Annotated in this window: 51 protein-coding genes and 1 other annotated feature; of the genes, 35 read left to right on the forward strand and 16 right to left on the reverse strand. The window is 62.3% G+C overall.

The annotated features are described in order from the left end of the window. The 9 genes from NE584_RS11305 to NE584_RS11345 all read left to right on the forward strand — a co-directional run. The coding region (locus tag NE584_RS11305) for a thiamine pyrophosphate-dependent enzyme (protein ID WP_256182854.1) at nucleotides 1-683 on the forward strand (683 nt) is incomplete at its 5' end. A gap of 261 nt (nucleotides 684-944) precedes the next feature. Continuing rightward, nucleotides 945-1649: a 5-bromo-4-chloroindolyl phosphate hydrolysis family protein gene (locus tag NE584_RS11310; protein ID WP_256182855.1), complete on the forward strand. Its 705-nt coding sequence runs from the start codon at nucleotides 945-947 to the stop codon at nucleotides 1647-1649. Between the two features lie 163 nt (nucleotides 1650-1812). Next, on the forward strand, nucleotides 1813-3018 hold the full coding sequence (locus NE584_RS11315; RefSeq protein WP_108980399.1) for a toxic anion resistance protein: 1206 nt from the start codon (nucleotides 1813-1815) through the stop codon (nucleotides 3016-3018). Between the two features lie 36 nt (nucleotides 3019-3054). Next, nucleotides 3055-4146 carry a TPM domain-containing protein gene (locus tag NE584_RS11320; protein ID WP_256182856.1) on the forward strand — a complete coding sequence of 364 codons (1092 nt, stop codon included), beginning with the start codon at nucleotides 3055-3057 and terminating at the stop codon, nucleotides 4144-4146. Between the two features lie 378 nt (nucleotides 4147-4524). Continuing rightward, complete coding sequence (locus NE584_RS11325; protein ID WP_256182857.1) at nucleotides 4525-5757, forward strand: amino acid permease; 1233 nt, start codon at nucleotides 4525-4527, stop codon at nucleotides 5755-5757. A gap of 18 nt (nucleotides 5758-5775) precedes the next feature. Then, nucleotides 5776-6669 (forward strand): acetamidase/formamidase family protein, encoded by an 894-nt coding sequence (locus tag NE584_RS11330; RefSeq protein WP_256182858.1) that lies wholly within the window; start codon nucleotides 5776-5778, stop codon nucleotides 6667-6669. A 133-nt stretch (nucleotides 6670-6802) separates the two neighbouring features. Further along, nucleotides 6803-7891 carry an ATP-binding protein gene (locus tag NE584_RS11335; RefSeq protein ID WP_256182859.1) on the forward strand — a complete coding sequence of 363 codons (1089 nt, stop codon included), beginning with the start codon at nucleotides 6803-6805 and terminating at the stop codon, nucleotides 7889-7891. Then, nucleotides 7872-8582 carry a response regulator gene (locus NE584_RS11340; RefSeq protein WP_256182860.1) on the forward strand — a complete coding sequence of 237 codons (711 nt, stop codon included), beginning with the start codon at nucleotides 7872-7874 and terminating at the stop codon, nucleotides 8580-8582. Before NE584_RS11335 ends, NE584_RS11340 begins: the two co-directional genes overlap by 20 nt. Nucleotides 8583-8915: 333 nt before the next feature. Beyond that, nucleotides 8916-12383 carry an S-layer homology domain-containing protein gene (locus NE584_RS11345; RefSeq protein ID WP_256182861.1) on the forward strand — a complete coding sequence of 1156 codons (3468 nt, stop codon included), beginning with the start codon at nucleotides 8916-8918 and terminating at the stop codon, nucleotides 12381-12383. A gap of 85 nt (nucleotides 12384-12468) precedes the next feature. On the opposite strand, the gene NE584_RS11350 is transcribed toward NE584_RS11345, so the two are convergent. Then, nucleotides 12469-13053, reverse strand: a complete 585-nt coding sequence (locus NE584_RS11350; protein ID WP_256182862.1) for a hypothetical protein — start codon at nucleotides 13051-13053, stop codon at nucleotides 12469-12471. 403 nt (nucleotides 13054-13456) lie between these two features. Further along, a complete protein-coding gene (gene ilvD / locus NE584_RS11355) occupies nucleotides 13457-15118 on the reverse strand; it encodes a dihydroxy-acid dehydratase (RefSeq protein ID WP_050622887.1) in 1662 nt (553 codons plus the stop codon). 137 nt (nucleotides 15119-15255) lie between these two features. On the opposite strand from ilvD, the gene NE584_RS11360 reads away from it, so the two are divergent. The 6 genes from NE584_RS11360 to NE584_RS11385 all read left to right on the forward strand — a co-directional run bounded on the left by NE584_RS11360 (nucleotide 15256) and on the right by NE584_RS11385 (nucleotide 19126). Then, nucleotides 15256-15930 (forward strand): FadR/GntR family transcriptional regulator, encoded by a 675-nt coding sequence (locus NE584_RS11360; protein ID WP_108980004.1) that lies wholly within the window; start codon nucleotides 15256-15258, stop codon nucleotides 15928-15930. Nucleotides 15931-16210: 280 nt separating this feature from the next. Next, on the forward strand, nucleotides 16211-17263 hold the full coding sequence (locus NE584_RS11365; protein ID WP_050622885.1) for an inorganic phosphate transporter: 1053 nt from the start codon (nucleotides 16211-16213) through the stop codon (nucleotides 17261-17263). Between the two features lie 24 nt (nucleotides 17264-17287). After that, nucleotides 17288-17911, forward strand: a complete 624-nt coding sequence (locus tag NE584_RS11370; protein WP_256182863.1) for a DUF47 domain-containing protein — start codon at nucleotides 17288-17290, stop codon at nucleotides 17909-17911. Between the two features lie 160 nt (nucleotides 17912-18071). Further along, nucleotides 18072-18383, forward strand: coding sequence for a hypothetical protein (locus tag NE584_RS11375; protein WP_050622883.1), 312 nt, complete (start codon nucleotides 18072-18074; stop codon nucleotides 18381-18383). A 2-nt stretch (nucleotides 18384-18385) separates the two neighbouring features. Beyond that, on the forward strand, nucleotides 18386-18592 hold the full coding sequence (locus NE584_RS11380) for a helix-turn-helix transcriptional regulator (protein WP_050622882.1): 207 nt from the start codon (nucleotides 18386-18388) through the stop codon (nucleotides 18590-18592). 90 nt (nucleotides 18593-18682) lie between these two features. Beyond that, on the forward strand, nucleotides 18683-19126 hold the full coding sequence (locus NE584_RS11385) for a hypothetical protein (protein ID WP_256182864.1): 444 nt from the start codon (nucleotides 18683-18685) through the stop codon (nucleotides 19124-19126). A gap of 108 nt (nucleotides 19127-19234) precedes the next feature. Here NE584_RS11385 and NE584_RS11390 read toward each other — a convergent pair whose 3' ends face one another. The 14 genes from NE584_RS11390 to NE584_RS11455 form a co-directional block, all read right to left on the reverse strand. After that, on the reverse strand, nucleotides 19235-20140 hold the full coding sequence (locus NE584_RS11390; protein WP_256182865.1) for a polysaccharide deacetylase family protein: 906 nt from the start codon (nucleotides 20138-20140) through the stop codon (nucleotides 19235-19237). Between the two features lie 165 nt (nucleotides 20141-20305). Further along, entirely contained in the window at nucleotides 20306-21325 is a 1020-nt protein-coding gene (gene ilvC / locus NE584_RS11395; RefSeq protein ID WP_050622878.1) for a ketol-acid reductoisomerase, read from the reverse strand. Continuing rightward, entirely contained in the window at nucleotides 21306-21872 is a 567-nt protein-coding gene (ilvN, locus tag NE584_RS11400; RefSeq protein ID WP_242850269.1) for an acetolactate synthase small subunit, read from the reverse strand. Before ilvN (NE584_RS11400) ends, ilvC begins: the two co-directional genes overlap by 20 nt. A 13-nt stretch (nucleotides 21873-21885) precedes the next feature. Then, nucleotides 21886-23589, reverse strand: a complete 1704-nt coding sequence (ilvB, locus tag NE584_RS11405; RefSeq protein WP_050622876.1) for a biosynthetic-type acetolactate synthase large subunit — start codon at nucleotides 23587-23589, stop codon at nucleotides 21886-21888. A gap of 131 nt (nucleotides 23590-23720) precedes the next feature. Beyond that, entirely contained in the window at nucleotides 23721-24206 is a 486-nt protein-coding gene (gene ilvN / locus NE584_RS11410) for an acetolactate synthase small subunit (RefSeq protein ID WP_050622875.1), read from the reverse strand. A 14-nt stretch (nucleotides 24207-24220) separates the two neighbouring features. Further along, the gene (gene ilvB, locus NE584_RS11415) at nucleotides 24221-25849 is read right to left on the reverse strand and encodes a biosynthetic-type acetolactate synthase large subunit (protein WP_082203476.1); all 1629 of its coding nucleotides are present in this window, start codon (nucleotides 25847-25849) and stop codon (nucleotides 24221-24223) included. A 68-nt stretch (nucleotides 25850-25917) separates the two neighbouring features. After that, nucleotides 25918-26162 (reverse strand) — a binding site (T-box leader). 101 nt (nucleotides 26163-26263) lie between these two features. Next, nucleotides 26264-26698 (reverse strand): ribose 5-phosphate isomerase B, encoded by a 435-nt coding sequence (gene rpiB, locus NE584_RS11420; RefSeq protein WP_050622873.1) that lies wholly within the window; start codon nucleotides 26696-26698, stop codon nucleotides 26264-26266. 42 nt (nucleotides 26699-26740) lie between these two features. Then, entirely contained in the window at nucleotides 26741-27544 is an 804-nt protein-coding gene (locus tag NE584_RS11425) for a PHP domain-containing protein (RefSeq protein ID WP_256182866.1), read from the reverse strand. Nucleotides 27545-27738: 194 nt separating this feature from the next. Further along, on the reverse strand, nucleotides 27739-30174 hold the full coding sequence (locus tag NE584_RS11430; RefSeq protein ID WP_256182867.1) for a glycogen/starch/alpha-glucan family phosphorylase: 2436 nt from the start codon (nucleotides 30172-30174) through the stop codon (nucleotides 27739-27741). A 177-nt stretch (nucleotides 30175-30351) separates the two neighbouring features. Continuing rightward, nucleotides 30352-31791 (reverse strand): glycogen synthase GlgA, encoded by a 1440-nt coding sequence (glgA, locus tag NE584_RS11435; protein ID WP_050622870.1) that lies wholly within the window; start codon nucleotides 31789-31791, stop codon nucleotides 30352-30354. Nucleotides 31792-31859: 68 nt separating this feature from the next. Next, nucleotides 31860-32978, reverse strand: coding sequence for a glucose-1-phosphate adenylyltransferase subunit GlgD (glgD, locus tag NE584_RS11440; protein WP_050622869.1), 1119 nt, complete (start codon nucleotides 32976-32978; stop codon nucleotides 31860-31862). After that, complete coding sequence (locus NE584_RS11445; protein WP_050622868.1) at nucleotides 32975-34192, reverse strand: glucose-1-phosphate adenylyltransferase; 1218 nt, start codon at nucleotides 34190-34192, stop codon at nucleotides 32975-32977. The genes glgD and NE584_RS11445 overlap by 4 nt, the downstream gene beginning before the upstream one ends. Nucleotides 34193-34267: 75 nt before the next feature. Next, the gene (gene glgB, locus NE584_RS11450) at nucleotides 34268-36274 is read right to left on the reverse strand and encodes a 1,4-alpha-glucan branching protein GlgB (protein WP_256182868.1); all 2007 of its coding nucleotides are present in this window, start codon (nucleotides 36272-36274) and stop codon (nucleotides 34268-34270) included. Between the two features lie 181 nt (nucleotides 36275-36455). Beyond that, nucleotides 36456-37610 carry a D-alanyl-D-alanine carboxypeptidase family protein gene (locus NE584_RS11455; protein ID WP_050622867.1) on the reverse strand — a complete coding sequence of 385 codons (1155 nt, stop codon included), beginning with the start codon at nucleotides 37608-37610 and terminating at the stop codon, nucleotides 36456-36458. A 197-nt stretch (nucleotides 37611-37807) separates the two neighbouring features. Here NE584_RS11455 and NE584_RS11460 point away from each other — a divergent pair, with 197 nt between their 5' ends. The 20 genes from NE584_RS11460 to NE584_RS11555 all read left to right on the forward strand — a co-directional run. Continuing rightward, the gene (locus NE584_RS11460; RefSeq protein ID WP_050622865.1) at nucleotides 37808-38125 is read left to right on the forward strand and encodes a hypothetical protein; all 318 of its coding nucleotides are present in this window, start codon (nucleotides 37808-37810) and stop codon (nucleotides 38123-38125) included. Next, nucleotides 38113-39369 (forward strand): PBSX family phage terminase large subunit, encoded by a 1257-nt coding sequence (locus NE584_RS11465; protein WP_108979993.1) that lies wholly within the window; start codon nucleotides 38113-38115, stop codon nucleotides 39367-39369. Before NE584_RS11460 ends, NE584_RS11465 begins: the two co-directional genes overlap by 13 nt. A gap of 37 nt (nucleotides 39370-39406) precedes the next feature. After that, on the forward strand, nucleotides 39407-40552 hold the full coding sequence (locus NE584_RS11470; protein ID WP_256182869.1) for a phage portal protein: 1146 nt from the start codon (nucleotides 39407-39409) through the stop codon (nucleotides 40550-40552). Next, complete coding sequence (locus tag NE584_RS11475; RefSeq protein ID WP_108979991.1) at nucleotides 40549-41475, forward strand: hypothetical protein; 927 nt, start codon at nucleotides 40549-40551, stop codon at nucleotides 41473-41475. The genes NE584_RS11470 and NE584_RS11475 overlap by 4 nt, the downstream gene beginning before the upstream one ends. A gap of 42 nt (nucleotides 41476-41517) precedes the next feature. Beyond that, on the forward strand, nucleotides 41518-41880 hold the full coding sequence (locus tag NE584_RS11480) for a hypothetical protein (protein WP_108979990.1): 363 nt from the start codon (nucleotides 41518-41520) through the stop codon (nucleotides 41878-41880). Between the two features lie 21 nt (nucleotides 41881-41901). Continuing rightward, nucleotides 41902-42915 carry a phage major capsid protein gene (locus NE584_RS11485; RefSeq protein ID WP_256182870.1) on the forward strand — a complete coding sequence of 338 codons (1014 nt, stop codon included), beginning with the start codon at nucleotides 41902-41904 and terminating at the stop codon, nucleotides 42913-42915. Further along, nucleotides 42915-43250, forward strand: a complete 336-nt coding sequence (locus NE584_RS11490) for a hypothetical protein (RefSeq protein ID WP_256182871.1) — start codon at nucleotides 42915-42917, stop codon at nucleotides 43248-43250. The genes NE584_RS11485 and NE584_RS11490 overlap by 1 nt, the downstream gene beginning before the upstream one ends. Further along, nucleotides 43247-43579: a hypothetical protein gene (locus NE584_RS11495; protein ID WP_050622859.1), complete on the forward strand. Its 333-nt coding sequence runs from the start codon at nucleotides 43247-43249 to the stop codon at nucleotides 43577-43579. The genes NE584_RS11490 and NE584_RS11495 overlap by 4 nt, the downstream gene beginning before the upstream one ends. Next, the gene (locus NE584_RS11500) at nucleotides 43576-44079 is read left to right on the forward strand and encodes a hypothetical protein (protein ID WP_256182872.1); all 504 of its coding nucleotides are present in this window, start codon (nucleotides 43576-43578) and stop codon (nucleotides 44077-44079) included. The genes NE584_RS11495 and NE584_RS11500 overlap by 4 nt, the downstream gene beginning before the upstream one ends. Next, nucleotides 44076-45134, forward strand: a complete 1059-nt coding sequence (locus tag NE584_RS11505) for a phage tail sheath C-terminal domain-containing protein (RefSeq protein ID WP_256182873.1) — start codon at nucleotides 44076-44078, stop codon at nucleotides 45132-45134. The genes NE584_RS11500 and NE584_RS11505 overlap by 4 nt, the downstream gene beginning before the upstream one ends. 40 nt (nucleotides 45135-45174) lie before the next feature. Then, nucleotides 45175-45564, forward strand: coding sequence for a hypothetical protein (locus NE584_RS11510; RefSeq protein ID WP_050622856.1), 390 nt, complete (start codon nucleotides 45175-45177; stop codon nucleotides 45562-45564). Nucleotides 45565-45599: 35 nt separating this feature from the next. Then, on the forward strand, nucleotides 45600-45905 hold the full coding sequence (locus NE584_RS11515; protein ID WP_256182874.1) for a hypothetical protein: 306 nt from the start codon (nucleotides 45600-45602) through the stop codon (nucleotides 45903-45905). Nucleotides 45906-45937: 32 nt separating this feature from the next. After that, nucleotides 45938-46189, forward strand: coding sequence for a molybdopterin oxidoreductase (locus NE584_RS11520; protein WP_242850266.1), 252 nt, complete (start codon nucleotides 45938-45940; stop codon nucleotides 46187-46189). Then, nucleotides 46186-46875 (forward strand): hypothetical protein, encoded by a 690-nt coding sequence (locus NE584_RS11525; protein WP_256182875.1) that lies wholly within the window; start codon nucleotides 46186-46188, stop codon nucleotides 46873-46875. The genes NE584_RS11520 and NE584_RS11525 overlap by 4 nt, the downstream gene beginning before the upstream one ends. 14 nt (nucleotides 46876-46889) lie before the next feature. After that, nucleotides 46890-47453, forward strand: coding sequence for a LysM peptidoglycan-binding domain-containing protein (locus NE584_RS11530; protein WP_242850265.1), 564 nt, complete (start codon nucleotides 46890-46892; stop codon nucleotides 47451-47453). Further along, the gene (locus NE584_RS11535; protein ID WP_256182876.1) at nucleotides 47450-48400 is read left to right on the forward strand and encodes a hypothetical protein; all 951 of its coding nucleotides are present in this window, start codon (nucleotides 47450-47452) and stop codon (nucleotides 48398-48400) included. Before NE584_RS11530 ends, NE584_RS11535 begins: the two co-directional genes overlap by 4 nt. A gap of 10 nt (nucleotides 48401-48410) precedes the next feature. After that, complete coding sequence (locus tag NE584_RS11540; RefSeq protein WP_050622852.1) at nucleotides 48411-48818, forward strand: hypothetical protein; 408 nt, start codon at nucleotides 48411-48413, stop codon at nucleotides 48816-48818. 5 nt (nucleotides 48819-48823) lie between these two features. Further along, complete coding sequence (locus tag NE584_RS11545) at nucleotides 48824-49168, forward strand: hypothetical protein (protein ID WP_256182877.1); 345 nt, start codon at nucleotides 48824-48826, stop codon at nucleotides 49166-49168. A 13-nt stretch (nucleotides 49169-49181) separates the two neighbouring features. Next, a complete protein-coding gene (locus tag NE584_RS11550; RefSeq protein ID WP_256182878.1) occupies nucleotides 49182-50231 on the forward strand; it encodes a baseplate J/gp47 family protein in 1050 nt (349 codons plus the stop codon). Next, a partial coding sequence (locus NE584_RS11555) for a hypothetical protein (RefSeq protein ID WP_256182879.1) occupies nucleotides 50228-50849 on the forward strand: 622 nt, incomplete at its 3' end. The genes NE584_RS11550 and NE584_RS11555, both read left to right, overlap by 4 nt.

Below are 50849 nucleotides of genomic sequence, written 5' to 3' on the forward strand. Positions count from 1 at the left end.
CTCCCCAGCGCATCCTGAAGGACGTGAAGGAGGTCATCCCCGAGGACGCCATCATTTTCACCGATGTGGGCTGGAACAAGAACGGCGTGGCCCAGGAGTTCGATATCACCGTTCCTGGCACCATCCACCACTCCTCCGGTCTGGCTACCATGGGCTTCGGCGCTTCCGCCGTCCTGGGCGGCAAGCTGGCTGCCCCCGATAAGATCGTGCTGACCCTCACCGGCGACGGCGGCTTCGGCGTCAACCCCACCTGCATGGCTACTGCCGTGGAGAAGGGCATCGCCTGCACCTGGGTGGTCATGAACAACTCCGCTTTCGGCACCATCGCCGGCCTGGAGAACGCCAACTACAAGACCAAGTTCGGCACTGTGTTCCACACTCCCGATGGGGAGTCCTACAGCCCCTGCTGGGCCGACGTGGCCAAGGCCTACGGCGTGGACTCCATCCGCTGCTCTACCGCCGACGAGTTCAAGCCCGCCCTGGAGAAGGCCATCGAGGCCAACAAGGCCGGCAAGCCCTTCCTGGTGGAGGCCCCCATGGAGAACATCGTGGTGCCCACCCCCGGCTGCTGGAACATCAATGACATTTACAGCCCCAACGAGTTGGTCAAGGAGGGCAAGCTGGTCAAGAAGGAGAACGGCCAGTACGTCGCCCCCAGCCACTCCAAGTCCCACAACGCCTAAGTTTGCCCCGCACTTCCTTCTTGTGTGTGTTTTTTCAGAGAAATGCCGCCCCACTTGGGGCGGCATTTCTCGTCTTTCTAGAAAAGGGCGCAGAGAATGTAAAAAATTGAGACCACAGATTGGACGGCCGGAAGTTGCGGCTAATTTCCTTGACACCCCATCTCCGTGGGGGTACAATATCTCACAACAGGACATATGAAGGCAGCTTTGCAGGCCGGACCGGGGAAGGGGCCGGCCTGCGGAAGTGGAGGAAGTTCAGATATGGCAAAACATGTAAAGCGGTCGGTGGTCCCCATCTATCTGGTGGGTGCGGTCTGGCTGGCCTATGCGCTGCTGTTCCCACTGTACCAGCCGGTCCATTACCTGCTGTGCGGGGCGCTGTCGGCGGCGGCCTTCATCGTGGGGAAGGGACTCTTCCCCAATAAGGTGTATGAGGTGCCCGGAGAGCCGGAGGAGAACAAACAGGAGGAGCCCGAGAAGAAGGAACCTCCTAAAAGTACCGGCGATCCGGAGATCGACGCCCTCATCAAAGAGCGGGACCGGGCGGTGGGTGAGATGCGCCGCCTCAACGACAGCATCGAGGACGAGGGGATATCCGCCCAGATCGATCATCTGGAGGAGGTCACCCGGAAGATCATCGACCTGGTGGTGAAGCAGCCTAAAAAGCTGCCCCAGATCCGCCGGTTTCTGGATTACTATCTGCCCACCACCCTGAAGATCCTGAATGCCTATGACCGTATGGATGCGGCCGGCATCTCGGGGGAAAATATCGACGCCACCAAGAAGAAGGTGGAGCAGATGATGGCTACCATCTCCCAGGCTTTTGACAGGCAGCTGGACGCCCTGTTCGGGGATGAGGCACTGGACATCTCTACCGATATCACCGTCATGGAGCAGATGCTCCAGCGGGAGGGGCTGGGCGGCCAGAAGAAGGACGGAGACGGAGGCGTGACCCTGGAGCTGTGAGCCGAGAAGAGTGGGGGAGGCCGTGGAACAGGTGGAGAAACTGATCATGGGGCGATGGAGATGGCCGTGCTGACGGGATATGACTTCTGGAAAGCGGGGACCGAGGTCCCGTGATATCTAGGACAATGAGATCAGAAACGTGACGATACAGGAGGAAACGACAATGAGCGACAATCTGGATATGACCCCTCAGCTGACTCTGACGCCGGAGGCGGACACCGCTGCGGCCGCGGCACCGGCCGCCCCGGAGGCCCCCACCTTGACCCTCGAGCCTGCAGCGGCGGACCCGGCTGACGAGGCCGCAGCCCAGAAGGAGCGGGACGCTCACGCCGTCAAGCTGGATGAGAGCCAGCTCACGGAGGCGGAACGGAAGATGGTGGATGAGTTCTCCCAGAAGATCGACATCACCGACTCCAGCGTGGTGCTCCAGTACGGCGCCGCCGCCCAGAAGAACATCGCCGGCTTCTCGGAAAACGCACTGAACAACGTGCGGACCAAGGATCTAGGCGAGGTAGGGGAGGCCCTGTCCTCTCTAGTGGTGGAACTGAAGGGCTTCGGCAAGGAGGAAGACGAGGGCGGCTTCCTGGGCTTCTTCAAAAAGAAGCGGGATAAACTGGAGGCCATGAAGACGAGCTACGCCAAGGCCGAGGTCAACGTGGACAAGATCGTGCGGGTGCTGGAGAACCACCAGGTGGTGCTGATGAAGGACATCGCCATGTTGGACCAGATGTATGACCTCAACACCAAATACTACAAAGAGCTGACTATGTATATCATCGCGGGGAAAAAGCGGCTGGAGCATGTCCGGGCCCACGACTTGGAGGAGCTGAAGAAGAAGGCCGCCGAGACCGGGGCCCAGGAGGACGCACAGAAATACAACGACTATGCCAACCTGTGTAACCGCTTTGAGAAGAAGCTCCACGATTTGGAGCTCACCCGGATGATCTCCATCCAGATGGGCCCTCAGACTCGGCTGATCCAGAACAACGACACCCTGATGCTGGAGAAGATCCAGTCCTCCCTGGTCAACACCATCCCCCTGTGGAAGAGCCAGATGGTGCTGGCCCTGGGGCTGGAGCACAGCCGCCAGGCCACGGCCGCCCAGTCCGCAGTTACCGACATGACCAACCAGCTGCTCCAGAAGAACGCGGACCTGTTGAAGATGGGCACTATCGAGACCGCCCGGGAATCTGAGCGCTCCGTGGTGGATATCCAGACCCTCCAGCACACCAACCAGCAGCTGATTTCCACCCTGGACGAGGTGATGAAGATCCAGCAGGAGGGCAGCCAGAAGCGGAAGGAGGCCGAGCTGGAGCTGGGCCGCATTGAGGGCGAGCTGAAGCAGAAGCTGCTGGAGCTGAGAGGCTGAGGCCGGCGGTCCTGTCCCGCTGCGTGAGGTGAAACGATGAACTTTTTGAAAAAGACTTGGGTGGCCATAGCGCTGACTGTGATCATGGTCGTGGCGGCTATCGGCGTGGGTCAGCTGCGGGCTCCCGTCCCCGGACTGCCCACAGACACATCCAACAGTGCCTCCGGCGCGCTGGACACCTCCCTGTCCACGTCGGAGTATGACACCTGGATCTCAGATCAGGCCGGGGTGCTGTCCTCCTCCGCAGAGGAGCAGATCAGCCTCTATAACGCCAACTGGGACTATCGGTACAACAGTCTGATCGCCGTACTGATGGTGGACAGCCTGGATGGGCAGGACATCGAAAGCTATGCTTACGACCAGGGGACCCAGATCGGCCTGGGCCAGGGCGACGCCCTGCTGGTGGCTGCGGTGGATGACGAGCTCTATTACGTGGCTACAGGCAACGACTTCTCCACCATCCTGACCAGCAGTGTGACTTCCCGGCTGGATGGGATGCTTTCCAGCAACTTCGGTGCCCAGCGCTTTGAAGAGGGTGTGCTGTCCTTCTTTGCGGAGATGAACCAGGTATATATAGACAACTTCGGACTGGGCAACGCCGGAGGGGGAGGGAGCTACCAGGTCAATGAGCGGACCATGGGGGTGATCTCCCTGCTGGTCCTTCTGGTGGCGGCCCTGATGGTGCTCTCCGCCATCGACCGGGCGCGCTACAACAGCTACCGGGCACGTTTTTATGGGGTGGCCTCCCCACCCTATGTGTTCCGGCCTATCCTCTTCTGGCATGGTCCGGGATACGGCTGGTACCGGCGCCATTGGCACCGTCCTCCGCCGCCACCGCCCGGAGGTCCGAGAGGGCCCAGAGGACCAGGTGACCCCGGTGGATTTGGCGGGATCGGCGGCGGCAGCCGTCCGCGGAGCGGAGGATCACGTGGCGGCGGATTTGGCGGCAGCGGTGGTTTCGGAGGCTCCTTCGGCGGCAGCCGCGGCGGAGGCTTCGGCGGTTCCCGCGGCGGAGGCTTTGGTGGGAGCTTCGGCGGTCGTGGCGGAAGCTTCGGTGGCCGCGGCGGAGGATTCGGAGGTGGCTTTGGCGGCGGCGGTGGCCGCGGCGGCGGATTTGGCGGCCGGTGAGTGCTGAACAGCAGAATGACCCGTCCCGCCGTCACCGGTCCGCGTCTGGCTGGTCCCCAGCATGGGCGGGGCTTCCTCCCAAGAGGGCCGGAGACCCGGCCAGGGCCCAGAGGACCTGAAAGAAATGCAAGCAGACAGCCCCTTAAGGGGCCCTGAAAAGTTTGGGATCTCTCCCCTTTTCGGGCCTCTTAAGGGGCGCTTTTTATGCCTGCGGCCTGTAAGGAGACAAAAAGCAGAAAATGAATGTTGCGATTATGTTGCTATTATATAAAAATTAGTGAAAATATTGTGAACTAAATCAATTGAATTTTGGAGCCCGACTTTCTATAATGAGATCATACCACTCCGGCAAAAAATAAAAGCTGAGGAGAGATGAACATGGGCGAAGAAAAAAGTAATGTTGTCATTACAGAGGAAGGAGCACTCAGCGTGAAGAAGCTGACCTTCTGGGAAGCAGCTATGATCATCGTGGGTGCAAATATCGGAGCCGGTATTTTAGGACTGGCTTATTCCTCCCGGAAGGCCGGATGGCCTATCCTGCTGATGTGGCTTATTATCGCGGGGGTATTTACGACGGTCTCCATGCTGTATGTGGCTGAGACTACCCTCCGCACGAAAAAGCCCATGCAGCTGCCGGGGCTGGCAGAACGATATGTGGGAAAATTGGGGGCGGTACTGGTCTTTATTTCTGTGTGCGCCAACTCCATTGGTTGCATGATCTCCTATACCAGCGGCAGCGGAGAAATTTTGGCTGAGCTGCTGGGGATCTCCCCCACACTTGGAAGCCTGATCTTTACTGTGCCGGCCGTAGTAGTAGTGTGGCTGGGACTGAAAGCAACCGGCCTGGCAGAAAAATTTATCAGTACCGGCATGATCGTTTTGCTGGCCGTTATTATCGGGGTCTCCTTCTTATCTGGGAAAGCGGATATCAGCCAGGCGATCTACACCAACTGGACCTATGCGGTGCCTGTGTTCAACGTGGCGATCTTCTGCTATATCGCCCAGTATGCAGTCCCTGAACTGGCCCGCGGCCTGCGGCATAATGCTCGCGCACTGCCCAAAGCGGTCACCATCGGCATGCTGATCACCGGGATACTGCTGGCGCTGGTCCCTCTGGCTGTCATTTCCCTTACTGGACCGGACAATGTCACGGAGGTAGCGACGCTCGCCTGGGGCCAGGCGCTGGGCAGCTGGGCAATGTTTGTAGCCAACATTTTTGCCCTGTGCGCCATGATGACCTCTTACTGGGCAGTGGGCGGCTCTATGCTGACGAACATTGTGGACATGTTCAAGTTCAAGAGCGAGAATCATGTGCCGACCCGCCTGATCTCGCTGGCATGTGTGGCTCTGCCTCCATTCATTTTAGCTTACAGCGGCTTGGTCAGCTTTGTAGACGCCATTTACCTGGCTGGGACCTTCGGTGGTGTCATTATGTCCATTCTGCCTGCGCTGATGGTAAACAGTGCCCGGAAAAACGGCGACATGGAGCCGCCCTGGAAGTGCGGCTGGTACTCTGCGCGGTGGGTCCAGGTGCTCATCATCACGCTCTTCTGTGCGGCAGCCCTCTATGCGGTTTTGGATCTGGTGGGGATCCTGCCCTCAGGCTGGTAAAAGAGGGAGGAAAATGCAATGCGTGTCATTCCCAAAGACAAAGTGATCTTCAGCTTCAATGCGGAGCATCCCTGTCAATATAGCGTCGAGGATGGGGAGACCTTCTGGGTGGAGACAGATGACTGTTACAGCGGCCAGATCACAGACGCCTCGGTAAAGCGTCCGGATATCGATATCACGATCATGGACTGCTCTGTTGGGCCGATCGAGGTGCGGGGTGCCAAGCCGGGAGATACCCTGTGTGTGGAGATCCTGGCCATTGAGCTCGGCAGACAGGGGGTTATGGTGACCTCAAAGGGATTGGGCGTACTGGGGGACCGGATCACAGAGGCTGACACTAAGGTGATTCCCATTGAGGATGGATTTGCCTGCTTTTCTGACAAGATCCGTCTCCCATTGACCCCAATGGTGGGCGTGTGCGGGGTAGCCCCCAGACCTGGGCTGGATATCCACTGTGCAGTGCCGGGGGATCACGGCTCTAATATGGATACGAAGATGGTGAAGGCGGGGGCCCGTGTCTATCTTCCTGTGTCGGTCCCAGGAGCCGGCCTGGCAGTGGGGGACCTGCACGCCTGTATGGGTGACGGGGAATTAAGCGGGACCGGGATCGAGACACCCGGCCGGATCTGTCTCAAAACCACGCTTTACAAGGACCGGCCGGTGAGCAGACCGGTCATCGAGACAGTGGAAGCCCTCTATTTTACAGCATCCGCTGTGACTTTGGACGATGCTATTCGATTGGCGGTATCTGATACAGTTGCCTTTCTGGAGAAAAAACTGAAACTGGATTTTCCGGATGCATACCGTTTGCTAAGTGCGACTTGTGACATTCAGATCAGTCAGGTAGTCAATGATTTGAAGACAGTCCGGGTCCGCTGCCCCAAATTTGATACAGGGATCCCCACGCTGTGAGGCGCGGCCAATGTCCAGACAGCCCCTGATCGGGGGCTGTCTGGCATTTTTGCACTTATACGTCCGGCTTGAACGCTTCAGCGTTCCATGATATACTGACTTTGACCCGGTTAGAAAGGGGGGAGGTGGGCCTGTGCTCGGTAAGATAAGGCGGATGTGTCCCCTCTGCTGGCAGGACAGCGTGATTTTAGTGGTGACCATGGCGGTGGTATTGGACCTGGGTCTGCTGCTCCAGCCCGTAGGGGCGGATGACTGCCATGCAGCCTTGCTTTTTGTGACAGGTGTCTTGGTGGTGGCCCGTTCTACCAATGGATATTTTTATGGGATGACGGCGAGCCTGATCGCCGCAGTGGTCGTGAATTATGCCTTTATGGAACCCTATTACCGGTTTGAGCTGCGGGGGGCTGGTTACCCATTCACATTTGTCACACTGTTTAGTGTCTCTATCGTGACCAGCGCGCTTACTACCCATATCAAAGAGCAGGAGGAGGCCCAGATCGAGGCGGAGCGGGAGCGACTGCGCGCCAATCTGCTCCGGGCAGTGGGGCATGACCTGCGGACTCCGCTGACTTCCATCATCGGATCAGCAGAGGCGATCCTCAGTCCGGGAAATTGTCTGAGCGATGAGGAGAACAGGACCCTGCTCCGCAATGTGTGCAGTGAAGCAGAGTGGATGATCCGTATGGTAGAAAATTTATTGTCTATCACCCGTGTAGGCGGGGCGTCTTACCACTTGAAAAAGAGTCCGGAGATGCCAGAGGAAGTAGTGGGTGAGGTAATGGAAAAATTCCAAAAGCACTTCCCCAATACCACAGTGGAAGTAGAGGTGCCTGACGTCCTGCTGGAAGTGCCTATGGATGCGATGCTGATCGAGCAGGTGCTATACAACCTGATGGAAAATGCGGTGATCCATGGGATGGCGGAGAAGATCCGGATTCGGGTAGATGCGGGAAAGCACTGGGTCCGTTTTTCTGTCAGTGACGACGGGGCGGGGATCCCGCAGGAAAAGTTGGAGCATCTATGCGGGGACTATATGGAATTGGCAGATACCAGTTCTGGAGATAAAAAACACAATATGGGCATTGGGCTGATCGTCTGCCGCGATATTATCAAGGTGCACGGAGGAAATTTTGAAGGCAGAAATCAGCTGGAGGGAGGCACGGAGTTTTGGTTCACGCTTCCCTTAAAGGAGGAACGGCAGTATGGCGGTCATAAAGGATAAAATTTTAGTGATCGAAGATGAAAAAAGTATCAACTATCTGATCGGAACGGTCCTGACAGCCAATGGATATGATGTCATCAAGGCCTATACCGGAACAGAGGCGTGTCAGATGCTTGACGCCTACTGCCCTGACTTGATTATTCTGGATCTGGGGCTCCCAGATATGGATGGAGTGGATATCATCCGACGTATTCGAGGGTGGAGCGTTGTTCCAATTATAGTGGTATCTGCCAGGACCAGAGAACGAGACAAGATCGAAGCATTGGATCTTGGCGCGGACGACTATCTGACCAAACCTTTCGGCGGAGGAGAACTGCTGGCGCGTATCCGCACCGCTCTGCGCCATACCAGGACGCAAGCCGCCGATCCTGGATTGGCGCGTACAGGGATCTACCGGTGTGGCCGGCTGCGAGTCGATTTTGACAGCCATCTGGTATGGCTGGGAGAAGAGAACGTGCATCTGACTCAGAGTGAGTATAGGATCGTTGCTCTGTTGACCCAATATGCCGGAAAAGTTTTGACATATGATTTTATCATTCGAGAGATCTGGGGGCCGAATGCTGTAGGAGATACTCAAAATCTGCGGGCCAATATGGCAAAGATCCGTCGCAAACTAGAAAAGAACCCGGCGAAACCCCAGTATATTTTTACTGAGGTAGGTGTGGGTTACCACATGGCAGAAGGAGATTGAGGTCCCTTGCAAATGAAAAACAGCATATTATAATTGTAAGAGCTCCAATCATATTCTTGACAAAAAGCGCGATGTCTACCAAAAGTCTACCAAAAAAGGGCGGCGGGAGCCTGGAGTTTCAGGGCCTCGCCGCCCCTCCTGTTTTCATGTGTCTACCAAATGTCTACCAGGGAAACTTTTTGGGTAGAATCTCATGGATTTTTCCATTAATCTTCCCCTTTTTATAACCAATTCCTCCTGTGTCAGAAGTGTTGTACTTTCCTGATTTTGGTAAAACCCCTAAAATTCAAGAAAATAGCTCTCATTTGCCAAATATAAAAGGAGGAATATCCAATGAGAAACCTGAAGCGCGCTCTCAGCGTTGCTCTGGCTTCCGCCATGCTCCTGGGCATGATGATGGTCGGAACCAGCGCTAAGGGCATCGACGATTTTACCGATAAGGATAAGATCGTCAATCAGGACGCCGTGGCGGTCACCGCCGAGATCGGCGTGTTCGACGGCTACGAGAACGGGTCCTTTGGTCCCGAGAACGTAGTCACCCGCGCCGAGATGGCGGTCATCATCTGCACCATGCTGTATGGCGCCGGTGTGAACGTCAACCAGTTCGCGGAGACCAGCGTGTTCACCGACGTCCCCGACTGGGCGGAGGGCTATGTGAACCTGTGCGCCAGCCTGGGCATCGTGGCCGGCGTGGGCGACGGCAAGTTCGACCCCAGCGCCACCGTGACCACCGCGCAGGCCGTGCTGATGCTGTGCCGCACTCTGGGCTACTTCCAGAGCGCCACTGACTTCGGCAACGACTGGATGCTGGCCGCCACCGCCAAGGGCACTGAGCTGGGCATGTACGGCGATCTGAAGCTGACCGCCAATGCCGGCCTGACCCGCGACAACGTGGCCGAGCTGGTGTTCAACGCCCTGACCAAGGCTGTCACCGTTGAGTACAACGACACCTTCAACATCTACTTCAACACCGGCAGCACCTGGGCCAACGGCGTGAAGTTCGACTACAAGCAGACCCTGGGCTACAAGAACTTCGACCTGGTGTACATGAATGACGAGGATGACTTCGGCCGTCCCAGCACCGTGTGGGGCACCGGCTCCCTGGCCAACGTGTCTCTGGACGACGAGGGCAACATCCCCGACAGCTACAAGGGCATCGCTGACGACGACATCATCATCAGCATGGCCGACACCGCTACCCACACCTACACTGCCAAGGTCTCTTCCAAGACCCTGTACAACGATGTGGGCCGCACTGCCGCTCAGGACTATGACTGGACCGTTTACACCAACGGCGAGGCCAATGAGTACTCCTTCGACGGCAACGACCTGTATGACAACCGTACCAGCACTGACTGCTTCCTGAAGGAGGCCGCTGGCGAGAACGTGACCGGCAACGGCGTTCTGACTCAGGTCTATGTTGACTCCAAGGAGAAGGAAGTTACCGTCTCCGTCATCGACAGCTATGTGGCTGAGGTCTACAAGGTCGATGAGAAGGACGGCACCATCACCCTGTCCGACCTGGTGGACGGCCCCGCCGATGCCAGCGACGACGAGTTTGCTACCACCGCTTTTGCGGAGGACGACGTGGTCGTCTACACCTACGCCAACGACGAGATCCAGTCTGTTGTCAAGGCTGAGTCCGTGGAAGGCACTGTCACCAAGGTGAAGGACAAGGACAACTTCTCCCTGGACGGCACCAGCTACTCCTACTCCAAGAACATGGATGCCAGCGACAAGCTGGACACCGATGATGTGGACGCCGAGACCGTGGCCTATCTGGACGCCTATGGCTATGTGATCCATCTGGACGCTGACGCCGTGGCTCAGGATTACGCCTACGTGGTGGGCGTTGGCTCCGCCAACGACAAGTACGGCGATGACGCCGACTTCGGCGCCACCCTGCTGCTCACCGACGCCACCAAGCTGAAGGTGGACCTGGATTCCGACAGCACGGACAAGTATGATAGCACTCAGAAGGCCCGTGAGGCTCTGGAGGGCTACATCGTGTCCTACTCCAAGGACAGCGACGGCCTGTACACTCTGACCAAGAGAAGCGACAACCGCATCGACCTGAACGAGAATACCTTTAACGCCAACGGTCTGGAGATCAAGTCCGGCACCTCCGCCATGAAGATCTTTGCGGCCGACGACTACTATGCCAACAGCAGCACCATCTTCCTGCTGTACGACGGCGACGACTACACCGTCTACACCGGCATCAAGAATGTGCCCGACGTGAAGGGTGACGCGGACACCAACGCCGTTGTCTTCGACAAGGGCGGCGTGGCCAAGGTGGTCTACATCGAGAACGCCAACGTGGACGGCGACGACGAAGTCATCTTCGTGGTGGGCGACACCGGCGCCAAGGCCCAGAAGGACAACGAGACCAACACCAAGTACTATGAGTACCAGGCCATGGTCGGCGGCGAGATCGTCAAGCTGAAGGTCCGCGACGGCGACGCCTATGACTTCTTCAAGACCATCGGGACCGACGATATCAAGGTGCTCAGCGGCCTGACCTACAACAAGGACGGCTTTGTCACCGACTATGACAATATCTTCACCGATTGGCACGTGGATAATGGTGTCGGCACCGAGGGCGAGGACGACGAGGTCATCGGCATCGGCGATGCCGCCGGCCAGAACTATAAGACCTACGCCTATGACGAGGACGTGGTGGTTGCCCGCTTCGACGGCGACGACCTGACCAAGTCCACCATCGGCCGCATCAAGGACGACGGCAACGACAAGGTCACCTATGTCCTGGACGGCAAGATCCTGATGGGCGTGTGCATCACTGAGGTCAAGGGCACCGATGCCCCCGTTGCCTACACCGTGAGTGTAAGCAATGGCGACAAGGTGGAGTACACCATCACCGATGAGAACGGCAACAGCGAGACTAATAAGAGCCTGGTCCTGACCGAGAAGAACCTGGATGTCACCGTGAAGATGACTCCCAAGACCGGCTATCAGTGGACTGACAACAAGGGCACTGAGACCCGCACCGTGACTCTGAACAAGGTCACCAAGAATGAAGAGGTTAAGGCTGAGGTTGAGCCCGTTGCCGCCACTCAGGCGACCCTGACCCTGAATCTGACCGACGCTGTTGTTACCGTCAATGGAACTTCTTATGTGAATGGCCAGACCGTCACTGTGCCTGTGGACACCACCCTGGCTGTGGTTCCCACTGGAACTGACGCCAACAAGACTGTTGCCACTGTCTCTGTCGACGGCGAAGGCAATACTGTGACCAAGGCCGGCACCACCTATTATGTCCGCGCCCTGGTGGACGGAACTCTGACTGTTTCCTATGACTATCAGAGCTATGACCTGACCCTGAATGCTCCTGCTGGCTGGGAGTTTACCAGCGAGATCCCTGCTCAGATCAAAACTGGCATGGACGGGTTTACCGTCACCATGCAGCAGCGGACTGCCGCTGCGCAGGCCGCTGGGAAGAAGATCGAGAGCGACAAAACTGAGGTGAAAGTCTCTGGTGTAACGACCAAGGGAGTCGCTAAGAGTGGCGAGCCCTACGTTGTCTCTGACGCCGATGGTGCCGATGGGAGCGGAAAATTCTCTGATCGCGGCAAGTTCCTGATTGCGATTGCGGATGGAACTCTCTATGTGGAGAATGCGGGTAAGTATGAAGTGGCGGAAGCCTCTGACTGGACCGCTGATACCGTGTTCTACAAGGAGAATGGCAGTTATGTAGCTCCTGTGGTCGCTACCGCCGAGGTGGAAGTGACCATCGGAAACGTGACCGGCGACGTGACTGCTAATCTGAGCATTGAGACCTAATTATCCAACCGGATAAAACAGGAATCATTACACCCCCGGGCATCTGCCCGGGGGTGTTTCCTCTCATGAAAGAGCGATATCTGTTTTACCCAATGGCAAAATAAAAATACTCCACACCCTCAGAATTCATCTGGGTGGAGGGGTTGTCCTTTGAGGTGTACCAGGAAACCTGATTTCCCGACCAGGTGACATTGACATAGAAGTCGATGTGCCCCAGGCCGCCGCCCTGGGTGACGCCCCGGAGGAGGAGCAGGCCGGAGCGGTCGGCGGAGGAGCCAGAGCGGCGCACCGCCAAAAGCTGGGGCGGGAAGGAAAAGGCGAGGGAGACAGGGGACTCCGGGCCGCTGGTCCCGTTTCCGGTGTAGCTGCCGAAGGCGGTGCGGGGCATGGAGCCCTCCACGGCTGACAGGCGGCGCTCCACGCCGCTCAGGCCCTCCTGATCCGCCTTGCTGTCCAGCCGCCCCTCCAGCGCCTCCAGGGCGGTCTGGTCCGCCTTCTGGGCCACAAGGCCGGAGAGCTGGGAGAGGACGGCGGTCTCCGCCTTGGACTGTGCCAGCGCGTGGAGCGCCCCGTCCACCGCGGCGTTGTCCGCGTTGAAGTCGGTCCGCTCCACTTTGTCCGAAGCCTCCCACTGGCTCAACCCATAATGTTCAGTGTGTCTGCTTGCCATGATCGATCCCTCTTTCTATTAAAAATGATTTCATAGAAGGGGGAAACCGGGGGCTATGTGGGACGTTGAAATACAAATAATGGGATTTTGGGGAAACTGTGCCCATTTTTATCCCCAGACAGCGGCCCGAGGGGATGAGACGGGAGAAAACGGATATCCTACCATGGGGACCTGCTGTGATGTGCCCGCCTGCCTGCTGAGGCCGTCCCTGTATGGGACCCTCTCCGCACAGCATATTCTTGCAGGAACGTGTCTGTACCATGTTCCACCGGGACGCCGCCTCCCGTGCGGGGGCGGAGGGCGGGCGCATCACCGCAGGCCTCTTCTGAATATCAAAGGGACACAGAGCAGAAATAGCCCGGACACGGCGGAGGCCGCGTCCGGGCTATTTGTATCGCGCTGTTTACTCCAGGATGGCCCCCCGGTCGGCAGAGGAAACCATTTTGGCGTACCGGGCCAGATAGCCGGTCCTGATCTTGGGCTCGGGGCAGACCCACTTGGCCCGCCGGACCTCCAGCTCCTCGTCGGACACCTTCAGGGTGATGGAGTGGGCGGGGATGTCGATGGCGATGAGGTCACCCTCTTCCACCAGACCGATGGGTCCGCCGGAGGCCGCCTCGGGGGACACATGGCCGATGGAAGCCCCCCGGGTGGCGCCGGAGAAGCGGCCGTCGGTGATGAGGGCCACATCCTTATCCAGGCCCATGCCCGCGATGGCGGAGGTGGGGTTGAGCATCTCCCGCATGCCGGGACCGCCCTTGGGGCCCTCGTAGCGGATGACCACTACGTCGCCGGCCACGATCCTGCCGGCATAGATGGCCTGGATGGCGTCCTCCTCGCTGTCGAACACCCGGGCAGGGCCCTCGTGGACCATCATCTCCGGGGCCACAGCGGACTGCTTCACCACGCAGCCGTCGGGGGCCAGGTTGCCCTTCAGCACGGCGATGCCGCCGGTCTTGGAATAGGGAGCCTCGATGGGGCGGATGATCTCCGGGTCCCGGTTGACCACGCCCGCCAGGTTCTCTGCCACCGTCTTGCCGGTGCAGGTCATCAGGCCGGTGTCCAGCAGGCCCGCCTTGGACAGCTCGGCCATGACGGCGTAGACGCCGCCGGCCCGCTCCAGGTCCTCCATATAGGTGTTGCCCGCCGGGGCCAGGTGGCACAGGTTGGGGGTCTTCTGAGAGATCTCATTGGCCATGTCGAAGGAGAGCTCGATGCCGCACTCATGGGCGATGGCAGGCAGGTGGAGCATGGTGTTGGTGGAGCAGCCCAGGGCCATGTCGATGGTCTCGGCGTTGTGGAAGGCGGCCTCGGTCATGATGTCCCGGGGACGGATATCCCGCTCCACCAGTTCCATGATCTGCATGCCGGCGTGCTTGGCCAGCCGCAGGCGGGCGGACCACACGGCGGGGATGGTGCCGTTGCCCCGCAGCCCCATGCCGATGGCCTCGGTGAGGCAGTTCATGGAGTTGGCGGTGTACATGCCGGAGCAGGAGCCGCAGGTGGGGCAGGCGTTGTTTTCATACTCCTCCAGGCCGGCCTCGTCCAGCTTGCCGGCGTAGTAGGAGCCCACCGCCTCGAACATGTGGCTCAGACAGGTACGGCGGCCGTCATTCATAGTGCCCGCCATCATGGGACCGCCGGAGACGAAGATGGTGGGGATGTTCACCCGAGCAGCCGCCATGAGCAGGCCGGGCACGTTCTTGTCGCAGTTGGGGATCATCACCAGACCGTCAAACTGGTGGGCCATAGCCATGGCCTCGGTGGAGTCGGCGATCAGGTCCCGGGTGACCAGGGAGTACTTCATGCCCACATGTCCCATGGCGATGCCGTCGCACACGGCGATGGCGGGGAACTCCACCGGAGTGCCTCCGGCGGCACGGATGCCGGCCTTCACCGCCTCGGCGATCTTATCCAGGTTCATGTGGCCGGGGACGATCTCGTTGTAGGAACAGACCACGCCGATGAGAGGCCGCTCCAGTTCCTCCTTGGTATAGCCCAGGGCATAGAGCAGGGAGCGGTTGGGGGCGGCGGGGGCCCCCTTTTTAATGACATCGCTGCGCATGGGAATTGACCTCCTCACAGATCCAGACTCAAGTTGTCTGATTTCTCTTGCATTGTCTGACTATATAGTATAAGATAGAGGGGAAAATGTCAAGAGGGAGCTGCGCCTCCGGCACAGAGAAAAGGAGAAGAGAGACCATGTCGAAGCGGAATCTGTCCCAGCAGACGGCGGAACGCCTGTATAACAGCATCGTGGCGGAGGGCACGCTGCGGCCCGGGGACAAGCTCCCCAACGAGGTGGAGCTCTCCCAGCAGCTGGGGGTGAGCCGCGCCACCCTGCGGGAGGCCATCCGAGAGCTGGCCGCCCGTGGAGTGCTGGAGGTCCGGCGGGGGCGGGGGACCTTTGTGTCGGAGGAAGTGGCGGACATCGAGGACTTCGGCTTCTCTGGGCTGGAGCGGCTTCAGGGCCAGCTGCGGGACCTGTTTGAGCTGCGGTCCATCTTCGAGCCAAAGGCCGCCCGGCTGGCCTGCCAGCGGGCCACGGAGGAGGAGCTGCGGGATATCCTGGAGAGAGGGGAGGCGGTGGAGCGGTGCATCCGGGCAGGACAGGACCGGACGGAGGCGGACCGTGACTTTCATGCCGCCATCGTGCGGGCTGCCCACAACGAATTCATGGTCCGGCTGCTGCCGGTGATCCACCAGGCAGTGGCCGCCGCAGTGGAGAGCGGAGAGCACGGCGAGCAGCTGGCAGAGGACACCCTGCGGGACCACGCCCTGCTGCTGGAATTTTTGGCAAAGCGGGACGGAGAGGGCGCAGAGCATGCCATGGCCATCCACATGTGCCGCAGCATGGAGGTGATGGGGCTGGGATGAGACGGGCAGAACGCCGGTCTCCCTGCCTGCACAAATCTTGAACTGGGACGGAAAAGGTAAAGTCTTGACGAAATTGGTGTAAAATGCTATGCTAAACCTAGAGGTCCACAGGGGAATGGACGTTCCCGGCGGAAGATGCTCCGTGCTGTGGTTCCACGACAACTTGAAGAACAAGGGGGATGCTCCCTGATGGAGGATGACAGGACTTCGCACCGGACCGGGTCAGCAAGTCCTGTTATTTTTATGCCTCTCACGGGCAGGAGGGAGCGCGGGAGATCGTATGGAACTGTCATTTGCATCATTTGTACAGCAGGTCTTTTCCAGCCCGGCCATGCTGGTCACAGTCCTGCTGACGCTGGGCGTCATTTTCGTCAACGGATGGACGGATGCCCCCAACGCCATCGCCACCTGCATCGCCACCCGGTGCATCAACGTCCGGGCAGCCATCCTGACCAGCGCGGTGTTCAACTTCCTGGGCGTGCTCATCATGACCCACATCAACAGCTCGGTAGCCTCCACCATCAGCAATATGGTGGACTTCGGCGGCAACACCCATGAGGCCCTGATCGCCCTGTGCGCGGCTCTGTTCTCCATCGTGGTGTACAGCGTGGGGGCGGCCCGCTTCGGCATCCCCACCAGCGAGAGCCACAGCCTGATCGCGGGCCTCACAGGGGCGGCTATCGCCATCCAGAACGGCATTGGCGGCATCAACATGGGCGAGTGGGTCAAGGTGCTCTACGGCCTGGTGCTGAGCCTGGCGCTGGGCTTCCTGGCCGGGTGGGGCATCTGCCGCCTGGTCATCCTGGTGTGCGCCGGGATGGACCGAAGGAAGACCAACGGCTTCTTCCAGGGGGCACAGATCTTTGCTGCCGCCGCCATGAGCTTCATGCACGGGGCCCAGGACGGGCAGAAATTCATCGGCGTGCTCTTTCTGGGCATGGCCTTCTGCGGCGGGCAGGAGAGCGTCACCGGGATGGTCATCCCCGCCTGGCTGATGCTGATGTGCAGCACCGTGATGGGCCTGGGCACCAGCGTGGGGGGCGAAAAGATCATCAAGTCGGTGGGAATGGATATGGTGCGCCTGGAGAAGTACCAGGGGTTCGCCGCAGACCTGGCGGCGGCGGCCTGCCTGCTGCTCTCCAGCCTGTTCGGTATCCCAGTGTCCACCACCCACACCAAGACCAGCGCCATCATGGGTGTGGGGGCGGTGAAGCGGCTCTCCGCCATCAATTTCGGCGTGGTGAAGGACATGATGCTCACCTGGGTGTTCACCTTCCCGGGATGCGGGCTCATCAGCTTTGTCATGGCTAAGATATTTACGGCGATCTTCTGATCGATCATGGGGAGGAAGAGTGTTATGGCGAAAAAGAGTGATTCCTTTTATTTCGGCAACTTCTACGCTTGTGCGGACTGCGCCTATCAGGCGGCCCACCTGCTGGAGCGGGTCATGCGGGATTTCGATCCCCTGCTGATCCGGGAGAAGCTGGACGACATGCACAAGGTGGAGCACGCCGCTGACGAGAAAAAGCACGAGGTGCTGGACGCTCTGGTCAAGGCGTTCATCACCCCCATCGAGCGGGAGGACGTCATCCTGCTCAGCCAGAACATCGATGAGGTGACAGACAAGATCGAGGATGTGATGCTCCGGCTCTACTACAACAACATCCAGAGCATCCGGCCCGACTCCCTGGAGCTGGTCTCCATCGTGGTGAAGAGCTGCGACATGGTCAAGCTCATGCTGAAAGAGTTCGCCTCCTTCCGCCACTCCAAGAGCCTGCGGGACCACATCATCGCCATCAACACCCTGGAGGAGCAGGCGGATCAGGTCTTTGTGACCAGCATGCGGGAGCTGCACACCACCTGCACCGACCCGGTGGAGATCATCTGCTGGCGGGAGGTCTATTTCTACCTTGAGAAATGCACTGACGCCTGTGAGCATGTGGCGGACGTGGTGGAGCAGATCGTAATGAAGAACTCCTGACCAAAGACTCATATGCTGCGCTTTCAGGACCCGGCCATCCAGGGGAGGCCGGGTCTTTTTTTGCACGGGATGTAAAAAGTATTTGACATCTCCGCACATCCATGTTAGAATCAAGATGTCAAAAGAATTTGACATCTTGATTTGACAAGGAGGCAGCGTCATGGAATCCAACGGGACTTCTATTTTTGTGGTGATCTTTCTGGCCGTGCTGATCCTCTCCGCAGTGCTGATCGTGTGGATGTTCGTCTCCCTGGTCCGGTCGGAGCTGGAGGACGAGCGGCGGCAGATGATCGTGGGCAAGGCCAGCACCTGGGCCTTCATCGCCGTGGTGGGCGGCGACCTGATCGAGGTGATCCGGACGGCGGTACAGCAGCCCAGCGGGGAGCCGGCCTCCCCCTTTATCCAGCTGGTAACGGCGGCGGTGGTGTATGCGGCCTTTTTGGGCTGGTTCAAGCACAAGTACGGAGGCTGAGCATGGAGAACAAGATCCGGGCGCTGAGGAGCGAGATGGGGCTCTCTCAGGAAGAGCTGGCCCGCCGGTGCGGAGTGTCCCGCCAGACCATCAACGCCATCGAAAACAACAAGTACGACCCCACCCTCACCCTGGCCTTCCACCTGGCCGGAGTGCTGGGGACCACGGTGGACGAGCTGTTCCTGGGGCCGGGGGAAAAATCCTGCTGAAATTGGCGGGGACCCGTTTACAAAATGGGTCCCCGCTGTTAAGCTTGTTTTAGAAAAGACTTTCTCTGGAACAGATGGGAGGCGCGGGAAATGAAGCACGGAACGATGAGCCTGCGGGACCGGGCGGCGGCTTGGGCCTTTGCCCTGTTCTCGGCGGCGGCCCTGCTGGCGGTGGCCGCCCAGGTTTTCCTGGGAGCCCGGCCGCTGCAGGGGATGCTGCCCCCCCTGGACCAGGTCACGGAGTTCTATGTCACCCCCTCCCACGAGGATATGGTCAGGTTCACAGTGGAGGAGAACGGCCTGGTCCAGGCCCTGGGGGAGTTGCGGGTGGCCTGGCGGGGGCCCTATCAGGCCATCCGCTATGAGCGGGGGCAGCATACCTATCATATCGATCTGTTCCGCACCTACGAGCCCTTGGGGGATGTGGTCCTGTATGAGAACGGTTTTCTCTGCTTCGAGGGGAGCCTCTTCCGGGTGGAGGAGGGAGCGGCCTACCAGCGGTGTCTGGAGCTGTGCCGGGAGGCCCTGCCCTGAGCAGACAGGACCGGACCGTGGAGACATCTTCCAGAGCTGTTCCATAGAAAAAAGCCGGCCGTCCCGGGGGGACAGGCTGGCTTTTTCACAGAAAAAGGGCGGGAGGGCTCAGGGCTCCAGCCCCAGATGGCGCAGGACCTTTTCCCCAAAGGTCTCCTTATGCCAGTTGACCAAATCCAGCAGCTCCTGGGTGGAGGTGTTGTCCGTGATGGCGTAGCGGTTCAGCATCCGAAGGGAGGCGGGGTCTCCGACCCGGATCTGGTTGGGGCCGAAGACGGAGGTGACGGTCACTTTGATCCCCTCCTCCCCGAAGATCCGGTCCGCTTCCTTACTGACCAGTCCGAAGGGGTAGGCCAGGGCGGTGACCTGCTGGCCCAGTTCCTGGGCGAAGAGCCGCCGGGCCTGACGGCAGTCACTGGCGAGGACCTGGCGGTAGGCCTCCTCCGGCTCGTCCGCCAAGGGTAGCACGCCCTCGCGGCCGCTGTACCCGTAGTCGGCCCGCTGATGCAGGTCAAAGGTGTGGCTCTCTACCTCCAGCACACCGGACTCCAGATAGGGCCGGGCGTCCTCCAGGGCGAAGCGGGGCGGGTCCAGGGGCTGGCCCGAGTGGGCATAGACGCTCTGCCCGGCGTTGATCCCGATGACAAAGATGACGGCGTTCAGGCCATAGCGCTCCAGGATAGGGGCGGCCAGCTCCAGATTGCTGGTATAGCCGTCATCAAAGGTGATGAGCACCGGATGGTCCGGGAGAGGGGTCCCCTGCTCCCCAAATTCAATGAGTTGCCGGATGGTCACGCTGTTCCAGCCGTGCTCCTTCAGGGCCGTCATATGGGCCTCGAACCGGGCAGGAGAGATTACCATATCGCTGGCCACGTCCTCCGAGACGTGGTGGTACATGAGCACTGGGAGCTGGGACACGTTCCGAGTGCTGGTCCATACCGCCGCCGCCGCGTACAGCAGGAACGGGATTAGGGCCAGGAACGGCAGCCATCTTTTTTCCCAAAAGCGTTTCATCTTCTGCTTCCTTTCTGATATCTGCCGGGCCCGCCCGGGAGCGGGATACACAAGAGCGCGGGGCTGGGTCCATCCATGGATACAGACGGACAGGCGGGACCAAATGTTGCAGGTTTTATATAAAAATCCACCAGTATAACTGGTGGATTTTTAAAAAAGGTAAATTTAGTTGGAAGCGGTATCCAGGTCCTTGTCGCCGCCCCAGATCATATTCTTGCGCAGCTCCTCGCCCACGATCTCCATCTGGTGCTTGGCCAGCTGGGCGCGCTTGGAGTTGAAGAAGGTGCGGCCGTTTTTGTTCTCGGCGATCCACTTTCCGGCGAAGGTGCCGTCCTGGATGTCCTGAAGGACAGCCTTCATGTTCTTCTTGGTTTCCTCGTAGGGCAGCACGCGGGGTCCGGAGACATACTCGCCGTACTCGGCGGTGTCAGAGATGGAGTAATTCATGGCCGCCACGCCGCCCTTGTTGATCAGGTCGATGATGAGCTTCATCTCGTGGATGCACTCGAAGTAGGCGTTCTCAGGCTCGTAGCCAGCCTCCACCAGGGTCTCGAAGCCGCAGCGCATCAGGTCCACCACGCCGCCGCACAGCACGGCCTGCTCGCCGAACAGGTCAGTCTCGGTCTCGTCGTGGAAGGTGGTCTCCATCACGCCGGCCCGGGCACCGCCGATGCCGGCGATGTAGGCCAGAGCGATCTTATAGGCGTCGCCGGTGGCGTTCTGCTCCACGGCCACCAGGCAGGGCACTCCCTTGCCGTTGACATAGGTGGAGCGGACGGTATGACCGGGGCCCTTGGGGGCAGCCATGAACACGTCCACGCCCTTGGGGGGACGGATCTGCTGGTAGCGGATGTTGAAGCCGTGGGCGAAGGCCAGGGCATTGCCCTCCACCAGGTTGGGCTCGATGTCCCGCTTGTAGACGTCGGCCTGGACCTCGTCGTTGATGAGCATCATCACGATGTCGCCCCACTTGGCGGCGTCGGCCACGGTCATCACCTTCAAGCCGGCGTCCTCGGCATTCTTCCAGTTCTTGGAGCCGGCGCGCAGGCCTACGCACACGTCACAGCCGGAGTCCTTCAGGTTCAGGGCATGGGCGTGGCCCTGGGAGCCATAGCCGATGATGGCGATCTTCTTGCCGTTGAGGTAGTTGATGTCGCAGTCTTTCTCATAGTACATTTTTGCCATAGTTATATTCCTCCTTGATCTTATTGTCGTCGTATATGGTGCTACGCCCTCTTTCGATGGCGATGGTACCCGTTCTTGCGATCTCCAGCACGCCGAAGTCCCTCAGCAGGCGGACCAGAGCCTCAGTCTTGTCCCGGTCCCCGAAGATGGCTACGGTAAGAGTCTCCCGGCTGACGTCGATGATGTTGGCCCGGAAGATGTTGGCCATCTGGATGACCTCGTCCCGGGCGTTGCGGTCCAGGGTCTTGACTTTGATGAGGGCCATCTCCCGCTGGAGGGAGGTGGACTCGTCCAGGATCTTCACTGCGATCACCGGAAGGAGCTTGCGGCACTGGGCGGCGATTTGGGAGATCATCAGCTCGTCCCCCAGCAGCACGATGGTGATGCGGGTCACGCCGGGGTCCCCCGACTCGCCGGAGACGATGGATTCGATGTTGTAGCCCTTGCGGGAGAAGAGGCGGGCCACCTGGCTGAGGACGCCGGGGATGTCCTGGACCAGAATGGACAGCGTGTAGGGCTTGATGTCCTTGTTCATATCAGGTCTCATGGTGAAGCCCCCTTTATTTCAGCAGAAAGTCGGTGATATGGGCCCCGCCGGCCACCATAGGCCGGACCATCTCGTCCATATCCAGGCGGCAGTCGATGACACAGCCGCACCCCGCCTGGAGGGCCTGGCCAAAGGCCTGCTCCATCTCCGCCCGGGTGGAGACCCGGAAGCCCTTCAGTCCATATGCCTCGGCCAGCTTGACGAAGTCGGGGCCACGGTCCAGGGTAGTCTGGGAGAAGCGCTGGTGGTAGAGCAGGTTCTGCCACTGGCGCACCATGCCCAGGCAGCCGTTGTTGAAGATGACGGTGATGATGGGCAGGTGGTAGTGCTCCACAGTGGCCAGCTCGTGGCAGTTCATGCGGAAGCAGCCGTCTCCAGTGGTGTGGACCACCACCTTGTCCGGATTGCCCACCTTGGCACCGATAGCGGCCCCCAGTCCGAAGCCCATGGTGCCGAAGCCGCCGCTGGTGAGCAGCTGGCCGGGGTAGTCGAAGTGGAAATGCTGGATAGACCACATCTGATGCTGGCCCACATCGGTGGCCACGATGGTGTCCTGGGGGGCCATGCGGCGGATGGTCTCCAGCACCTGCCTGGGAGTGAGGACCTGGGAGGTCTCCACCTCCGGCTCCCGCTTCAGGGAAAGGATCTGCTCCTTCCAGGCGTCCCGGTGGTACTGGGGGACCCGCTGGTTGAGCAGTTCCAGCACCCGTTTGGCGGAGCCGATGATGTGGTGGTCGGTGAGGATGTTCTTGTCGATCTCCGAACGGTCGATATCGATCTGGACGATCTTCGCCTGGCTGGCAAAGGAGGCAGGGTCCAGAGCCACCCGGTCAGAGAAGCGGCAGCCCACGGCGATGAGCAGGTCGCACTGGTCACAGGCGGTGTTGGAGGCCTGGGTGCCGTGCATCCCCACCATGCCGGTGGTGAGGGGGTGCGCACCGGGGAAGCCGCCGCCCCCCATGACGGTGATGGCCACGGGGCAGTCCAGCTTCTCGGCAAACTCCCGGAACTGCCGGTCCGCCCGCCCGCGGACCACGCCGCCGCCGCACATGAGCAGCGGCCGCTGGGACTGGGCGATCATCTCCACCAGCTTGTCGATATCCCCCAGGTCAGGCTCCGGCGGCTTGAGGCCGTGGCGCAGGTTCAGCTCCCGGATGCTGCCGCAGGAGCGGTTCTCCTTCCAGGGGATGAACTCATAGTCGATCATAGTGGTGGGGAAGGTGACGTTCTTCAGAAAGTCGATGAGCACCGGGCCGGGCCGGCCAGTGGCAGCCACGGCAAAGGCCTGACGCATCACGTCGGGGATGGTCTGGGGGTCCCGGACCAGATAGGTGGCCTTGGTGATGGGCATGGCAATGCCGGTGATGTCCACCTCCTGGAAAGCGTCCTTGCCCAGGGTCTCCTCAGTGACATTGCAGGTGATGAAGACCACAGGAGAGGAATCCATATAGGCGGTGGCGATGCCGGTGGTGAGATTGGTGGCCCCGGGGCCCGAGGTAGCGAAGCACACCCCCACCTTGCCGGTGGATCGGGCATAGCCATCGGCGGCGTGGGAGGCCCCCTGCTCGTGGGCGGTCAATATGTGGTGTATTTTATCTTGGTAGTGATACAGTTCATCATAGAGATTCAGGATGGTCCCGCCCGGATAGCCGAAGACGGTGTCCACCTCCTGCTCCAGCAGGCACTCCAGGATGGCCTGGGTGGCTCTTACTTTCAAGCTGCTGCCTCCTTTGGTTCAGATAGGAACGATGAGATAGGAGCTGAGGCGCCCGGCTTCGCCGGACCGCTTTATATTTGTGCGCCGGAAGCGCACTTACTGACTCAGAACTTTTATCTCCTGACTCACGATCAAATTTTCCCTCCGCCCTTCTGGACGGCGATGACCCCGGTGCGGGCCACCTCCAGGATGGAGAAGGGGCGCATCATGGACTGAAAGGTGTCCAGCCGGTCGGGAGTATCGGACAGCTCCAGGGTGAGGGAGGTGGGAGAGATATCGTCCACCTTGGCCCCCATGATCTCACAGATGGTCATGATATCCTGGCGGGTCTTGTTGTTGGCGTTCACCTTCAGGATCATCAGCTCCCGGCCGATCAGGCTGTTCTCCTCCAGGGTGCGGACCTTGATGACTTCGATCAGCTTGTTGAGCTGCTTTTCCACCTGCTCCACCACGCTGTTGCCGCTGTCCACGATGATGGTGATGCGGGAGATGGTGGGGTCATCGGTGACACCCACTGCCAGGGATTCTATGTTGAAGGCCCGGCGGGAGAACAGGCCGGTGATCCGGTTCAGAACGCCGGCCTGGTTCTCCACCAGGACGGAAATGGTCTGTTTCATGGCTTATCCCCCTCTCAGTCATTGGTCCCAACGTCGGGGTGGACCTCACAGATCAGCAGACAGCTGCCCTGTGTGCCCAGAAAACGGTCCAGCGCCTCGTCCAGGTGATCCTCGTCCCCCACCTGGATGCAGGGGACCCGGTACGCGGCGGCAATGGTCTCAAAGTCCGGGGAGCCGTCCAGCGCCACACCGAAGGGCCCGTGGTAGGGGGCGCTGCTCTGGATCTGGTGGACCAGACCCAGGGTGTGGTTGCGGAACAGGACGATCTTGATGTCCATGTCCGCCGCCCGGATGGCGGCCAGCTCGTTCATGGCCATCTGGAAGGAGCCGTCGCCGCAGACCACCAGAGTCTGGCGGTCGGGACCGGCCACCTTGGCCCCCACAGCGGCAGGGAGGGCATACCCCATGGTGCCCAGGCCGCCGCTGGTGAGCAGGCGTCCGTGCTTCTGGGGGATATATTTGCAGGCGAAGATCTGGTTCTGGCCCACATCCACGCAGATGACGGCATCGTCGTCCAGCCGGGCTCCCAGCCGGCGGAGGACTGTGCCCGGGAAGACCGAGCCCGCCCGGCGGGGGAAGACGCGGTTCAGCTCCGCCTTCCGGTAGTCCCGCAGCTTTTCCAGCCAGGCCGCCGAGTCGGTGGCCGCCACGTCCCGGTCCAGGATCTGCCGGAGGATGACCTTCACATTGCCCACCAGAGGGATGGCGGCCTGCATATTTTTTCCGATCTCCGCCGGGTCCACGTCGATGTGGATGGTGGCCATGCGGCGCTGGATCTCCCCCGGGTCCACCATGGCCCGGTCGGCGGCCCGGGTGCCCACCATGATGAGCAGGTCCGCCTTGGCCAGGGCCTTGTTGGCGCAGTGGTTGCCGTGGGCCCCGATCATCCCCATGTTCAGCGGGTGGTCGGTGGGCAGGAGCCCCAGCCCCATCATGGTCTTGACCACAGGGATGGAGCACCGCTCCGCCAGCTCCAGCAGCTCCTCTTTGGCGTCGGCCAGCCACACGCCGCCGCCGGCGCAGATCAAAGGCTGTTTGGAGCGGGAGATGGCCTCCACCACCCGTTTGATCTGCAGGTCATTGCCCTTTACGCTGGGCTTATAGCCCCGGATGCTGACCTCCTCGGGGTAGTAGAACTTTTTCAGGGACTGCTCCTGTACGTCGATGGGGATGTCGATGAGCACCGGGCCGGGCCGGCCAGTGGAGGCGATGTGAAAGGCCTCCTTGACGATGCGGGGGATGTCGTTGGCGTCCTTGACCAGGTAGCTGTGCTTGGAGAAGGGGGCCACCGCGCCAGTGATATCCACCTCCTGGAAGATATCCCGCCCCAGCAGATTGCTGGGTACCTGGCCGGTGATGGCTACCATGGGGATGGAATCCATATAGGCGGTGGCGATGCCGGTGATCAGGTTGGTGGCGCCCGGGCCGGAGGTCACCATGCACACCCCCACCTTCCCGCTGATCCGGGCATAGCCGGAGGCCATATGGCCCGCGTTCTGCTCCGTGCGGACCAGGGTGTAGCCGATCTCCGGGTGGGACTTCAAGGCGTCCACCGCCGGGCAGATGGTGGCGCCGGCATAGCCGAAGATATGCGCTACCTGTTCCCGCTTCAAACTCTCGATCAGGGCCTGTGCTCCTGTCATGAGAAGATCACCTCCAAATTGCATGCCGCCTGGGCGGCGGGGTAAAAATAAACGGCTTCGTCCTATCTCGATAGGACGAAGCCGTCTGCTCCGTGGTACCACCTAACTTCACAGCGGAGCGGCCAGAACAGGCCGGCGCTGCGCGCTCATGCCCCTGTAACGGTGGGTCTCCGGCCCCGCCTACTGCGGCAAACGGTTCAGCGGGACTGCTCGCGGGTGATGTTCGGCGCCCTGTTCCACAGGTGGAGCTTACACCAACCGCTCCCTCTCTGTACCCTTTGGAACTGCCTACTGGCCCGGTCATCGCGTTTTGTCATCTTCCGGGTCGCCCCGGTAAAAGTTATTTACTACTTTATCGCACGGGGAGCTGTTTGTCAATTCCCTTTTTGTCTCCGGAACATTTTTCTGCTGGGCTCAGCCCTCAATCTCCATCATCAGCTCTACCCGCTTGGTGTGGCGGCCGCCGTCGAATTCGGTGGACAGAAACACGTCCACCATCCGCTCCGCCAGGTTGGGGCCCACGATACCCGCCCCCATAGCCAGCATGTTGGCATTGTTGTGGCGGCGGCACATCTCGGCGGACAGGGTATCCCCGCACAGGGCGCAGCGGATGCCCTTTACCTTGTTGGCAGAGATGGAGATGCCGATGCCAGTGGTGCAGATGACGATCCCCTTCTCACACTGGCCGGAGGCCACGGCCTGGGCGGCAGCCTTGCCGAAAACAGGGTAATCGCACCGGTCCGGCGTCTCACAGCCGAAGTCCTGGCAGGTGATCCCCTTAGCGGCGAGATAGGCCTTGATGTGCTCCTTCAGGGCGTACCCTCCGTGGTCGGAAGCGATTGCGATCATAATGAAATCCTCCTTCTTCTCTCTTCTTCAACTATCCTTCTGTCACAGCCGGATGAATTGGGGGGTCCGGCGGTGGTAGACGGTGAAATAACGGAAGCCGACTGTCCGGAGCAGCTCCTGGGCCTGGGAGATCCCCTTCCCCACGTCCTCTGGCCTGTGGGCGTCGGACCCCAGGGTGATCAGCTCGCCGCCGCAGTCCCGGTAGAGCTCCAGCAGGGGCTGCCACTGGGCCACAGTGCGCCCGCACCAGGTGTTCACCTCAATGGCCCGCCCCGCCTGGGCCACCCCGGTGAGGAGCGCGCGCAGGCGGTCCTGGTACCTCTCCAGAGTGACAGGATGCCCAGGGATCTGCTGCATATACCGAAGGGGGTAGATGATATGGCCCATCGTGTCCCAGCAGTCCAGATGGACCAGCTGGGCCAGGCTGTCGAAGTAGTCATCCAGGGCCTCATAGCAGGCCCGGGGGGTGGTGTAGTCCAGGAAATAGAAGTCCTTCCCCCCCTTGGCGGGGCTGAGGTTGTGGATGGAGCCGATAACAAAGTCCAGGTCCGCGCCGGAGAGGATGGCGGCGGCGCAGTCCGGGTCCACCGGGGCACCGCCCAGCTCCAAACCCAGGCGCAGCTTCACGCCGGCGGGGCAGTCCCCCCGAGCCGCCTGATACTGGGTCAGGATGGGGGCCCAGTCCAGCCCTGTGACCCGTCCCCCGTCCAGATCCAGCAGGTCGCAGTGGTCAGTGGCACACAGGTCGGAGAGGCCGGCGGCCTGGGCCGCCCGGAGCATCTCCGAGAGGGGCGCCTCACTGTCCGGGGAGCAGCAGGAATGGATGTGATGATCAGCAAGATACATACAGAGACCTCCGGCAGGCAAATTCTGTGGATCAGTCCGCTTCGCCCTCTATTTTATTGCATTTGTTGACATTTTGCAAGTGATTTTCTTGGAAATCCCTTCCTACCATTTCCGGAAGAGGAACAGCGTTCCAGCCAGCGCTAAGCCGGACGGAAAAAGCCGCCGCAGACCCGTCTGCGGCGGCTTTGAAAGGGTCAGTCGAACCGGGTGGGGACATGCCAGATGTCCCGGGCGTAGTCCCGGATGGAGCGGTCGGCGGCGAAGATGCCGGACTGGGCGATGTTGATGAGAGATTTCTGATCCCAGGCTCTCCGGTCCTTGTAGACCTCCAGAGAGCGGCGGTGGGCCTGACAGTAGCTGTCAAAGTCGGCCAGTAGCATATATTCATCGGCGATCCCGCCCCCTCCGCCGAAGAGCAGGCGGTTGGTCAGGTCGGTGTAGGCCCTGCCGTCGGAGAAGCCGGCGGAGATCTGGTCCAGCACCCGCTTGAGCACCGGGTCCTGCTGGTAGTAATCCAGAGAGCGATAGCCCTGGCGGCGGCGCTCCTCCACCTGGTCGGCGGTGAGGCCGAAAAGGAAGATGTTCTCATCCCCCAGCTGCTGGTGCATCTCCACATTGGCTCCGTCCAGGGTGCCGATGGTGAGGGCGCCATTCATCATGAACTTCATGTTGCCGGTGCCGCTGGCCTCCTTGCCAGCGGTGGAGATCTGCTCGGAGAGCTCGGAGGCAGGCATCAGCTTCTCTGCCAGGGAGACCCGGTAGTTCTCCAGGAAAACCACCTGGAGCTTATCCTTGCAGACGGGGTCGGCGTTGATCTGGGCGGCCAGGGAGTTGATGAGCTGGATGATCTGTTTGGCCACGTGGTAGCCCGGGGCCGCCTTGGCGCCGAAGAGGAAGGTCTGGGGCGTGAAGTCCATATTGGGATCGTCCCGCAGCTGCTGGTACAGGCACACGATATGCAGCACGTTGAGCAGCTGGCGCTTATACTCATGGAGGCGCTTCACCTGTACGTCGAAGATGGCGTCGGTGTTGAGGATGATCCCGGACTCCCGGGCCACATAGCCGGCAAAACGGCGCTTGTTCTCCTGTTTGATGGACTCCAGGCGGTCCAGGACGGCGGAGTCGTCCTTGTACTTCTCCAGGCCGGAGATGGATTCCGGGTGGAGCAGGTAGGCGTCGCTGCCGGTGCACTCCCGGATCAGGGCGTCCAGCTTGGGGTTGATCTGAGAGAGCCAGCGGCGGTGGTCGATGCCGTTGGTCACGTTTTTAAACTGGTCAGGCTGGCGGAGGTAGGCGTCATGGAACACGTCCCGCTTGAGGATATCGGAGTGGAGGGCGGACACGCCGTTGACTGCGGAGCAGGCGCACACGCACAGGTTGGCCATGCGGACCTCCCCACCCCAGATGATGGCCATCCGGGAGACCCGGTTCATGTCCCCGCCGAAGTATCCCTCCAGCTGGCGCTGGTAGCGGGCGGCGATCTCCTTCAGGATCTCCCAGATGCGGGGCAGCAGGGACTCGATCAGGTTCTGGGGCCAGCGCTCCAGGGCCTCGGCCAGGACAGTGTGGTTAGTGTAGCAGACGGTGTTGGTGACGATGTGCCACGCCTCGTCCCAGCTGTACCCCTCCACGTCCAGCAGGATGCGCATCAGCTCGGGGATGACCAGGGTGGGATGGGTGTCGTTGATCTGGATGACATGCTTCTGGTGGAAGTTGCGCAGCGTCCCATACTGGGCACGGTGCTGGCGGACGATAGACTGGGCGGTGGCGGAGACGAAGAAATACTGCTGCTTCAGCCGCAGGGACTTGCCCTCGTAGTGGTTGTCATCGGGATAGAGCACTTTTGCGATGACCTCGGCCATGGCCTGCTGCTCCACCGCCTTCAGGTACTCACCCCGGGAGTAGAGGGACATATCTACGGGGACCGGGCTCTTGGCGTCCCACAGGCGCAGGGTGTTGGTGTGGTTGGTCTTGTAGCCGGCGATCTCCATGTCACGTGGAATGGCCAGCACGGTCGTGTAGCCCACGTGCTCCGGTTTATTGTGGCCGTCCACCCAATGGTCCACGATCCTGCCGCCAAAGCGGACCTCCTCCGCCTCGTCCATCTTGGCGATAAGCCAGGCGTCGCCCAGGCCAAGCCAGTTGTCGGCCAGCTCCACCTGCTTGCCGTCAATGATCTTCTGCTTGAAGATGCCCAGCTCATAGCAGATGGAATAGCCGGTGGCCGGGATCTCCAGAGTGGTCATGGAGTCCAGGTAGCAGGCGGCCAGACGACCCAGACCGCCATTGCCCAGGCCGGCGTCTGGCTCGGTCTCGAACAGGTCAGCGGCGGAAAAGCCCAGATCCTCCAGCACCTGGGTCAAGGTGTCCAGCAGCCCCAGATTATAGGCGTTCTTCTCCAAAGAGCGGCCCATCAGGAATTCCAGAGAGAGGTAGTGGACCTGCCGGCCCTGGGCTTCCCAGACGTGGTTGCTGGTCTCGATCTGATGACCGGACATGATATCCCGCAGGACCATGGCGCAGGCCTTGAACATATGATTAGGGGTGGCCTCATCCACTGTGCGGCCAAAATTCCGCAGGAGCTTGCCCACGATCATCTCAGTGAGCTGGGCTTTGTTGTATTCAGCCATAATTTGCCTCCCTGTTAATTTAAAATGAAAATAAAAATCACGGAGCCTGTATGGCGAAAAATTTTTCCATACAGGCTCCATTGTAGCAGACCGGAGTGGGCGCGTCAATTGGCGGAAGGGCCAAAACAGCCGCCATTTCAGCCCGTTTCCGGCGGGATACCCAGACGGGCCCTGAATCTACCAGCCCAGGATACGCTGATAGATCTCCAGATATTGGCGGGCGGAGCTGTTCCAGCTGAAGTCGGCGGTCATGTCCTCCTTCTGGATGCCGCGCCATGCCTTTTTGTTGTTGAAATAGAGGTCCACTGCCTCCCGCAGGACCCAGACCATATCGTGGGCGTTGATGTCAGAGAAGGTAAAGCCCCGGCCGGTGCCCTCGAACTTGTTGTAGGGGGTGACGGTGTCCTTCAGGCCGCCGGTCTCCCGCACTACGGGGACAGTGCCGTAGCGCATAGCGATCATCTGGCTCAGGCCGCAGGGCTCGCTGACCGAGGGCATGAGGAACAGGTCCGCGCCGGCGTAAATGGCGGTGGACAGAGGCGCGGAATAGGTGATCTGGGCGGAAAAGCGGCCGGGATACTGGACCTGCGCCTCACGGAAGGCGGCCTCATACTGCCAGTCTCCGGTGCCCAAGACCACCATCTGCACATTCATGGCCATGATCTCGTGGAGGGCATCAGTGACCAGGGAGAATCCCTTGTGGCCCACCAGGCGGGAGATGCAGGCGATGATGGGCACGTCGGCGTTCTCCTCCAGGCCAACGGCCCGCTGGAGGGCCAGCTTGCACTCGGCCTTCCCCTTCACCAGGGAGCGGGCGCTGAAGTTGGCGGCCAGCCCGGAGGTGGCGGCGGGGTCATAGAGCTGGGTATCGATGCCGTTGAGGATGCCCTGGAGCTTTCCGCTCTGCTCGTTAATGACTCCGGCCAAGCCGTGGGCATAGAAGGGCAGACGCAGCTCCTGGGCGTAGGTGGGCGAGACGGTGGTGACGAAGTTGGAGGCCATGATGGCGCCCTTCATCAGGTTGACGTCCTTGTAGTAGCCCAGCATCCCCTCGTTGAGATAGCTGCGGTCCAGGCCAATGACGTCCTCCAGTACCTGGTCGCCGTAGCGGCCCTGATATTCGATGTTGTGGATGGTGAACACCGTCTTGGTGTTGGCCAGCTCGGGGACGTGGTACCGCTCCTCCAGCATGTAGACCGGGACCAGGGCGGTCTGCCAGTCGTTGCAGTGGATGATGTCCGGGGCCCAGCCGAAGTGGCCCGGCGTCTCGATGACGGCCCGGGAGAAGTAGGCAAAGCGCTCACAGTCATCAAAGTGGCCGTACAGCTGCCAGCGTTTGAAGTAATACTCATTGTCCACGAACCAGTAGGTGACGCCGTCCTGCTCCAGGGAGAAGACACCGCAGTACACGTGCCGCCACGACAGAGTGACGTTGTAATACTGCTCGAACTTCATCTGGCTGCGCCACTGTTCTCCGATCCCCTCATACAGCGGTAGGATGACCTTGACGTCGTGGCCCTCCTGGGCCAGCGCCTTGGGCAGAGAGCCGGCCACATCGGCCAGCCCGCCGGTCTTGATAAAGGGCGCTACCTCAGACGAGGCAAACAGAATTCTCATAGATCAGTTCCTTTCTTCATATCAGCGCGGAGGGAGGCCCCTTGTCCGGTCAGGGGCCTCCCCTGCGATCAGACGATGGAATCCTTGGAGATGGCCAGCGGATAGGTGGAGTGGCCCATCAGCATCCGGTCCTGATTCACCTGGACATTCTTGTCGGTGATGGTGTAGGACAGGGAGGCACCTGCGCGGATGATGGTCCCCTGCATCAGGACGCTGTTGGAGACCTTGGCGCCTGCCTCCACAATGACGCCGCGGGAGAGGATGGAGTTTTCCACCTCGCCCTCGATGAAGCAGCCGTCCGCCACCAGGGAGTGGACTGATTTGGCGTCTGGGCCGTAGTAGGTGGAGGGGTTGGACTGGTCCTTGGTCCGGATGGGGCGGTCAGGATCGAACAGGTCCGCCCGCACCGCTGGGTCCAGCAGGTCCATGGAGTGCTGGAAGTAGTCGGCCACGGACTGGAAGCGGGCCACATAACCTCTGTGGAGATAGGGCAGCACCTTCAGGGTGCTCAGACGGGGAAGCAGAACGCCCCTGCTGAAGTTGTGGATGTTATGGGCGGCGCAGTAGTCCACCATGTCCAGCAGCAGCTTTTTGGAGATGATGTAGGTCTCCAGCGACTCCAGGGCGTTGGCCGCGTGAGCGGGATTGATGGACAGATCGCTCACCAGTCCATCGGGACCCTGGGTGATGTAGACGGTGTTGCGGGGGGCGCCCTTCAGCTCCTGGGTGCAGAGGATGGTGATGTCAGCACCGCTGTCCAGATGCTGCTGGAACACTTCGGCCACGGGCAGGTTGACCACCATGTCGCCCCAGCCCATGATGACATACTCCTGACGGATGTTCTGGAGATAGGTGTAGATGCCCGCCAGCGCCTCCATGTTGCCGCGGTATTCCCCACTGCCGCCCCGCTCTGCCACGCCGAAGGGGGGCAGGATGCGCAGGCCGCCGTGCTTGCGGCTCAGGTCCCAGTCCTTGCCGGAACCCACATGGTCCAGCAGGGACTGATAGCTCTCGTGGACGATCAGGCCCACGTCGCTGATGCCCGCGTTGACATAGCTGGAGAGCATGAAGTCGATCAGGCGGTACCGACCGCCGAAGGGCAGAGAGCAGGTATTGCGGGGGCGGGTCAGCTCACCTAGATTGGAGTCAGAATGGTAGGCAAACAGGATGCCGTGGAGATCGTTCATACCCGCTCACCTCCTTTCACATCTTCCCGGACCATGGCGCTGGGCGTCACGGTGGCCTTCTCTCCCACGGTGACGCCGCCTGCCACTACGGCGATGCCCCAGCCGGGAGAATCGTCCGGAGGCGCGCCCACCACGGCGCCCGCCTCCACCACGGCGTCCTCCGCCACGATGGCGTAGGAGATGCTGGCACCGGCTTTCACCACGGTGCCGGGCATGAGGATGGAGTACTCCACCTTGGCCCCCTCCTCCACCGTGACGGAATGGAAGAGGACCGAGTTGGCCACCGAGCCGTCCACCTGGCAGCCGCCGGTGACCAGGGAGTGGGAGATCACGGCGTTGGGGCCGGTGACGTGGGGAGGTTTGATGGGGGTGCGGGCGTAAATGGGCCAGCTGGTATCATAAAGATCGATGCCGCTGTGGGGGGCCAGCATGTCCATGTTTGCGTCCCACAGAGAGTTGATGGTGCCCACGTCTTTCCAGTAGCCATGGAAGCGGTAGGCCATCAGCTTCTCTCCTGCGGCGAGCATGTTGGGGATGATGTTCTTTCCGAAATCGTTGGAAGACTTGGGATCTGCCTCATCATCGATGAGGTAGCGGCGCAGCTTCTGCCAGGAAAAGACGTAGATGCCCATAGAGGCGAGGTTGCTTTTGGGCTGGGGGGGCTTCTCCTCGAACTCATAGATCTGGTCGTTCTCGTCCACGTTCATGATGCCGAAGCGCTTGGCCTCGTCCATGGTGACCTCCAGCACGGAGATGGTGCAGGCGGCACCGGTCTTCTTGTGCAGGTCCACCATGTCGGCATAGTCCATCTTGTAGATGTGGTCGCCGGAGAGGATGACTACATAGTCCGGATCATACAGGTCCAGGAAGCCGATATTCTGATAGATGGCGTTGGCAGTCCCCTTGTACCAGGTGCCCTGGTCGCCCTCGCGCATGTAGGGGGGGAGGATATGTACGCCGCCATCGGAGCGGTCCAAGTCCCAGGGCTGGCCAGAGCCGATGTAGCTGTTCAGCTCCAGCGGACGGTACTGGGTCAGAACGCCAACTGTGTCGATGCCGGAGTTGACACAGTTGGACAGGGGAAAGTCGATGATGCGGTACTTGCCGCCGAAGGGGACCGCGGGCTTTGCTACATGGCTGGTCAGGGCGTAAAGCCGGCTGCCCTGCCCTCCGGCCAGCAGCATTGCCACAACTTCTTTCTTCATCTCATTCATCACCTCTTGGATTGATAAGCACACACAGGGAAGTATCGTATAACAGACCAGGAGCAAACGGAGAAACTGGTCCGGTTATGCCTCTTTTTTCCGCTTGGAGGCGCCGGGCTTGGCGGGGCGCTTGCCGGCGGGGCCGTTTTTTTCCGATTTGGACGCCTTGGGCTTGCGCTTGGGGAACTTGCGGGTACAGCGGTAGATGACGGCGGCCATGGGGGGCAGGTCGATCTCCATGGACTGGTCCTGGTCGTGGCAGGGGATGTACTCGGTGCGTACAGGGTCCTGGTCGCCAAGGCCTCCCCCGCCGAAGGACACGTCATCTGTGTTCAGCACAGCGGACCACATCCCAGCGAAGGGGGTCCCCACCCGATAACCCTTCCGGTGTACCGGAGAGAAGTTGCACACTACCAGCAGGGGGCTGCCCTCCTTGTCCCAGCGGAGGAAGGAGACAGTGTTGGCCTGGTTGTCATCGGCGCACAGCCACTGGAAGCCCTGCCAGGAGTCATCCTGCTCCCAGAGGGCGGGCTGCTCCAGATAGAAGGCGTTGGCCGCCTTAAAGAACTCCTGGGTCTGGCGGTGGGGCTCGTACTGGAGCAAATGCCAGTCCAGGGAATATTCATAGTGCCACTCGTTCCACTGGGCCAACTCGGCACCCATAAAGGTGAGCTTTTTGCCCGGGTGGGCAAGCATATAGGTATAGAAGACCCGGACGCCGGCAAACTTCATGGGGTTGTCCCCGGGCATCTTGCCAAAGAAGGAGCCCTTCATGTGGACCACCTCGTCGTGGGAGAGGGGCAGGATGTAGTTCTCCGAGAAGGCATACACCAGGGAGAAGGTGATGTCCCGGTGGTTGAACTGCCGGAAGTATGGGTCCATTTTGATGTAGTGGCAGATGTCGTTCATCCAGCCCATGTTCCACTTGAAGTTGAAGCCCAGGCCCCCGTCGCTCACCGGATAGGTGACCTTGGGCCAGGCGGTGGACTCCTCCGCGATCATCAGCACGTCGGGATGGGCACCGAAGACCATCTCGTTGAGGCGCTGGAGGAACTCGATGGCCTCCAGGTTCTCCTTACCGCCGTGGATGTTGGGTATCCACTCTCCGGGCTTGCGGGCATAGTCCAGGTAGAGCATGGAGGAGACCGCATCCACCCGCAGGCCGTCAAAATGGAACTCATCCAGCCAAAACATGGCGGAGGAGTAGAGGAAGGAGCGCACCTCGTTGCGTCCGTAGTCAAAGACGTTGGTGCCCCAGTCGGCGTGCTCTCCCTTCCGGGGGTCAGCATACTCGTAGGTGGGGGTGCCGTCAAAGTGATAGAGGCCGAACTCATCCCGGGGGAAGTGGGCGGGGACCCAGTCCATGATGACGCCGATGCCAGCCTGGTGCATCTGGTCCACGAAATACATCAGGTCGTGGGGGGTACCGAAGCGGCTGGTGGCGGCAAAGTAGCCGGTACACTGGTAACCCCAGGAGGCATCCAGGGGATGTTCGGTGACAGGGAGGAGCTCCACATGGGTGAAGCCCAGCTCCTTCACATAGGGGACCAGATAGGCGGCCAGATCCCGGTAGCTGAGGAACTCCCCTTCCCCCGTGCGGCGCCAGGAGCCCAGGTGACATTCATAGATGTTCATAGGGCGGCGGTAGGGGGCGTTTTTGGCCCGATAGTCCAGCCAGGCCCGGTCCCCCCACTGGTAACCGGAGAGGTCGTAAAGCTTGGAGGCGGTGCCTGGGCGAGTCTCTGCGTGGAAGGCAAAGGGGTCAGCCTTGCCGGTCAGGCGGCCATCCTTGGTATGTACTGCATATTTATACGCGTCATACTGCTGAAGGCCGGGGATGAACCCCTCCCAGATGCCGCCCTGAACAGGGGTCAGAGGGTTGGCGTTGGGGTCCCAGTCGTTGAAATAACCAAAGACACACACCTGCTGGGCGTTGGGGGCCCAGACTCGGAAATAGTAGCCGGGGACACCGTCCCGCTCGCCGGCATGGGCGCCGAAGCACTCCCAGGCATGGGTGCTGTGTCCATCACTGAACGCTCTCAGTTCATGTTCCGGGGCATAAACCGGGGCATTTTTCTTCGTTTTGGCCAATGAAACCACCTCAAATCACTCTTTTGTGTCACAAATGGTCGAAAAGCACGAACAAAAACCAAAAATTCTCCTCTATATTTATAAAAATTATACAACAGAAGAGAGGACGCGTCAAGTGAAAAGCCGGTAAAATGGAATTTATTCGGAGCCCCCCGGCGGCCGGGGAGCTCCGAACAGGGCGTCAGCGGGCCATCAGCAGCCGCTGAAACATCTTTCCAAAGATGCCGGGAATGGTGAGGCGGTCCACCTGCTGGGAGGCGACGATGGGGATGGTGTCCCGGACCTCGCCGTCCACAGTGACCACCATCTGCCCCAGTTTCTGCCCCCGCTCCACCGGGGCCTCCAGGTCCTGGGCGAGCTGGATCTGGGTGGAGATCAGGCCCTCCTCCCCCTTCCGGACCAGGAGGGAACACTCCCGCTCCAACTGAGGCTGGACCTGGGCGGTGGTGCCCAGCAGCACCTCCACGGGGGCCAGTGGGACATCGGGATAGACCCGGGCGAGCGTATAGTTGGCGAAGCCGTAATCCAGAAGGGCTTTGGCGTCTTCAAAGCGCTGAGCGGAGGTGGGAGACTTCATCACCACGGCGATGAGTTCCATGCCGTCCCGCTCGGCGGTGGCGGAGACGCAGTACAGGGCGGAATCGGTGGAACCGGTCTTGAGGCCGGTGGCTCCCTGATAGAAGCGGACCAGACGGTTGGTGTTTGTGAGACCGAAGGCACCGTCCCGGATAGAGTCCATCCAGATGGTGGTGTACTCCCGGATGCTGGGATGGTTGAGGATCAGCTCCCGGGACATGAGGGCGATGTCGTGAGCGGAGGTGAGGTGGCCCTGGGCGGGGAGGCCGGTGCAGTTGACGAAGTTGGTGTCAGCCATGCCCAGCTCACGGGCCCGGAGGTTCATCTCGGCAACAAAGGCGGCCTCGCTGCCGGAAAGATACTCGGCCATGGCCACAGCGGCGTCATTGCCGGAGACCACAGTGATGCACTTGAGCAGCTCGGAGACGGACATCTGCTCCCCCTCCTTCAGGTAGACCTGGGAACCGCCCATGCCGGCGGCATAAGCGGAGACGGTCACCATGTCGTCCCGGGCAATGCGGCCGCTGTCCAGGGCTTCCATGATGAGAAGCAGGGTCATGATCTTGGTGACGCTGGCGGGCTCCAGCTTCTGGCGGGCGTCTTTTTCGTAGAGGACAGCGCCGCTCTCCTTCTCCATCAGCACCGCAGAGGCGGCGGCTGTCTCCGGCCCGGAGGGGGCGGCGGAGGCGGGGAGGTCAGCAGCAGATACACAGGGCGCCAGCAGCAGGGCGGCCAGCGCCAAAGAAAGGAAACGGTTCATGGCGGGTCCCTCCAAATCCAAATGTTTCTGTGAAAAGGATGTGGAGGGGCGAGGACTTCTATACGCCGCAGCGGACCGGTATTTTTTTCTGCGCAAATCGTTGCATGATGCAAAAATTTTTTGAAAATTTTTGGCCTGCGTGGACGGGTCTGTACAACTTTTTCCGAAGTCGGACCAGGGGTGAGGAGGGTGATGGGGTGAGCAAGGCGGAAGAAAAGCGGCAGCGAGAGCAGCTGATCCGGCAGGTGCGACGACTGACTCGGGCGAGAGTGAATGACGCCGTCAAGCTGGCCTATCTGTCCGGGGAGGCGCTGGAGGCCATCGACGGGCTGGACCTGACGGCTATGACGGAGTTCAAGCGGGCGGGGAACGGAGCGGTGGAGATCAAGTTCACCGACCGGCTCAAGGCCCTGGAAAAGCTGATGGAGCTGATCCGGGAGAACCGGGAGACGGAAGCGGAGGAGCTGCTGCGGACCCTGGGCGGGACGGCGGAGGAGCCGGAATGGGAGCGCTGAGGTTCTCCCCCAAACAGCGGCAGGTGCTGACCTGGTGGCGAGAGGGGTCTCCCCACTGGGAGAAGAGCGCCATCATCTGCGACGGCGCGGTGCGCAGCGGCAAGACCCTGTGCTTAGGCCTGTCCTTCTTCCTGTGGGCCATGGCCCGCTTCCAGGGGCGGAGATTCGCCCTGTGCGGCCGGAGCATGGAGGGGGTGCGGCGGAACCTGACGGGAGAGGTGCTGCCCCTGTTGAGAGGGATGGGATTCCAGTGCCGGGAGCAGCTGACCCGGGGGGAGGTGACGGTGTCCCTGGGGCGGCGGCGGAACATCTTCTGCCTGTTCGGCGGAGGGGACGAGGGGGCGGCGGCACGCATCCAGGGGGTGACCCTGGCGGGGGCGCTGCTGGACGAGGCTGTTCTGATGCCCCGCTCCTTTGTGGAGCAGTGCTGCGCCCGGTGCTCGGTCCAGGGGGCCAGGCTGTGGTTCTCCTGCAACCCGGAGGGGCCGGGACACTGGTTCTATCAGGAGTGGGTCCAGAAGGCCGGGGAGCGCAACGCCCTTTACCTCCACTTCACCATGGAGGACAACCCGGGCCTGTCTCCCCAGGTGCGGGAGCGATACCGGACCATGTTCCAGGGGACCTTCTACCGCCGGTTCGTGCTGGGGGAATGGACCGCGGCGGCAGGGCTGGTATATGACTTCTTCTCCCGGGAGATGGTGTGCGAGCCGCCGGAGGGGCGGGCGGCGGAGTGGTATATCTCCTGCGACTACGGTACGGTGAACCCCACCTCTATGGGACTTTGGGGGCGGTGGGGGGAGGCGTGGTACCGGGTGGAGGAGTTCTATTACGACTCCCGCCGGGAGGGGCGGCAGAAGACGGACAGCGAATACGCCGACGCGCTGGAGGCACTGGCGGACGGGCGGCCCATCAGGGAGGTGGTGGCAGACCCCTCCGCCGCCAGCTTTCTGGAGTGCCTGCGGCGGCGGGGCTGGCAGGTGCGGCGGGCGGAGAACGAGGTGCTCTCCGGCATCCGCACCACGGCGGAGCTGCTGCGGACGGGCCGGCTGGTCATCTGTCCCGGGTGCGGAGACGCCATCCGGGAGTTCGGGCTGTACCGCTGGGACACCAGCGCCGGAGGGCGGGACCAGGTGTGCAAGGAACATGACCACGCAATGGACGACATCCGGTATTTTGCCGTCACGGTGGCGGCAAAGGAGCGCGGCGGCAGCTGGGCCGGGAGCGTGGAACGGAGGATATTTTGACCGGCAGGGGCCGGAAGAGGCAAAGGAGGCTTTTGCGATGAAGCGGCGGGAACGAAACAAGGGGCCGGCTCGGGCGGAGGCGGTGCAGATCCGGGAGAGCGGACGGCATCCCTTCGGCGTGCTGGACCGGTATGTGCCCCTGGGGGCGGGGGAGCTCCAGCTCTACCGGGCCATCCGGGAGGCGGTGCCCATCCTGGACGCGGCCATCTGGAAGCTGATCCGGCTGGCCGGCGGAGTGGCGGTGAAGTGCGGGGAGCCCGCCGCCCAGGCGGGGCTGGAGCGGTTCCTCCGTACTGTCCCCACCGGGCGGGGACAGCGGGGCATCCAGTCCTTTCTGGACTGCTATCTGGACTCCATGCTCACCTGCGGGCGGGGGGTGGGCGAACTGGTGCTGGACTGCCAGGGCCGGGAGATCGCCGCTCTGCTGTGCGCCGGACCGGAGCAGGTGGAGATCCGGGAGGGGGACTCGCCCCTGGACTTTCAGCTGTGTGCCCGGGGCCCGGGCGGAACCTGTGAGCCCCTGCCCTGGCAGGAGCTGCTGCTGTTCACCCCTTTTCAGCCGGAGACAGAGCACCCCTACGGGGTGTCCCTGCTGCGGTCCATGCCCTTCCTCACCGACATCCTGCTGAAGATCTACCAGGCCACGGGGATGAACTGGGAGCGAATGGGCAACGTGCGCTTCGCGGTCATCTGCCGCCCCGGAGAGGGAGAGGGAGCCTATGCCCAGGAGCGGTGCCGGCAAATCGCCGGGGAGTGGTCCGCCGCCATGCAGGCGGGCAAGCAGGGGGCCGTGCGGGACTTTGTGGCGGTGGGGGATCTGGACATCAAGGTCATCGGGGCGGACAATCAGGTGCTGGACAGCCAGGTGCCGGTGCGTCAGATCCTGGAACAGCTCGTTGCCCGCACCGGTATCCCTCCCTTCCTGCTGGGGCTGTCCTGGTCCAGCACGGAGCGGATGAGCGCCCAGCAGGCCGATCTGATGACCAGCGAGATCACCGCCCTGCGCCGGACCCTGGAGCCGGCGGTGGAGCGCATCTGTGAGATGTGGCTGCGGCTCCACGGCTGGGGCGGCGATGTGACGGTGGACTGGGCAGACATCAACTTGCAGGACTTCGTGGAGGAGGCTAGAGCGAAGCTGTATCTGGCCCAGGCGGAAGCCATCAGAGAGGAGGAACGGACATGAAGGTAGAAAAGGAGGCCCTTGGGGGCCAGAGGGTGGAGCCCACAGAGGAGGAGCTGGCCCTCGTCAACCGGCAGAGCCGGAAGGAGCTGACAGCGGCGGAGGTCTATCTGTTCGCGGTGCGGCTGTGCGACAACGAGGTGGACCGGGACGGGGAGCAGTTTCCACAGGCCACCCTGGAGCAGCTGGCGGAGCTGTTTGTGGGCAAGAGCGGGATCTTTGACCACAGGTGGAGCGCCGGCGGTCAGACGGCCCGCATCTACCGGACGGAAGTGGTCCGGGAGGAGGGGATACGCACGGCGCTGGGAGAGCCCGCCTGCTATCTGAAGGGGTACGCCTACATGGTGCGGACCCAGGGAAACCAGGACCTGATCGCGGAGATCGAAGGGGGTATCAAGCGGGAGGTCAGCGTGGGCTGCGCGGTAAAGCGGGCAGAGTGCTCCATCTGCGGGTCGGACATGGGCAGGTGCGCCCACGAGAAGGGAAAGCGGTACGACGGCAGGCTGTGCTGCGCGCGTTTGCTGGAGGCCACAGACGCTTTCGAGTTCTCCTTTGTCGCAGTGCCCGCCCAGCCCAGGGCTGGAGTGATGAAGCGGGCCGGAGGGAGCCCTTCGCTGAAGCAGCTGGCGCTGGGAGAGCCCGCCGCCGCAGCCGAGCTGGAAGATCTGGAGCGGGCGGCCGAGCTGGGGCGCCGCTATCTGACGGGACTGCGGAACGAGGTGGTCCGGCTGGGCCTGCTGGCGGAGCGCCAGGTAGGGGCGGAGACCCTCCGGCACATCGCGGACCGGCTGGAGGAAAAGGAGCTGCTGGAGTTGCGGGAGAATTATCAGCGGCGGGCGGCGGAGCGCTACCCCATCGCCCCGCAGCTGTCCTACGGTAACGGGGACGGGATGCCGGAGCGGCCGGACGGGGCTTTTTTGATCTGACGGCGGGGCCGTCTTTACAAAATAAATCGGGAGGGATCGGGAATGAACAAGGTTTCCTTTGAGGAGATCGGCGCAGTGGCGGCCACCTTTTTCGCCCAGAAGGAGGTCAAGGCAGGACAGGTGGTGAAGATGACGGGCAACGGCCAGGTGGGGCCCTGCTCGGCCGGGGACAAGTTCTGCGGCGTGGCCCTGTCCAATGAGAACGGGTGCGCCGGCGTACAGGTGAAGGGATTCTGCCCGGTGGCGGTGACGGGCTCCATCGATTTGGGGTGGAACGTGCTGGCGGCGGATGGGGCCGGCGGTGTCCAGACGGCGACCGCCGGGGCCGAAGAGTCCCCATCTGGGGTGGAGTGTCTGGTGGTCAGTACGGACACGGCGGGCAAGCGCGCCGTGATCTGCCTGTGAGACAGAGAGGAGAGAGCTGAGATGGCCTATTGCTACGACAATCTGAAGCTGGAGAAGGGGATGTATCATGAGGCGGGGCGGTCCTTCACTCAGGTGCTGGAGAGCCGGGACCCCTCGGAGCAGTACCGGGGCACCGCCCTGGAGGGGCTGGATGCCTTTCAGCGGCAGCTCAAGCGCTTTGATATCAAGGTGAAGGGGACGGGCAGCGACGTGGTGGAAAAGTTCTTCCGCACTGCCGACTCCGCCGTGCTGTTCCCGGAGTATATCGCCCGCTCGGTGCGCCAGGGTATGGAGGAGGCGGACCTGCTGCCCCAGCTCACCGCCGCGGTGACACGGTTCTACGGCATGGACTACCGCTCCATCACCTCCGAGGCGGGAGGCGAGGAGAAAGAGCTGCGCCGAGTAGACGAGGGGACAGAGATCCCCAGCACCACGGTCAAGGTGCAGGAGAATCTGGTGAAGCTGAACAAGCGGGGCCGGATGCTGGTGGCCAGCTATGAGGCGGTGCGCTGCCAGAAGCTGGACCTGTTTTCCGTCACGCTGCGGCAGATCGGCGCCCACATCAGCCGGATGCATCTGGAGGACGCCATCCAGGTGCTGATGGAGGGGGATGGGAACGGAAACGCCGCCCCGGTGGACAGCACGGCAACGGAGGACACGGTGACCTATGAGGACCTGGTGGACTTCTGGGCCAAGTTCGACCCCTATGAGATGAACACCCTTCTGGTGGGCAACGACGTGATGGTGAAGATGCTCAAGCTGGAGGAGTTCCAGAACCCGCTCACCGGGCTGAACTTCCAGGGCACCGGCAGGCTGTCCACCCCCCTGGGGGCCAGCCTGCTGCGCACCTCCGCCATGCCTGCCGGGACCATCATCGGCCTGGACCGGCGGTTCGCCCTGGAGATGGTGCAGGGCAGCGATGTGCTGGTGGAGTACGACAAGCTCATCGACCGGCAGCTGGAGCGGGCGGCCATCACCACCATCAGCGGCTTCGCCAAGCTGTTCCAGGGCGCGGCCCGGGTGCTGGAGCTGTGATGGAGGAACAGATCCTGGCCTTTGTGGAACTGATGGGGGGGCGCGGGAATGAGGAGCTGCTCCGCCCCCTGCGTCAGGCAGCGGAGCGGGAGATGGCGGGCCGGCTGAGGGAGGGGCTGTCCCCCGAGGCGTGCGGGCCCGCCTTCCCGGTGGCCGCAGCCTGGCTGGTGCTGGCCGGACTGGAGGCAGGGACGGACGGCGTGACTTCCTTTTCCGCTGGCGACCTGACGGTACATACCGGAGGAGACGGGGCGGGAGCCATGCGACGCCAGGCGGAGCGGCTGATGGCCCCCTATTTGGCGGACGGATTTGCCTTTCGGGGGGTGCTGGGGTGAGAGTGGACACCATTTCCGTCCTGCTGGACCGGTATGGGCAGTGTGTGACGCTTTACCGCGGCGGCGTGGAGCCAGGAAGAGAGGTGCGGGCCTTCCTCCAGCCCCTGCGGGAGGCGGGGAGGGAACAGGCCCGCCCCTCCCCCCTGGGGCTGCGGCGGGAGGACCGGTATCTGATGCTGGGGGAGCCGGACGTCCCGGCGGCCCCCGGGGACCGGGTGGTGTGGCGGGAGAGCGGATATGAGGTCCGCACCGCCCACCCCATCTATCTGGGGGAGCGGCTGTCCCACTGGTGGGCAGTGCTGGCCCCCTGGGGCAAGGAGGAGACATGAGCGGCGGACTGGAACAGATCCGGGAGGGGCTGACCGCCCACCTCAATGGGAAGGGTATCCGGGCAGTATCTGCCTGGAGCGGGACGGCGCGGACGTTCCCCTGCGGGCCGGTGGCCGCAGTATCCCTGCGGGGGTGCCGCTGGGGCCCGGCCGGCTTTCAAGACTATCTGGGGGAGCGATATGACCCGGAGGCGGGGCGCTGGGAGGAGCTGTATGGGCGCAGGGTGAAGCTCACCTTCGGTCTGGACCTGTACGGGGAGCGGGCGCAGGGGGACCAGGCACTCCAGGCGGCCTTCGATGCCCTGGCGGGGGCGCTCCATCGGGAAGGTCCCCCGGGGATGCGGCTGCTGGAGCTCTCCTGCGGGGAGACGGAGTATGACCAGGGAGGGCAGCTGCTGAGGCGGCCGGTGGAGGCGGTATATGAGGCGTGCCTCTATGCTGCGGCGGAGCCGGGCGGCCTTTTCCAGGACTTTGAGATCAGAGGAGGATTGGAGCCATGAGCGTGACCACACATGAGCGGCCGGGGGTGTATTCGGAGTATGATGCCTCCTCGGTGGTGCAGGGCAGACAGGGGCGAAAGATGGTGGGGATGGCTGCCATCCACGCCACGGCCCCGGCAGGGGTGCCCCAGACGGTGACCAGCTACGAGGGCGCGCTGATCGCCTTCGGCAGCACCGGGGGGCAGGATATGACAGAACTGATCCGGCTGGCACTGAAGAACGGGGCGGCCGGCGTGGTGGCGGTGCCGGTGGCGGACGAGGAGGGTTATGAGGCGGCATTTGCCGCCCTGGCGGCGATGGACGATATCGGAGTGGTCATCTGTGACAGCGTGGACCGGGAGGTGCAGCAGTCCCTGCGGGACAGCGCCGCCGCCGCCTCTGCCGCCCGCCGGGAGAGGATCGCGGTGGCCGCCGGCGGGGCGGGCGAGACGGTGACAGAGCTGCTGGAGCGGGCCAAGGCGCTGAACAGCGAGCGGGTGGTGCTGGTGGCCCCCGGGGGCACCGACGAGGAAGGGGAGGCCGTCTCCGGCCTCTCCCTGGCCGCAGCTGTGGCCGGGGCTATTGCCGGGACAACCGACCCCGCCCTCCCCCTGGGGGGCGCGGTGCTCAGCGGACTGTATGGGCTGGAGACAACCTATGGGGACAACGACCTGGACCTGCTCATCCGGGGCGGCGTGACTCCGGCAGAGCGGACGGGTGGGGTGACCTCGGTGGTGCGGGGAGTGACCACACGCACCACTACCGACGGGACGGCGGACACCACCTGGAGAGAGCTGTCCACCATCCTGGTGGTGGACGACGTGATCCCCGGCATCCGCTCCGCCCTGCGCAGCAAGTTCCACCGGGCCAAGAACACGGAGCAGAGCCGGGGGGCCATCCGCTCCCAGGTGGTGCTGGAGCTGGAGAACCGAAAGGAGCGGGAGATCATCTCCGGCTATGACAATGTGGCGGTGTCCGCCGACCCGGACAACCCCACGGTGTGCCAGGTGGAGTTCTCCTTCTCGGCGGCCCAGGGGCTGAACCAGATCTGGCTGACGGCCCACATCACCGTATGACAGGCCGCCGGCAAAGGACAGACAGTGAGGAGGGAGCAGAGTGAGTATCGCAGGATTTCCCACCAGCAGCGACATCTATCTGGAGGTGGATGGAGTCAAGGTGGCGGTGGTGCAGAGCTATTCCGCCAAGGCCAGCAAGACCAGCTCGGCGGTGGAGGCCTTTGGAGAGAGCGAGCCGGTGGCCACGGTGCCGGGCCAGACCAGCCATGTGCTGGAGCTGACCCGGTTGTACGCCACCGACGAGGCCATCCGGGACGGCATCGACTTTTACGGGCTGAGCGGTTTCTCTCTGGTGATCTGCAAGCCGGACCGAAAGATCATCTATTCCGACTGCCAGTGGAGCAGCATCAGCGAGGCGGGCACCCTGGGTGCCATGGTGGTGGAGAAGGTGACCATCGTGGCCTCCAAGCGCATTGAGACGGGGGTGTGATAGTGGTGTGGTCGATTTTGGCGGGCGCAGACCGCATGGAACTGGAGAATGGCATGGAGCTGAGGCTGCTGTCCGCCCTGGAAGTTCTGGAGGCCCGGCGGGAGGCGGCCCAGCTGGCGGAGAGCCAGGGGGAGCGGGCCCTGTGCTCCAACGCATGCCTGCTGGCCCGGGCGCTGGAGAGCGGAGAAAAGCCGGTATTTGACAGTGGACGGGCGGTGCTGGCAGGGCTGACGGTGAGTGAGATCGCCGTTCTGGCCGGACGGTGGAGAGAGTTCGACCGGAAGGAGAACCCCTCCGCCGCAGGAACAGCGGAGGAGTTGGAAAACGTAAAAAAAAACTAGCCGGCAGCCCCGGGGATCGCCTGCGTTGGAAGGTGCTGAAGCAGTTCGGCGCTCTGCCCACCGAGAGGCGGGCCAGACAGATGAAGGAGCGGGACTACCTGTGGTGCCTGCTCAACCAACTGCTAGATGACCAGGAGGAGCTGGATCAGCTGTGCCCCACATGCCGGGCGGAGGCGGAGCAGGAGCGGTGCCCCGGCTGCGGGGCGCTGATCCAGGCTTCCGGGGTGAACCCCTCCTTTGACATGGAGCGGTTTCGACGGCTGAAGGAGGGCGAGGGCACTTGAGAGACTATCTGGAGGAGCTGCTGGCCGGGACGGAGGACGTGCTGGACCAGGCGGAGGCAGAGTGGACGGAGGGGGCCTCCCCTCCCCTGCCCCGCCGATCCAGGGAGCGGCCGGAGGCGGCGGGCGGCCCGGCGGAGCCGGAGAGAAGCGCCGGGGCCGAAGAGGCGGCCGGGGGTGGGGAAAACTGGATTGAAACAGAGCTGGAGGGGCAGTCTCGATCCAGAGAGACAGGGGCGGTTCTGGAGTCCGGGGAGCGGGCGGAACAGCCGGAAGGTCCGGCAGGGCTGAGGGCGGTCCTGTCCGACCGCCCACTGGAGGGGGATGAGGCGTCCACCTTGTCCTGGCTGCTGTGGGCCGGACGGCAGGGGCGTGCCGTCCCTCGGAAGCGGAGTCTGGGGAGACCCGAGGCGGGGGCCGGGACTGTGCCGGAGATCCGGGGGGAGGAACGCGACTCCCTCTGGGAGACAGAGGGGGTGGCGGGCACCCGACGGCTCCAGGCCGCCATGGAACTGGCCCGGCGGGCAGCGGGGTACCGCCGGGAGCCCAGAGCAGACCGGGCGGGGCCGGTCTCCCTTCGGCCAGGATCGGATGAGCCGCTTCTCCGGGAGCATGACTCCGCACGGACGGTGGACCGGATCTTTCGCCGGGATGCCCGGCGGTACGACGGGGGCTTTGCCCTGTTCTGAGAGGAGGATCTCCATTGAAGCTGGCGCCCATGCGCTACAAGGACTATGTGTGGCCCCACAACCCAAGGGTGTACTCCATCGACTATGAGCGGAAGATGGCGGTGAACAAGGTGCCCTTCGGCACCTACCATCTCCAGGACCTGGGCCGGACCCGCCGGGTGATGCGGGGAGAGGGGGAATTTGCCGGAGAGGGGGCCTATTCCCAGTTCGGCCTGCTGGCCAACACCTTTTATGACCCAGGGCCGGGGCTGCTGATCCACCCCCTCTGGCAGACGGCCAGTGCCTATTTTGTGGAGCTGCGGCTGGAGCAGGAGCCCAGACCGGACTATGTGCGTTACTCCTTCGCTTTCTGGGAGGCCAGCGGCCTGTACAGCGGAGCGGTGCAGGAGGTCACCCGGACCGGAGAGGCGGCATCCGGCGGGAACGGCGGAGTGCTGAGCCACACGGTGGAGCAGGGGGACACACTGTGGGCAATCTCGGCCCGATACGGGGTGGGGATGACGGAGCTGCTGGCCCGAAATCCCCAGATCCGCAATCCAAACCTGATCCTGCCGGGAGAGAAGGTGACAGTCCGGTGACAGCCTATGTGACCACGGCGGCAGGCCGGACCTTTCAGCTCCCCGTTCCGCTGTCCTGGGAGCTGAACTATACTGCCGGGGTGCCCAGCGACAGCTTTTGGGTGCGCTGTCCCTGGCAGGCGAGCCAGGGGACGGACCCGGCGGAGTGGGTCCGATTCTCCGCAGCGGAGGCGGGCGAGACGGTGTTTTCCGGGGTGGTGGACGAGTGCGAGGTGAACCAGGGGACGGAGGGCCTGCGGCTGGAAGTATCAGGCCGGGGGATGGCCGCCCTGCTGCTGGACAACGAGGCCCTGGGACAGGACTACGGGACCGCCACCCTGGAAGACATCCTGCGAGACCATGTGGCCCCCTATGGGATCGAATTGGCGGGAGAGGCCAGCCTGCCAGCGGTGAGCCCCTTCTCCGTGCCCACTGGGAGCAGCGAGTGGGCGGTGCTCTATGAGTTCGCACAATACTGCGGCGGTGTGTGTCCCCGCTTTGACCGGGCAGGGCGGCTGGTGCTGGAGGGGTGGACCGAAGTGGAAAATCTGGCCATAAGCGATGCCACACCGGTGACCAGCCTGACGGTCCGAGACCGGCGGTACGGGGTGCTCTCCCAGATCCTGGTGCGGGACAGGGTGCGCCAGACGGTGGAGCAGGTGGAGGCCACTGACTTTCTCCGGATGGGCGGCAGGTGCCGCCGGGTGATGACCATGCCGGGGCGGAGCAGCTATCAGGCCATGCGGTACAGCGGACAGTTCCAGCTGGACCGCTCCGCCGCGGAGCTGGTCCGGATGGAGGCGGTGGTGCCGGTCCTGTTCTATGGAAAGCCGGGGGACCTGGTGCGGGTACAGAGGTCCGACTGGGACCGAAATGGCAGCTGGCGGGTGGTGGAGGCCTCAGTACAGGCGGACGAGGCAGGGGGACGGACCCGGCTGGAGCTGGCGGTCCCCGACGTTGTGATATGAGGTGAGCGAAATGTGGACATCAGACCGGAGAAAAACACGGCAGGCCGGTGAGAGCTGGGTGGACTGGGGAGAAGTGACCCTGGAGGGGGACCCGGCAGGGGCCTATCTGGACGGTGAGCGGCGGCAGCTGGCGGTCTATGGGCCAGGCGGCTACTGCTGGAAGCCGGCCCTGGGGGACCGGGTCCTGGTGCTGAAGGCGGGACAGGGGGGCGAGTCCCCCTGCGTCGCCGGGAAGCGGCAGGGGGAGGCAGAGACGCTGGGCGCTGGGGAGGTGTCCATCTCCAGCAGCGGGGCGGAGAGCGGGCTGCTCCTACGCACGGACGGCCGTCTGGAGCTGAACGGTCAGGTAATGGTGAACGGCCAGTCGCTGAACGGCCTGATCCGGCAGATCGTGCTGGCAATCCTGGGAGGCGGGTGAAGGGAATGGAGCTTCAGATCCAAAACGGAGACTATGTGCCCGACGGACTGGGAGGCTTCCGCCGGCTGACCGGGGGCGAGGCCCTTTTGCAGCGGGTCCTGTTCCGCCTGGTCCCGCGGCGGGGGGCTTTCCCCTTTATGCCGGAGCTGGGCAGCCGCCTCTATCTGGTGCTCCGGGAGAAACCGGCAGCCCGCCAGGCGCTGGCGGAGCAGTATGTGGCGGAGGCCCTGGCTGGAGAGAGCGGACTGCGGGTGACAGAGGTATCGCTGACCCAGGAGGGGGACCGGGGCCTGCTGACTGTCCGGCTGGACTGGCAGGGAGAGGCACTGGCCGTCCAGACGCTGCTGTGAGAGGGGGAGCGGAATGAAGGAGCTGGAAGAGATCTATCAGGAGATGCTGGACTGCTTTGCCCAGAGGACTGGGCTGGAGGCGGCGGAGAGCTGCGATCTGGCGGTGCGCTTCTACGCGGTGGCGGCCCAGGTGTACGCCCTGTACGCCCAGGCGGACTGGGTGCTCCGGCAGTGTTTTCCCCAGACGGCGGCGGGAAGCTGCCTGGACAGCCACGCCCAGCTGCGGGGGCTGAGCCGGAAGCAGGCCACCGCCGCGGAGGGGAGCATCCGGTTTTCTGTGGCGAGGGCGGCGGATACGGACCGGCCTATCCCCGCCGGGACCGTTTGCATGACCCCGGGGCTGATCCGGTTCGAGACGGCACAGGCGGCGGTTCTGGAGGCGGGGGCGTCCTGGGTGGATGTGCCCGCCCGGGCGCTGACGCCGGGCAGTGCGGGCAATGTCCCGGCAGGGGCGGTGACCGCCATGGCGGCCGCGCCGGTGGGGATCGCCGCCTGCACCAACCCCGCCCCCTTTGCTGGCGGCGGGGACGAGGAGGGGGACGAGGGCCTGCGCCAGCGGGTGCTTAGCACCTTCCGGCGGCTGCCCAACGGGGCCAACGCCGCATTTTACGAGCAGGGGGCCCTCTCCTTTGACCAGGTGGCCGCGGCGTCCGTACTGCCCCGGAGCCGGGGCAGGGGTACGGTGGACGTGGTGGCGGCCACCCTGGAGGGGATGCCGGACGAGGAGCTGCTGGGCCAGCTGACGGACTATTTCCAGCAGCGCAGGGAGATCGCGGTGGATGTGCTGGTGCGGGCCCCGGAGGCGGTGACGGTGGATGTGGCGGTCAAGATCGACGGGGGCGCGGACCAGGCGGGGGCCGCAGAGCGGGTGAAGACCGCCCTGCGGCAGTGGTTCACCGGAGAGCGGCTGGGGCAGGATGTCCTCCGGGCCCGGCTGGGAAGCCTGATCTTCGGCTGTGAAGGGGTAAAAAACTACGAGCTGACGGCGCCTCCAGAGGACCTGTCCTTAGAGCCCGACCAGCTTCCGGTGCTTGGGACCCTGACGGTGGAGGCAATGCAATGAGCTACAGGAGATATTTGCGGGAGCTGCTGGCCCCGCTGAGGCTCTATGATCTGGAGGCCCCCTTCAACGGCGGGGAGCTGAATGTCCAGGGCGGGGCGCTGGACGGGGTGGACACCTGGCTGGCGGAGCTGCGGCGGGAGAGCACGCTGGCGGAGGCGGAGAGCTGGGGGCTGGAGCGGATCATCGCCCTGCTGGCCCGGCGGCCGGTAGCGGACACGCCGACGGGGATGCGGAAAGCCCTGGCTGCGCTGATGCGGATCGGCGGGGACAGCTTCACCCTGGAGGCCATCAACGCCACCATCTCCGGGTGCGGCGTCCATGCCCATGTGGAGGAGAAGGAGATCCCGGGAGAGGTGGCGGTCTCCTTCCCTGATATTCCAGGCATCCCAAAGGGATTTAAGGAGATCCGGGAGATCATTGAGGATATCCTGCCAGCCCACCTGGGGATCGAATATGTCTTCTGGTATATTACATGGGAGGAACTGGAGAGAAAGATCTCCTGCTGGGCGGAGATCGAAGAGCGCCAGCTGACCTGGGAGCAGCTGGAGACGCTGGTGGATGAAACAGAGGAGTGGGGGGGGGGGGGGGGGGGGGGGGGGGGGGGGGGGGGGGGGGGGG

The organism is Clostridium sp. DFI.5.61 (assembly GCF_024462915.1).
GTDB classification, from domain to species: Bacteria; Bacillota; Clostridia; order Oscillospirales; family Oscillospiraceae; genus Lawsonibacter; species Lawsonibacter asaccharolyticus.

What these genes read in the sequence shown, in the direction of transcription:
- NE584_RS11310 (WP_256182855.1), top strand. Translation starts at nt 945, where the DNA reads ATGGCAAAACATGTAAAGCGGTCGGTGGTCCCCATCTATCTGGTGGGT.
- NE584_RS11315 (WP_108980399.1), top strand. Translation starts at nt 1,813, where the DNA reads ATGAGCGACAATCTGGATATGACCCCTCAGCTGACTCTGACGCCGGAG.
- NE584_RS11320 (WP_256182856.1), top strand. Translation starts at nt 3,055, where the DNA reads ATGAACTTTTTGAAAAAGACTTGGGTGGCCATAGCGCTGACTGTGATC.
- NE584_RS11325 (WP_256182857.1), top strand. Translation starts at nt 4,525, where the DNA reads ATGGGCGAAGAAAAAAGTAATGTTGTCATTACAGAGGAAGGAGCACTC.
- NE584_RS11330 (WP_256182858.1), top strand. Translation starts at nt 5,776, where the DNA reads ATGCGTGTCATTCCCAAAGACAAAGTGATCTTCAGCTTCAATGCGGAG.
- NE584_RS11340 (WP_256182860.1), top strand. Translation starts at nt 7,872, where the DNA reads ATGGCGGTCATAAAGGATAAAATTTTAGTGATCGAAGATGAAAAAAGT.
- NE584_RS11345 (WP_256182861.1), top strand. Translation starts at nt 8,916, where the DNA reads ATGAGAAACCTGAAGCGCGCTCTCAGCGTTGCTCTGGCTTCCGCCATG.
- NE584_RS11350 (WP_256182862.1), bottom strand. Translation starts at nt 13,053, where the DNA reads ATGGCAAGCAGACACACTGAACATTATGGGTTGAGCCAGTGGGAGGCT.
- ilvD (WP_050622887.1), bottom strand. Translation starts at nt 15,118, where the DNA reads ATGCGCAGCGATGTCATTAAAAAGGGGGCCCCCGCCGCCCCCAACCGC.
- NE584_RS11360 (WP_108980004.1), top strand. Translation starts at nt 15,256, where the DNA reads ATGTCGAAGCGGAATCTGTCCCAGCAGACGGCGGAACGCCTGTATAAC.
- NE584_RS11365 (WP_050622885.1), top strand. Translation starts at nt 16,211, where the DNA reads ATGGAACTGTCATTTGCATCATTTGTACAGCAGGTCTTTTCCAGCCCG.
- NE584_RS11370 (WP_256182863.1), top strand. Translation starts at nt 17,288, where the DNA reads ATGGCGAAAAAGAGTGATTCCTTTTATTTCGGCAACTTCTACGCTTGT.
- NE584_RS11375 (WP_050622883.1), top strand. Translation starts at nt 18,072, where the DNA reads ATGGAATCCAACGGGACTTCTATTTTTGTGGTGATCTTTCTGGCCGTG.
- NE584_RS11380 (WP_050622882.1), top strand. Translation starts at nt 18,386, where the DNA reads ATGGAGAACAAGATCCGGGCGCTGAGGAGCGAGATGGGGCTCTCTCAG.
- NE584_RS11385 (WP_256182864.1), top strand. Translation starts at nt 18,683, where the DNA reads ATGAAGCACGGAACGATGAGCCTGCGGGACCGGGCGGCGGCTTGGGCC.
- NE584_RS11390 (WP_256182865.1), bottom strand. Translation starts at nt 20,140, where the DNA reads ATGAAACGCTTTTGGGAAAAAAGATGGCTGCCGTTCCTGGCCCTAATC.
- ilvC (WP_050622878.1), bottom strand. Translation starts at nt 21,325, where the DNA reads ATGGCAAAAATGTACTATGAGAAAGACTGCGACATCAACTACCTCAAC.
- ilvN (WP_242850269.1), bottom strand. Translation starts at nt 21,872, where the DNA reads ATGAGACCTGATATGAACAAGGACATCAAGCCCTACACGCTGTCCATT.
- ilvN (WP_050622875.1), bottom strand. Translation starts at nt 24,206, where the DNA reads ATGAAACAGACCATTTCCGTCCTGGTGGAGAACCAGGCCGGCGTTCTG.
- ilvB (WP_082203476.1), bottom strand. Translation starts at nt 25,849, where the DNA reads ATGACAGGAGCACAGGCCCTGATCGAGAGTTTGAAGCGGGAACAGGTA.
- rpiB (WP_050622873.1), bottom strand. Translation starts at nt 26,698, where the DNA reads ATGATCGCAATCGCTTCCGACCACGGAGGGTACGCCCTGAAGGAGCAC.
- NE584_RS11425 (WP_256182866.1), bottom strand. Translation starts at nt 27,544, where the DNA reads ATGTATCTTGCTGATCATCACATCCATTCCTGCTGCTCCCCGGACAGT.
- NE584_RS11430 (WP_256182867.1), bottom strand. Translation starts at nt 30,174, where the DNA reads ATGGCTGAATACAACAAAGCCCAGCTCACTGAGATGATCGTGGGCAAG.
- glgA (WP_050622870.1), bottom strand. Translation starts at nt 31,791, where the DNA reads ATGAGAATTCTGTTTGCCTCGTCTGAGGTAGCGCCCTTTATCAAGACC.
- glgD (WP_050622869.1), bottom strand. Translation starts at nt 32,978, where the DNA reads ATGAACGATCTCCACGGCATCCTGTTTGCCTACCATTCTGACTCCAAT.
- NE584_RS11445 (WP_050622868.1), bottom strand. Translation starts at nt 34,192, where the DNA reads ATGAATGAGATGAAGAAAGAAGTTGTGGCAATGCTGCTGGCCGGAGGG.
- NE584_RS11455 (WP_050622867.1), bottom strand. Translation starts at nt 37,610, where the DNA reads ATGAACCGTTTCCTTTCTTTGGCGCTGGCCGCCCTGCTGCTGGCGCCC.
- NE584_RS11465 (WP_108979993.1), top strand. Translation starts at nt 38,113, where the DNA reads ATGGGAGCGCTGAGGTTCTCCCCCAAACAGCGGCAGGTGCTGACCTGG.
- NE584_RS11470 (WP_256182869.1), top strand. Translation starts at nt 39,407, where the DNA reads ATGAAGCGGCGGGAACGAAACAAGGGGCCGGCTCGGGCGGAGGCGGTG.
- NE584_RS11475 (WP_108979991.1), top strand. Translation starts at nt 40,549, where the DNA reads ATGAAGGTAGAAAAGGAGGCCCTTGGGGGCCAGAGGGTGGAGCCCACA.
- NE584_RS11480 (WP_108979990.1), top strand. Translation starts at nt 41,518, where the DNA reads ATGAACAAGGTTTCCTTTGAGGAGATCGGCGCAGTGGCGGCCACCTTT.
- NE584_RS11485 (WP_256182870.1), top strand. Translation starts at nt 41,902, where the DNA reads ATGGCCTATTGCTACGACAATCTGAAGCTGGAGAAGGGGATGTATCAT.
- NE584_RS11490 (WP_256182871.1), top strand. Translation starts at nt 42,915, where the DNA reads ATGGAGGAACAGATCCTGGCCTTTGTGGAACTGATGGGGGGGCGCGGG.
- NE584_RS11500 (WP_256182872.1), top strand. Translation starts at nt 43,576, where the DNA reads ATGAGCGGCGGACTGGAACAGATCCGGGAGGGGCTGACCGCCCACCTC.
- NE584_RS11505 (WP_256182873.1), top strand. Translation starts at nt 44,076, where the DNA reads ATGAGCGTGACCACACATGAGCGGCCGGGGGTGTATTCGGAGTATGAT.
- NE584_RS11515 (WP_256182874.1), top strand. Translation starts at nt 45,600, where the DNA reads ATGGAACTGGAGAATGGCATGGAGCTGAGGCTGCTGTCCGCCCTGGAA.
- NE584_RS11540 (WP_050622852.1), top strand. Translation starts at nt 48,411, where the DNA reads ATGTGGACATCAGACCGGAGAAAAACACGGCAGGCCGGTGAGAGCTGG.
- NE584_RS11545 (WP_256182877.1), top strand. Translation starts at nt 48,824, where the DNA reads ATGGAGCTTCAGATCCAAAACGGAGACTATGTGCCCGACGGACTGGGA.
- NE584_RS11550 (WP_256182878.1), top strand. Translation starts at nt 49,182, where the DNA reads ATGAAGGAGCTGGAAGAGATCTATCAGGAGATGCTGGACTGCTTTGCC.